The sequence below is a fragment of the Streptomyces purpureus genome (genome assembly GCF_014648195.1).
GTDB lineage: Bacteria > Actinomycetota > Actinomycetes > Streptomycetales > Streptomycetaceae > Streptomyces > Streptomyces purpureus.
Genome location: NZ_BMQQ01000008.1, coordinates 118,008 through 173,487 on the forward strand (window position 1 = coordinate 118,008; position 55,480 = coordinate 173,487).

Genomic DNA, 55,480 nt, shown 5'->3' on the forward strand with positions numbered 1-55,480 from the left:
GGCCGCGTCCAGCTTGGCCTTCACGGAGTCGATCGACGCCTTGTAGCCGGCGCGGCCGTGGGCGCGGTTGCCGCCGTTGGCGGAGGCGATGGACTGGAAGTCGTTGAGGTGCGCCTTGACGTTGGCGAGCGGGATGTCGGGCGCGGCGGCGGTGGTCGCCGCGGCCGTGGTGGCCGCCGGGGCGGCCGGTGCTGCGGTGGCGGCGGGGGCGGCCGTGACTATCAGCCCGGTGAGGGCGAGCGCCGCTATGGCCGCGGTGCGTCTCGGAACGGAGAGAGTCATGTGGGGGCTCCGGAATTCCGTACGGGGATGGGACGGAACGTGCGAGACGCCCCACGACGGCGGTGTCGCGGGGCGTTGGAGCTGTGCGTGTGCAGTGCGCGGTGTGCGTGCTGAATGTTCAGGGAGAGTTTGACTCACCGTCAAGGGCGGAAACCGGTCAGGCAAGTCCGTTTACCGGACGTTCAGGCGAAGGCCCCGGTAGCGGGGTGCTACCGGGGCCTTCGCCTGGTCCGAGGAAGAACGCGGACGGACTTCACATGGCGCAATCGGCCGGTTCAGTACGGCGACCGAGGAACGGCTCGGCGGTGTCCGCATGACGGACGATGACCGAATCCGTCCTCAGGCCGTGGCCAGCGCCGCCTCCGCCGCCTCGCGCTCGTCGTACCGCGCACGCGCCGCCGCGATCTCGTTCTGGTGGACCTCGGTCCAGGTCACCAGCGAGCGGATCGTCGTGTGCAGCGTGCCGCCGAGCGGGGTGAGTTCGTACTCCACCCGCGGCGGCACCACCGGGTGCACCGTCCGCTTCACCAGCCCGTCGCGCTCCAGCTGACGCAGCGTCACCGTCAGCATCCGCTGGCTGATGCCGTCGATCTCCCGGCGCAGCTCCGTGAAGCGCAGACGGCGGTGGTCGAGCAACGCGATGACCAGCAAGGACCACTTGTCCGCCACCCGGTCGAGGATCTGGCGGACCTCACAGTCCTCCCGGGTGTCCCACTGGAAGGGGTCGGTGTCGCCGTAGAGGCCGTCCCCGTAGGTGCCTTCGCAGTGACTCGGTTCCTTCAAAGTGCCTTCTTCCATGCCTCCCGATGGTGCCGCAGGATTCAGGTGGTTACAAGAGAGAACCGACCCGCGGTCGAGTAACCCTCCTTTCCCGTACGCCCTTTCACGGAGACACCCATGCCCAAGAACCCGACCCTGTCCGCACGCGCCTGGGCCCTCCTCCTCGTCCTCTGCGGCACGATCTTCCTGGAGGGCATCGACGTGGCCATGCTCGCCGTGGCCGTGCCCTCGATCAGATCCGACCTGGGGTTGTCGACCGGGACGGCGGCCTGGGTGATGAGCGCGTACGTCCTCGGCTACGCCGGCTTCACCCTCCTCGGCGGCCGCGCGGCCGACCTCCTCGGCCGCCGCAGGATGTTCCTGACCTGGCTCACCGTCTTCATGCTCTTCTCCGGTCTCGGCGGCTTCGCCACCGAGGGCTGGATGCTGATCACGGCCCGGTTCGTCACCGGTGTGGCGGCCGCCTTCATGACCCCGGCCGCGATGTCGATCATCACGACCTCGTACGCGGAGGGGCCGGAGCGCAACAAGGCCCTGCTGGTCTTCGCCGGCACGGCCGCGGGCGGCTTCTCGCTCGGCCTGGTCATCGGCGGGCTGCTCACCGCACTCGGCTGGCGCTGGGTCTTCTTCGCGCCGGTGATCTTCGCGGGCGCCGTCCTGCTGGCCGCGTTCAAGCTGCTCCCGGCCGAGGGCCGGCCCGCCCGTGCCACGGGCGGCTTCGACCTGGCCGGCGCGGTGGTCGCGGCGGGCGCGATGCTCCTGCTCGCCTTCGGCATCGTACGGCTCGAACACGGCCTGGACTCCTGGGAGCTGACGGCCGCCGCATTTGCCGCGGGGCTGCTGCTCACCGGCCTCTTCGTCGCCGTGGAGCGGCGCGCGAAGAACCCGCTCGTGCGCCTCGGCTTCCTGCGCAAGGCCGCGACCGTCCGCGCCGACCTCGGCATGATGCTCTTCGTCGGCGCCTTCTTCGGCTTCCAGTTCGTCGTCACGCTCTACCTGCAGGAGCTGCGCGGCTGGTCGTCCTTCGAAACGGCGCTCGCGCTGATCGTGATGGGCGTGGACGCGGTCCTCGCCCCCACCCTCACCCCGCGCCTGGTCAACCGTTTCGGCAACGCCAAGGTCGCCTTCGGCGGCTTCGTCCTCGCGGCCGTCACCTACGTCGTGTTCCTGCAGATCGGCTCGGACTGGACGTACGCGGCGATGTTCCCGCTGCTGCTGCTCAACGGCGTGGCCTTCGCCGTCGTGTACGGCCCCCTCACCATCGCCGCGACCGACGGCGTGGACGAGGAGGAACAGGGCCTGGCCAGCGGCCTGCTCACCACCGCCACCCAGTTCGGCTCGGCGGTCGGTATCTCGGCCGTCACCGCGGTCTACGGCCTGAGCGCGACCTCCGACCCGATGGACGCCTTCCGCGCGGCCCTGGCGGTCCCGGTGGCCATGATCCTCCTCGGCGGCCTCCTCACGGCCACGGGCCTGCGCACCCGGCCCGTCCGCCACATGGAGGCGGAGAGCCCTTCCGCGGAGCCGGTCCGGGAACGCCAGACGGTGTAGCGCGCCGGCCGCACGGCCCGGGACGGGTGAACGGCAACGGCTCCGGCGGACGTCACGTCCGCCGGAGCCGTCGACCGCGTTCCGGTGTGCCAGATCTCCGGGACGGGGCCTAGCGGGCCTCGACCTCCGGTGCCTGGGCCTCCGTCTGGGCCTCCGCCCGTGGCTTCACCGCGTCCACCGTCGCCGCCTCGGCGGCCAGGCGGGCCGCCTCCGTGCGGCCGCGGCGGGCCGTGCGGAGGGCGTCCCAGGTCAGGAGGGTGAGGGCGAGCCAGACCAGGGAGAAGCCGGCCCAGCGTTCGGCCGGCATCGCCTCGTGGAAGTAGACGACGCCGAGGAGGAACTGGAAGACTGGGGCCAGGTACTGGAGCAGGCCGAGCGTGGACAGCGGGACCCGGATCGCCGCCGCGCCGAAGCAGACCAGGGGCGCGGCCGTGACCAGGCCGGTCGCGGCGAGCAGGGCCGCGTGGCCGGCGCCCTCGGCACCGAAGGTGGCCGAGCTCTGGGTGCCGAGCCACAGCAGGTAGCCGAGCGCCGGCAGGAACTGGATCGCGGTCTCCGCGGCCAGCGACTCCAGACCGCCGATGTTGACCTTCTTCTTCACCAGGCCGTACGTGGCGAAGGTCAGGGCCAGCGTCAGCGAGATCCACGGCGGCTGCCCGTACCCCACGGCGAGCACCAGCACGGCCGCGAAGCCGATGCCGACGGCGGCCCACTGGGCCGGCCGCAGCCGCTCCTTCAGCAGGACGACGCCCATCGCGATCGTGACCAGCGGGTTGATGAAGTAGCCGAGCGACGCCTCGACGACCCGGCCGGTGTTCACGGCCCAGATGTAGACGCCCCAGTTGACCGTGATCACGGCCGCGGCGAGGGCTATCAGGCCCAGCTTGGCGGGGCTGCGCAGCAGCTCCCGCACCCAGCCCCAGCGGCGCAGCACGAGCAGCGCGAGGCCGACGACGGCGAGGGACCAGACCATCCGGTGGGCGAGGATCTCGACGGCCCCGGCGGGCTTGAGAAGGGGCCAGAAGAGCGGGACCAGGCCCCACATGCCGTAGGCACCGATCCCGTACAGCAACCCTGCCCGGGTCTCTCCTTGTGTCTTCACCGAACCTCCTGCCCTGTGCCACGCGCCTGTCCTGTCGAAGGTAGCGCCGCACAGGGAGGGCTGTCATGTCCGTACCGCAATACGGTCATGACCGGGGCCACCGGTCGGAAGGCCGGCGGCATCCCGGTCGCGGGCCTCGGTCAGGCGGTCCGCAGCGCCGCCTCGATCGTCTCCGCGACCGGCGTCGTCGGGCGGCCGATCAACCGGGCCAGGTCGCCGCTGCGCCGGGCCAGCGCCCCACGGCGTACGGCCGCGTCCACGTCGACCAGGATCTCCGCGAAGGCCTCGGGCACGCCCGCGCCGGTGAGCACCGACAGATGGGTCTCGGCCGGTACGTCCTGGTAGGCGATCTCCTTGCCGGACAGCCGCGCGACCTCGGCCGCGTACTCGGCGAACGACCAGGCGGTGTCGCCGCTCAGCTCGTAGACCTGGTGGAGGTGGCCCTCGCCGGTCAGCGCGGCCGCCGCGGCGGCCGCGTAGTCGGCGCGCGGCGCGGAGGCGACCCGGCCCTCGCCCGCGCTGGCGACCACGGCGCCGTGCTGGAGGACCGGAGCGAGGTGCTCGGTGTAGTTCTCGGTGTACCAGCCGTTGCGCAGGAAGGTGTACGGCAGGCCGGACTCCAGGATCAGCCTCTCGGTCTCCTTGTGCTCGTCGGCGAGGCGGAAGTCGGCCTCCGGGCCGCCGAGGATGCCGGTGTACGCGAGCTGGGCGACGCCCGCCGCCGTCGCCGCGGCGATCACGGCGGCGTGCTGCGCCACCCGCTGCCCCACCTCGCTGCCGGAGATCAGCAGGACCCGGTCGCCGGCTTCGAAGGCGTCGGCCAGCGTCTCGGGCCGGCTGTAGTCGGCGACGCGCAGCTCGACCCCGCGACCGGCGAGGTCGGCGGCCTTCTCCTTGTTCCGGACGACGGCGGCGACGCGGTGGGCGGGGACGGTGGCGAGCAGCTCGTCGATGACGAGGCGGCCAAGCTGTCCGGTGGCTCCGGTGACGACGATGCTCATGGTGAGGGTGCTCCCGTTCGGTTCGTTTCCCTGGCGTGCCACTGACCGTACGTTGGGCGCTAACCTTCCGAAAGTACCCACTTTGAAGTAAGGTACTGACATGGGAGTAAGGGAAGTCGTGAACGGCAAGCCGGACGTCAACGAGCCGATGTGCCCCTCCCGGCTCGTCCTGGAGCACGTCACCAGCCGCTGGGGCGTCCTCGTCCTGGCCGCCCTCATGGAGCGCTCGTACCGCTTCAGCGAGCTGCGCCGCACGATCGGCGGCGTCAGCGAGAAGATGCTCGCCCAGACCCTTCAGACCCTGGAGCGCGACGGCTTCGTCCACCGCGAGGCCCAGCCCGTCATCCCGCCCCGCGTCGACTACTGGCTCACCGGCCTCGGCAAGGAGGCCGCCGAACAGGTCTGGGCCCTGGCCCGCTGGACCGAGCGCCGGGTCCCCGCCGTGCAGGCCGCCCGCGCCGACTACGACCGGGCCCGCGAGGGAACCGTCACCAATTGATCCCAATGCCCCCGTAATCAGGGCTCGTTGACCCTCCGGCGCGTACGATCTGCTCACCACTCGGGGAGAGTGCGTAGCGTCCGTGGGGGGCCTGTGACGTACGGATACGGAAGAGTGCTGCGTTCCTGCTGCGCCTTACTGGCGGGCGGACTGATCCTCACCGGCTGTTCCGGCTCCGAGCCGGGCGGCAACGACAATGCCCGGCCGAAGAGTTCGCCCGCGCCGAGCGCCTCCGCCCGGCCGAGCGCGAGCCCGACCGCGAATCCCACGCCGACCCGGCTGGACTTCACCCCCGACCCCGCCCGCGCGCCCCGCACCGAGGCCGACGCCCGGCGGCTCGCCCTCGCCGTCGTCGCCGGCCCCGACTCCTGGGGCCCCGACTACGTGGCACGCCGCCCGCACCACAGCGCACCCGGCTACTGGCCCGTCCTGAGCGCACAGTGCACCTGGGAGACCGGCACCCGCCCCGCGACCGTGCTCCACAGCGTCACCGCCTACAGCGAGATCCCCGCCGCGGCCGGCAAGGGCCCGCTGCAAGTCTCGGCCACCGTCACCGTGCACCGCACCGAGACCGACGCCGACTGGGAGATGGCCCAGACGCTGGAGGAGGCGCTGCGCTGCCCCGACCAGCGACTGCGCGAAGGCGAGCGCATCAGCGGCCTCATCTCGCTCGGCAACCCCTTCGGCGTCGGCGGCAACTTCACCGCCGCCGACTCGCTCGGCGAAGGCGGCAAGTACCACAACGACGCCTTCGGCGGCCCCCAGAAATACGCCTGGTACCAGTCCCGGGTCTCCCAGGTCACCGTCGCCGTCGTCGCCAAGGGAGCCCCCGGGCACGTCGACAAGGACATCGACCACGCCCAGGTCCAGGCGCTGGTCACCATGGTCGATCGGGCCGAGAGCCAGCTGGAGGCCCAGTCATGAGCCCTGCCGCCCCGCCCCCGCCGCCGGACCGCGAACCCGACGCGCCCCCGCCCGAGCCCCCTCCCGGGGCCACCCCGCCCGAGCGCGACCCCGACGCGACCCGGCCCGGTCCCACCCCCGGCGCCACCCCGCTCCCGCGCGACCCCGGCGCCACCCCGTCCCCACCCCCGCTCCCGCCCGAGCGTGAGCGCGAGCCCGGTGCCGTCCAGCCGCTGCTCGCCTCCGACCCCTCCGTGATCGCCGGCTACCGGCTCCTCGGACGGCTCGGCGCGGGCGGCATGGGCGTGGTCTACCTCGGCCGTACCGACAGCGGTGAACTCGCCGCGGTGAAGGTCACCCACGCCGACCAGGCCGACCAGCCCGACTTCCGCACCCGCTTCCGGCGCGAGGTCGAGGCCGCCCGCCGGGTCTCCAGCCCCTGGGCCGTCCCCGTCACCGGCGCCGACCCGGACGCCCCCGAGCCCTGGCTGGCCACCGCCTTCGTCCCCGGCCCCTCGCTCGGCGAGGCCGTACGCGCCCACGGCCCGCTGCCCGCCCGCAGCGTACGGATCCTCGGCGGGGCGATCGCCCGAGCCCTGGCCGCCGTACATGCCGCGGGACTCGTCCACCGCGACGTGAAACCCGGCAACGTCCTGCTCGCCGTCGACGGCCCGCGCCTGATCGACTTCGGGATCGCCCGGACCGCCGAGGAGACCGCGCTCACCGCCACCGACATGGTCGTCGGCACCCCCGGCTTCCTCGCCCCCGAACAGGCCGAGGCCCGCGCCGACGAGATCGGCCCGGCCAGCGACGTCTTCGCGCTCGGCTGCCTGCTGGCCTTCGCGGCGACCGGCCGCCCGCCTTTCGGCTCGGGCTCCGTCGACGCCCTGCTGTACCGGACCGTCCACGACGAACCCGACCTGGCCGGCGTCCCCGACGGACTCCTCGACCCGCTGCGGGCCTGCCTCGCCAAAAGCCCCGCCGACCGGCCGACCGCCGAACAGGTCACCGCCCTCCTCACCGAGGACACCCCCGGCACCGCCGCCGACTGGCTGCCCGCACCCGTCGTCCGGACCATCGCCGAACGCTCCACCCGGATGCTCGCCCTGCCCGACATCGAGCCCACGCACGGCGGCACAAGCGTCCAGAATCCGGCCGGCAGACGGAAGTTCCTCCTGGCCACCGGGTCGGTGGCGCTCGCTGCCGCCGCGGGCGTGGGCATCTGGACCGCCCTGACGGACGACGGCGGTACGAAGGCCGCCCCGCCGCCGAAGAAGCGGCGCTGGATCATCGGCGTCCAGGCCGACCTGACCGGGCCCGCCAAGGAACTCGGCATCGCCCAGGAACACGGCGCCCGCCTCGCCGTCGACCACTTCAACGCCCGCGCCGACAAGCCCTTCACCCTCGAACTGAAAGTCTCCGACGACGCCGGCGACCGGTACCGCGCGGCCGCGGCCGCCCGCCGTCTCACCACCGACCCCGACGTCCTCGGCGTGCTCGGCTCCACCTCCGACTACACCTCGCAGGAGGCGCTCCCCGTCTACGACGAGGCCCGTGTCCCGCTGATCACGGTCTCCGCCGGCCTCAACCTGCTCACCGTGAACGACAAGACCCAGGGCCGGACCATCCTGCGGGCCTGCCCGCCGCACCCCTTCGCGGGCATGTGCCTGGCCTACTACGTCCAGGCCAAGACCCGCAGCCGCCGGCCGGGCATCCTCCAGGAACGCACCGACGACACCTACGCCTGGCAGTACATCGGCGGCGCCAACTTCGCCTTCCGCCAAGGGAAGATCGCACCGTACCCCCGGGTGGTCCCCGCGGGCCTCACCGACTACAGGTCCGTGCTCGCCCGGATGACCGCCGACGGCATCGACGCCTACGTCCACTGCGGCCTCACCCCCAGCGCCGTCCTCGCCGCCCGCGCCCTGAAGGAACTCGGCTTCACCGGCATGAAGGTGGCCGGCCAGCACGTCTTCGGACCGAGGTTCCTCAAGGAGGCCGGCGACGCGGCCGAGGGCTGGATCCTCGGCGCACCCGTCGTCGACCCCACGACCAGGAAGGAAGCCGCGGCTTTCGTCGCCGCGCACCGCGCCAAGTACGGCACCGGCCCCGCCTACTACGCGGGTGAGGCCTACGACGTCGTCAACCTCCTGATCCAGGAGGTGGTGAAGAAGGCCAAGGGCGGCGAACGCCCCGACCGCACCACACTCACCCCCGTCCTGCGCAAGGTGAGGTACGAGGGCGCCATGGGCGGCTACGTCTTCAACCACGAGACCGGCGACCCGGACGCCGTGGGCACGTTCATGTACGTCGTCGAGGGCGGCCGCTACAAGCCGCTCGAATTCGCCCCCGCAGGACCACCCGCCACCCGGGGGACGTGACGCGTGCAGCTCCTGCGTACGGCCGATCCGACGGCGATCGCCGGATTCCGGCTCCTCGGCCGGCTCGGCGCGGGCGGCATGGGCGTCGTCTACCTCGCCCGCTCCGGCGGCGGCGCCCTCGCCGCCCTCAAGCTCATCCGCGCCGAACACGCCGCCGACCCCGGCTTCCGGGCCCGCTTCCGCCGCGAGGCGCGCATCGCCGAACAGATCCGCGGCCGCTGGGTGGTGCGGGTCATCGGCGCCGACCCGGACGCCCGGGAGCCCTGGCTGGCCACCGAGTTCGTCCCCGGCCCCTCGCTGGCCGAGGCGGTCGGGCTGTACGGCGCGCTGCCCGAGGAGGCCGTCCGCGCCCTGGGCGCACGGCTCGCCGAGGCACTGGCCGCCCTGCACGAGGCCGGACTCGTGCACCGGGACGTCAAACCCGGCAACGTCCTGCTCGCCCTGGACGGGCCGCGCCTGATCGACTTCGGGATCGCCCGGGCCGCCGGGGCGACCGCCCTGACCGCCACCGACGCGGTGATCGGCTCGCCCGGCTACCTCTCCCCGGAGCAGGCCCGCGCCGCGGGGGCGGGCGAGGTCGGCCCGCCGAGCGACGTCTTCTCGCTCGGCTGCGTCCTCGCCCACGCGGCCACGGGACGACGGCCCTTCGGTACGGGCACGGTCGCCGCGATCGTGTACCGCACCGTCCACGAGGAGGCCGACCTCGACGGCGTACCGCGGCCGCTGCTCGGCCTGGTCCGGGCCTGCCTCGCCAAGGATCCGGCGGCCCGCCCCACCGCCCATGAGGTCCGCGCCTCCCTCGGCGCCGTCCCCGGCCGGCCCGAGGGGCCCGCCGGGGACTGGCTGCCGCCCGCCGTCTCCGCGCTGATCGCCCAGCGCTCCGCCCGCGTCCTCGACCTGCCGGTCTCGGAGCCGACCCTGATCGTCGACCCCGACGACCCCGGTGCGGGCGGTCGGGCGCCCTCACGGCGGCGGCTGCTGGTGCTGGGCTCGGCGGCCGCGGTCGTCGCCGCCGGAGGCGTCACCGCGTGGCTGGTGAACCGCACGCCGGCCGGTGCCGGCCCGGGCGGCGGAGGTGGCCCGCGCTCCACGTACGCCATCGGTGTCCAGACCGACCTGAGCGGACCGGGCCGGGCGGACGGTACGGCACAGGAACGCGGCGCCCGGCTCGCGGTCGAGACCTTCAACTCCCGCCAGGACCGGCCTTTCGACCTGGCGCTGAAGGTCCGCGACGACGGCGGCGACCCCGGACGGGCCCTCGCGGCGGCCCGCGCCTTCGCCGGGGACCGCACGGTCCTGGCGGTCCTCGGGCCGGTCACGGCCCGGACGGTCGTCGCCACCGCCGCCGAGTACCACAAGAACCTGCTTGTCCTGATGAACCTCGTGGCGGGCGTCAGCCAGATCGACATCGACGGGCAGACCGACGGCCCCACCTACTTCGAGCTACGGCCCGGCCACGACATGCTCACGGTCCCGCTCGTCTACTACCTGACCAAGAAGAAGATCCGGCGGACCGCGATCGTCGAGGACAGGGCGGGCGGCACGTACAGCTGGCGGATCGCGAAGACCATGAAGACCGCGCCGCCGTCCGAGGGCACGATCACCTCCCATCCGGTCGCCGCCGACACCGAGGACTTCGCCCCGGCAGTCCGCGCCGCGCTCGCCGCCGCCCCGGGCGCGGTGGTGTACGCGGGCGACTCCCCGCGCCGGGCCGCGCTGTGCGCCAAGGCCCTGCGGGCGCAGGGGTTCACCGGGCTGTGCGGGGCCGTCGAGTACGTCCTGGGGCCGGAGTTCACGGCGGTGGCGGGGCCGGCCGCCGAGGGTTGGCTCTTCGGCACGACCTACACGGATCCGGCGGTGCTCGCGCCGGCCAGGCAGTTCACCGCCGCGTACCGGACCCGCTGGCGGCTGCCGGCGACGGCCGGGATCGAGCGGTTCGCGCTGGAGGCGTACGACGCCGTGCTCTACGCGGCCGAGGGGATGCGGCTGCTGACCGCCGACGGTCTGGTGGCCGACCGGGGCGCCCTGCGCCGCAGGCTGCGCACCATGACGTACCAGGGTCTGGCGAAGACGATCGCCTTCCACGGCACCAACAGCATGCTGTTCCAGCACGAGCCGGCGCTGTTCATGCACCGGATCCAGCGGGGCGCGCCCCGGTTCCTGGGGCAGTACAAGGCGGCGGCGGAGAAGAAGTGAGGGCCCGCCGGGCGGCGCGCCCGGCAAGCCCTCGGTGGGACGGTCAGCCGACGACCGTCCAGGTGTCGTTGCCGGTGAGCAGGGCGGCGAGGTCGCCCTTGCCGTTCTGCTCGACGGCGGTGTCGAGCTGGTCGGCCATGAGCGTGTCGTACACGGGCCGTACGACACTGCGGAACACCCCGATGGGGGTGTGGTGGAGCGTGTCGGGGTCGGCGAGCCGGGAGAGCGCGAAGGCGGTCGTGGGGCTGGCGCTGCGGGCGTCGTGGACCAGCACGCTCGCCTCGTTCGCGGGGGTGACGGGGACGACCTGGAGATCGCCGGTGGCGGGGTCGCGGACCACTCCCTTGCCGCCGTCGGCGCCGAACCGGATCGGCTGCCCGTGCTCCAGCCGGATCACGGCCTCCTGCGCCTGCTCCTTGTCCTTGAGGACCTCGAAGGCGCCGTCGTTGAAGATGTTGCAGTTCTGGTAGATCTCGACGAGGGCGGTGCCGGGGTGGTCGGCGGCCTGCCGCAGGACCTCGGTGAGGTGCTTGCGGTCGGAGTCGACGGTCCGGGCGACGAACGACGCCTCGGCGCCGAGTGCCAGGGAGACCGGGTTGAAGGGCGCGTCGAGCGAGCCCATCGGGGTCGACTTGGTGATCTTCCCGACCTCGGAGGTGGGGGAGTACTGCCCCTTGGTCAGACCGTAGATCCGGTTGTTGAAGAGCAGGATCTTGAGGTTGACGTTGCGCCGCAGGGCGTGGATGAGGTGGTTGCCGCCGATGGACAGGGCGTCGCCGTCGCCGGTGACGACCCAGACGGACAGGTCGCGGCGGGAGGACGCCAGACCCGTGGCGATGGCCGGGGCGCGGCCGTGGATGGAGTGCATCCCGTAGGTGTTCATGTAGTACGGGAAGCGGGAGGAGCAGCCGATGCCGGAGACGAAGACGATGTTCTCCTTGGCCAGGCCCAGCTCGGGCATGAAGCCCTGCACGGCGGCGAGGACGGCGTAGTCACCGCACCCCGGGCACCAGCGCACCTCCTGGTCCGACTTGAAGTCCTTCATGGACTGCTTCGCCTCGGCCTTGGGCACCAGGGAGAGGAGTGACTCAGTCATCGATGGCCTCCTTGAGAGCCGCGGCGAGCTGCTCGGCCTTGAACGGCATGCCGTTGACCTGGTTGTAGCTGTGCGCGTCGACGAGGTACTTGGCCCGGATCAGGGTGGCGAGCTGCCCGAGGTTCATCTCCGGCACCACGATCTTGTCGTATCCGGTGAGGACCTCCCCGAGGTTGGCCGGGAACGGGTTGATGTGGCGCAGGTGGGCCTGGGCGACCGGGGTGCCCTCGCGGCGCAGCCGGCGTACGGCGGCGGTGATGGGCCCGTACGTCGATCCCCAGCCGAGGACGAGGGTGCGGGCGCCGTCCGGGTCGTCGACGTCGAGGTCGGGCACCTCGATGCCGTCGACCTTGGCCTGGCGGGTGCGGACCATGAGGTCGTGGTTGGCCGGGTCGTAGGAGATGTTGCCGGTGCCGTCCTGCTTCTCGATCCCGCCGATGCGGTGTTCGAGTCCCGGGGTGCCGGGCACGGCCCACGGCCGGGCGAGGGTCTGCGGGTCGCGCTTGAACGGCCAGAAGACCTCGGTGCCGTCGGCCAGCGCGTGGTTGGGTCCGGTGGCGAACTGCGTCCGCAGGTCGGGCAGGCTGTCCACGTCGGGGATCCGCCAGGGCTCGGAGCCGTTGGCGAGGTAGCCGTCCGAGAGCAGGAACACCGGGGTGCGGTAGGTCAGGGCGATCCGGGCTGCCTCCAGGGCCGCGTCGAAGCAGTCCGCCGGGGTCTTCGGCGCCACGATCGGCACGGGCGCCTCGCCGTTGCGGCCGTACATCGCCTGGAGCAGGTCGGCCTGCTCGGTCTTCGTGGGCAGTCCGGTCGAGGGGCCGCCGCGCTGGATGTCCACGACCAGCAGCGGCAGCTCCAGGGAGACGGCGAGGCCGATGGTCTCGGACTTGAGCGCCACACCGGGGCCGGAGGTGGTGGTGACGGCGAGGGAGCCGCCGAAGGCGGCGCCGAGGGCCGCCCCGATGCCGGCGATCTCGTCCTCGGCCTGGAAGGTCCGCACACCGAAGTTCTTGTGCTTGGACAGCTCGTGCAGGATGTCCGAGGCAGGGGTGATCGGGTACGAGCCCAGGTAGAGCGGCAGGTCCGCCTGGCGGGACGCGGCGATCAGCCCGTAGGACAGGGCGAGGTTCCCGGAGATGTTGCGGTACGTGCCGGTGGGGAAGGCGGCGGTGGCGGGGGCGACCTCGTAGGAGACCGCGAAGTCCTCGGTGGTCTCGCCGAAGTTCCAGCCCGCGCGGAAGGCGGCCACGTTCGCCTCGGCGATCTGCGGCTTCTTCGCGAACTTCTGCCGCAGGAACCGCTCGGTGCCCTCGGTCGGCCGGTGGTACATCCACGACAGCAGACCCAGCGCGAACATGTTCTTGCTCCGCTCGGCCTCCTTGCGGGGGAGACCGAAGTCCTTGAGCGCCTCGATCGTCAGTGTGGTCAGCGGCACGGGATGGACGCGATAGCCCTCCAGCGAGCCGTCCTCCAGGGGGGACGTCTCGTAGCCGACCTTGGCCATGGCCCGCTTGGCGAATTCATCCGTGTTGACGATGATCTCGCCGCCCGGGGGCACGTCGCCGATGTTCGCCTTGAGGGCCGCCGGATTCATGGCGACCAGGACGTTCGGCGCGTCGCCCGGGGTGAGGATGTCGTGGTCGGCGAAGTGCAGCTGGAACGAGGAGACACCCGGCAGGGTGCCTGCGGGGGCGCGGATCTCGGCGGGGAAGTTCGGCAGCGTCGACAGGTCGTTCCCGAAGGTCGCCGTCTCGGACGTGAAACGGTCACCTGTCAGCTGCATACCGTCACCGGAGTCACCCGCGAAGCGGATGATCACCCGGTCCAGACGGCGTACTTCCTTGTCGCCGGCGGGTCTGCGCGGCCCCCCCACCAGGGCCTCGCCGGCCCCGTCAGCCTCATCTGCGTGCTCGGCTGGGCTACTGACCTGGCTGGTCACTGAACTGGACCTCCTTCGAGGCGGCTGGGCTGCGGCCGGCTCACCGGTCGCTCCACGGTCAACCCTACGTCGGTAAGGGTCACCTTCCCTGGGCCGCTCAGATGCTGGACGCACTTTTGAGACGCTGTGATGCCCTGGTTTGCCATGTTCTGTTAGCCCCCCGGATGCTGATCGTCAGACACTCCCCGCTGGTCCTTCTGTCCTACATCCACTCCCTCGTGACTCGGTGCGAAACTCCATGCGACACGCCGCTATCTGACTGAGTGTCAGATATTCGGCGGGGGTTGGCTATGAGTTGAGATAGGTCAATACGGCAAGCACACGCCGGTGGTCCCCGTCGCTGGGGGAGAGCCCCAGCTTCAGGAAGATGTTGCTGACGTGCTTCTCCACGGCGCCGTCGCTCACGACCAACTGCCGGGCGATCGCCGAGTTCGTCCGCCCCTCGGCCATCAGGCCGAGGACCTCCCGCTCCCGGGGGGTCAGCCCCGCCAGGACGTCCTGCTTACGGCTCCGGCCCAGCAGCTGCGCGACCACCTCCGGGTCCAGGGCCGTACCACCCGTGGCCACCCGCACCACCGCGTCCACGAACTCCCGGACCTCCGCGACCCGGTCCTTCAGCAGATAGCCCACACCGCGGCTGGATCCGGCCAGCAGTTCGGTGGCGTAACGCTCCTCCACGTACTGCGAGAGGACCAGCACCCCGAGCCCCGGGTGGTCCTGGCGCAGCCGCACCGCGGCCCGGACGCCCTCGTCCGTGTGCGTCGGCGGCATCCGTACGTCGGCGACCACCACATCCGGCAGCTCACCCTGGTCCGCCAGCTCACTCACGGTCTTGACCAGGGCGTCTCCGTCCCCGACACCCGCGACCACATCATGACCGCGGTCGGTCAGAAGGCGGGTCAGGCCCTCCCGGAGCAGTACCGAGTCCTCGGCGATGACCACCCGCACCCTGTTTTCCACGACGTTCCGTCCCCCATGCTCCGGTGTTCTGGACTGCTGTCCTTCCAGCATCCCAGCCCGACGATCGTCCCGCGGCTTGTCCACAGATCGGATTCGGACAGGCTCGGGCCCCCGGGCGCGGCGCGCCGGGGGCCCGAGGCGCTCCGAGCTGGGAAAGGCTCGGGGGAGGGCAGGGTCAGGCGTCGGCGGTCGGCCGCGCCAAGGCCGGGGGACTGGGGACTGGGGAGGGGGAGAGGGGGCGTCGGTCAGCAGGGCCGGCTCGGCGGAGGGGGCGTCGGTCAGCCGCGCCAGGGGAGCTCGGCCGTGACCGTCGTCGGGCCGCCCGCCGGGGAGTCCACCGCGAGGATCCCGTCGACCGCGCCCAGCCGCTCGGCGAGCCCCGCCAGACCGCTGCCGCCGGCCAGGTCCGCGCCGCCTCGGCCGTCGTCCCTGACCTGGAGCAGCAGCCGGTCCTCCGTCCGCCACACCTCCACCCAGGCCCGGCGGGCCCCGGAGTGCTTGGAGACGTTCTGGAGCAGCTCGGAGACGGTGAAGTAGGCGATCCCCTCGATCGCCGGGGCCGGGCGGGACGGCAGATCCACCTCGACCGCGACCGGGACCGTGCAGCGGGAGGCGACGGAGGAGAGCGCCGCGTCCAGACCGCGGTCGGTCAGGACCGCCGGATGGATGCCCCGGGCCAGGTCGCGCAGCTCCTGCAGGGCCGTCTTGACCTCGCCGTGCGCCTCGTCCACCATCCGCGCCGCCGCCTGCGGATCCTCCACGAGCTTCTCCTTGGCCAGCCCCAGGTCCATGGCGAGGGCGACCAGCCGGGCCTGAGCGCCGTCGTGCAGGTCGCGCTCGATGCGCCGCAGGTCGGCGGCGGCCGTGTCGACGACGACACCCCGGTCCGACTCCAGCTCCGAGACCCGGGTGGCCAGCCGGGACGGCCCGAGGAGCCCCGACACCATCAGCCGGTCGACCTGGACCATGCCCCGCACCAGCCACGGCGTCACCAGCACGAAGGCCAGTCCGACCAGGCTGGTCACCGCCTGCTCGAAGGGCGAGTCGAGGATGAAGTTGCGCCGGCCGTCGCCGTACAGCTGAATCCCCTCCACGTCCGCGTAGGCGGGGAAGACCCAGCGCCACAGCGGGTACGTGAAGAGCCCCCAGGCGTACGTGTAGAGCGACACCGTCACCGAGAAGGTGAACGTCGCCCACGGCATGTGCAGGACCGCGTAGAGCAGGTGCCGCCACGACGCCCCGCTCTTGAGCACGCCGCCGACCCACGCCATGGTGCCGCGGTGGCGGGTGACCACCGGGGCCGGAGCGGAGACGTCCACACCGAGCAGACCGCGCGCCCGGCCCCGCTCCACGGCGCCGAAGCCCCGGCACATCGCGAGCGTGGCGGCCAGCAGCGGGATACCCAGGAAGGTGACGACCAGGCCGAGGCCGAGGGCGGTGAAGGAGACGGCGAGGCAGAAGAAGAGCACGGAGAGCGGCAGCCCCGTCAGGACGTACGCGAACTCACGCCAGGTGCGGCCCTCGATCGGCGCGCGCAGCGCCGCGGGCACGTGTGAGAGCCGGGTGTCCGGTGCCGGTCCGTAAGCCGTGGCCATCGTCGTCGCTTCCGTTCTGCCGTGGGGTGAGTGGTGTGGGTCGATGAGGGGGTGTGCCCGGTTCCGTGCCCGGTTCCGTGCCCGGTTCCGCGCTCGGTACAAGGTTCGCCGGGACGGACGGCCGCCGGCCATGAGGGCCGTATCCCTCTTGGGCCGGGGGTTTTCCCTACCGGCCGGGGTACGGACCGGGGCCGCCGGTGGGTCTAGCGGCCGCGGGCCGGGTGCCGGGGCCGCCAGGGGAGCTCGGCCGTGACCGTCGTCGGGCCGCCCTCCGGCGACTCCAGGACGAACAGCCCGTCGACCGCGCCCAGCCGCTCGGCGAGCCCCGCCATGCCCGTACCTCCGTCGAACCGCGCCCCGCCCCGGCCGTCGTCCCTGACCTGGAGCAGCAGCCGGTCCTTCGTACGCCACACCTCCACCGAGGCGCTGCGCGCCCGCGCGTGCTTGGAGACGTTCTGGAGCAGCTCCGAGACGGTGAAGTAGGCGATGCCCTCGATCGCCTCGGCCGGCCGCTCGTCCAGGTCGACGGTCACCCGCACCGGCACCGTGCAGCGCGAGGCGATCGAGGAGAGCGCCGCGTCCAGGCCCCGGTCGGTCAGGACCGCCGGATGGATGCCGCGGGCCAGGTCCCTCAGCTCCTGGAGCGCCAGCTTCACCTCGCCATGGGCCTCGTCCACCATGGCCGCGGCCGCCTCCGGGTCCTCGAGCAGCTTCTCCTTGGCCAGGCCCAGCCCCATGGCGAGGGCGACGAGCCGGGCCTGCGCCCCGTCGTGCAGGTCGCGCTCGATGCGCCGCAGGTCGGCGGCGGCCGTGTCGACCACGACACCCCGGTCCGACTCCAGCTCCGCGATCCGCCGCTCCAGCTCGTCGGAGGGCGACAGCAGGCCGCGCACCATCGCCCGGTCCGCGCTCGCCAGGCCCCGCACGACAACGGGCAGCAGGGGGAGCAGGATGAGACACACCAGCGTGAGCGCGAAGGTCAGTACGCCCCACGGCAGCCGGACGAACGCAAACAGCACGGTCCGCCAGCCGACCGGGTCCTTCAGCCGGGTCCACAGCCACGGGAAGAACCCGCCCCCGGCGGGCGGCGGCAGCGGGCTCGGCTCCTCGACCTCCACGCCGAGCAGCAGCCGGGCCCGGCCCCGCTCGGCGCGGCCGAGGCCGCGGGCCCCGGCCAGGCCGACGGCGAGCAGGGGCAGACCGATCACCGTCACGGACAGGGCCACGCCCGTGACGACCATGACGACCACATAGACGAAACCGAGCAGCACCACCGGAAAATTCGACAGGAGGTACGCCGCTTCCTTCCAGGTGTGCCGCCCGAAGGCGGTGCGGCGCACGGGCGGAAGCGGCCGGGACCGGTCGTCGCCGGCCCGGCCCACGGTGTCGGTGGTCTCGGTCATGGCGTCAAGCCTGCCGGGCCGAAGATCGGGACGCCATGGGGTTCGTGGGTGGGGCGAAGTGGGGATAACCCCACCCGCTCCGTGGACGGGCTGGTTACCGGCCCTTTAACAGGCCCTAGACTCCCGTCCGTACATATCGGCGAACAGCGCCAGGGAGCGAGGAACGGACGTGCCGGAAACGACCGAACCGACCGCACTCGCCGCGGACTATTTCGAGAGCTATTCCGTCGTCGGACTGCTCGCCGTCCTCGGCGTGCTCTTCGTCGCGGTGGCCTTCGGCGCCGGGCGCCTGCTGCGGCCCGTCGTCCCGACCCCGGAGAAACTCCTCACCTACGAATGCGGCGTCGACCCGGTCGGCGAGGGCTGGGCCCACACCCAGGTCCGCTACTACGTCTACGCGTTCCTGTATGTGATCTTCGCCGTCGACTCGATCTTCCTCTTCCCCTGGGCGACCGTGTTCGCCGCCGCCGGATACGGCGCCACGACACTGGTCGAGATGTTCATCTTCCTCGGCTTCCTGGCCGTGGGACTGCTCTACGCGTACAAGAAGGGCGTCCTGACATGGACGTGACTCCGGCCCCCGTGGACCTGCCCGAGCCCCAACGGCTGGGTGTGCTGTCCCGGCTGGCTCCCGAGCCGATGAAGGTGGTCCTGAACTGGGGCCGCCGCTACAGCCTGTGGGTCTTCAACTTCGGCCTCGCCTGCTGCGCCATCGAGTTCATCGCCGCGTCGATGGCCCGCCACGACTTCATCCGGCTCGGCGTGATCCCGTTCGCGCCCGGGCCGCGCCAGGCCGACCTGATGATCGTCTCCGGCACGGTCACGGACAAGATGGCCCCGGCGGTCAAGCGTCTGTACGAGCAGATGCCCGAGCCCAAGTACGTGATCTCCTTCGGCGCATGCTCGAACTGCGGCGGCCCCTACTGGGACTCGTACTCCGTCACCAAGGGCGTCGACCAGATCATCCCCGTCGACGTGTACGTGCCCGGCTGCCCGCCCCGGCCCGAGGCGCTGCTCCAGGGCATCCTCAAGCTCCAGGAGAAGATCGCCCGCGAGTCGCTCGGCGAGCGGTACGCGAACGGCCCGTCGGTGGCCCAGCTGACCAGCGGCCTGGTCACCCCGCCGACCCCGACTTCGCCGACGCCGCAGCCGGCCCAGGGGACGGGGGGTGCGCCGTGAACGCGTACGACACCCTGCCCGAGGCGGTCACCGAGATCTTCGGCGCGGAGGCGACGGCCGAGCGGGCCTACGACCTGCTCACCGTCGACGTGCCAGTCGGCTCCTGGATCGCCGCCCTGGAGATCGCACGCGACAAGCTCGGCTGCACCTACTTCGACTGGCTGAGCGCCGTCGACGAACCGGGCACCGGCTTCCGGGTCTGCGCCCATGTCGTCGCCCTCGAAGGCCACCGCGTCCGCCGCCTCCTCGTCCGTACGACCGTCCCGCACACCGCGTCCGCCCTGCCGAGCGCCGTGGACGTCTACGCGGGCGCCGGCTGGCACGAGCGCGAGACGTACGAGATGTTCGGCATCACCTTCACCGGCCACCCCCACCTGGAGCCCCTGCTGCTCCCGGAGGGCTTCGAGGGCCACCCGCTGCGCAAGGACTTCGTCCTCGCGTCCCGGGTCGCCAAGGCCTGGCCCGGCGCCAAGGAACCCGGCGAGTCCCACGACGGCGGCCCCAAGCGCCGCCAGATGCTGCCGCCCGGCGTCCCCGACCCCAACGACTGGGGCCCCCTCAAGGGCCAGCTGCCCCCTGCCCCGTCCCGTCCGGCCCGCACCGCCCGCGCGGCCGGTGCCGGTGCCGGCGCGGCACCCGGCGAACGCCCCGCCCGCCGCACCCGCACGGCCGGCGAGGGCTCGGCGAGCCAGACGGCCGGGACGCCCGAGGCCGCCACCGCCGCGGAAGCCCCGCAGGCCGAAACCCCGCCCCGCCCGCCGCGCCGTATGCGCTCCGCCTCCCAGGGCTCGGCGAGCCAGACCGCCGAGACGCCTCCGGAGCCCACCACGCCTGCGGCCCCGCCCAAGGCCCCCCGCAGCAGCGACGCACCCTGGCACCACGCGCGCCCGGCATTCGACGAGCCCGCCGAGGCGACGCCCAAGCCTGAGCCGACTGGCGAAGACGGGTCCAAGCCCGAGCCCGAGCCCGAGCCCGAGCCTGAGCCGGCCGCCGAGCCCAAAACCGAGCCGACTGGCCAGGACGGGTCCAAGCCCGACGCCAAGCCTGAGCCGGCCGCCGAGGCCAAGCCGGCGCCCGAGGCGGCTGCCGAGCCCAAGCCCGCGCCCAGCGCCGAGCCCAAGCCCGCGCCCAGCGCCGAGCCCAAGCCCGCGCCCAGCGCCGAGGCCAGGCCCGTGCCCGAGGCCAAGCCCGCGCCCAGCGCCGAGCGTGCCCCCGACGCCAAGCCCGAGCCCACCCCCGACCGCACCACCGGCCCCGACGACACCACCGGAGGCGATCCCGCGTGAACGACGCACTCGACGTCGCCCTTCGGCTGATCGTCGTCTTCGCCGTGTTCCTCGTCCTGCCCCTGGTGATCGGCCAGACCGAGCACAAGGTCATGGCCCATATGCAGGGCCGCCTCGGCCCCATGTACGCGGGTGGCTTCCACGGCTGGGCCCAGCTCGTCGCGGACGGTGTGAAGTTCGCACAGAAGGAGGACGTGGTCCCGGCCAACGCCGACCGCCGCGTCTTCCAGCTCGCCCCCGCCGTCGCCCTGCTGCCGTACCTCCTCGTACTGATCGTGATCCCGATCGGCCCGAGCACGAGCGCGGTCGGTCAGGTCATCGACGCCGGTATCTTCTTCGCGCTCGCCGTCATGGCCGTCGGCGTGCTCGGCTCGCTCATGGCGGGCTGGGCATCGGCCAACAAGTTCTCCCTCCTCGGGGGCTTGCGGACCGCCGCCCAGCTCCTTGCGTACGAGCTGCCGATGCTGCTCGCCGCCGCCTCCGTCGCCATGGCCGCCGGCACCGTCTCGCTCCCCGGCATCGTCAACGCCTTCGAGTGGTGGTGGCTGCCCTGGCAGATCGTGGGCGGCCTGGTCTTCTTCGTGGCCGGCCTGGCCGAACTCCAGCGCCCGCCGTTCGACATGCCGGTCGCCGACTCCGAGATCATCTTCGGCGCGTACACCGAGTACACCGGCCTGCGCTTCGCCCTCTTCCTGCTCGCCGAGTACGCGGGCATCGTCGTCCTGTGCGGTCTGACCACCGTCCTCTTCCTCGGCGGCTGGCACGGCCCGTTCGGCGGGGAGGGCCTTGGCTGGGTCTGGACCCTGCTCAAGATCGCCGTGCTCGCCTTCGTCGTGATCTGGCTGCGGGTGAGCTACCCGCGGCTGCGCGAGGACCAGCTGCAGAAGCTCGCCTGGACGACCCTTGTCCCGCTCGCCCTCGCCCAGATCGCCCTCACCGGCGTCGTCAAGGTGGTGATGTAGCCATGTCCCCCATTCCCGGCAGCGGCCTGGCCAAGGGCCTGGCCGTCACCCTGCGCACGATGACGAAGAAGAGCCACACCGCGCAGTACCCCGACGTCCAGCCCGAACTCCCGCCCCGCACCCGCGGCGTCATCGGCCTGTTCGAGGAGAACTGCACGGTCTGCATGCTCTGCGCCCGTGAATGCCCCGACTGGTGCATCTACATCGACTCCCACAAGGAGACGGTCCCGGCCGCCGCCCCCGGTGGCCGCGAGCGCAGCCGCAACGTCCTCGACCGCTTCGCCATCGACTTCTCGCTCTGCATGTACTGCGGTATCTGCATCGAGGTGTGTCCTTTTGACGCACTCTTCTGGTCGCCGGAGTTCGAGTACGCGGAGACCGACATCCACGAGCTCACCCATGAGCGCGACAAGCTCCGCGAATGGATGTGGACGGTCCCCGCTCCGCCCGCGCTCGACCCGTGTGCCGAGGAGCCGAAGGAGCTCGCCGCGGCCCGCAAGGCGGCCGAGAAGCTCGCCGCCGCCCAGGCCGAGGCCGAGCGGCCGCCCACCGAAGAGACCTCGCCGGAGACTTCGCCGGGAGGGGAGTCGTGAACCCCGTCCTCGCAGCCGAAGCCCCTGGCTTCCTCTCCCCGACCGGCGTCGAGATCGCGTTTCTCCTCGTCGGTCTCGTCACCCTGGCCGCGGCCGCGGTGACCGTCACCACCAAGCAGCTGGTGCACGCCGCCCTCTGGCTGGTGGTGGCGCTCGGCGGCCTCGCCGTCGAGTACCTCCTCCTCACGGCCGAGTTCATCGCCTGGGTACAGGTGCTGATCTACGTCGGTTCCGTCGTCGTACTCCTCCTCTTCGGTCTCATGCTCACCAAGGCCCCCATCGGCCGCTCCCCGGACGCCGACTCCGGCAACCGCGTCGCCGCCCTCGCGGTCGCCCTTGCCGCCGCGGCCGCCCTGGTGTGGGTGGTCGTCGACGCCTTCCGTACGACCTGGATCGACCTCGACGGCCCGGCCCAGGGCGCCACCAGGGTGTCCGGCGAGATCCTCTTCCGGCACTGGGTGCTGCCGTTCGAGGCGCTCTCCGTCCTCCTGCTGGCCGCGCTGGTCGGCGCGATCGTGCTCTCCCGCAGGGACCGCACCGAGTCCGGCCCGGCCCAGGAGGGGAAGCGCTGATGCACCTCGCCTATCCCGCGGTCCTCGCCGCCCTGCTCTTCTGCGTCGGCCTCTACGGAGTCCTCGCCCGCCGCAACGCGATCCTGGTCCTGATGTCCGTCGAGCTGATGCTCAACGCCGTCAACCTCAACCTGGTCGCGTTCGACGTCTGGCTCCGGGACACCCTCCACACCGGCCAGGCGCTGACCCTCTTCACCATCGCCATCGCCGCCGCCGAGATCGGCATCGGCCTGGCGATCGTCCTGATGGTGTACCGCAACGGCGGCACCTCGGACATCGACAAGCTCCGCGACACGACCGAGGTCCCCGGCGCGGACGACCCCACCGAGCCGGCCGGCCCCGACACGGCGGCCGGGGAGAAGGCCGAGGCCACCGCGTGACCACCACGACCCTCGCCGTCCTCGTCCCCCTCCTTCCCTTCCTCGGCGCCGCCGCCGGCCTGCTGCTCGGCCGCCGCGCCCCCGGCTTCGTCCGCCCCCTGGCCGTCCTGCCGACCCTCGCCGCGGCCGTCCTCGCCGTCCTCGTCGCCGCCCGCCAAGGGGGCGGCGACACCATCGCCGCGGCCACCCGGCTCACCCCGACCGGCTCGGTGCCCATCGACCTGGCCCTGCACATCGACGGCTTCGCCGCCCTCGTTGCCGTCCTCGTCGGCGTCGTCGCCTCCTGCGTGCAGATCTACTCGACCGGCTACCTCCGCGACGACCCGCGCTACCCGTCGTACGCCGCGCTGGTCTCCCTCTTCACCTCCGCGATGCTGCTCGTCGTCTACTCAGGCGACCTGATGGTGCTGCTGGTCGGCTGGGAGATCATGGGCATCTGCTCGTACTTCCTCGTCGGCCACTACTGGGAGACGCCCGAAGCCCGTGCCGCCTCCCTCAAGGCCTTCCTGGTCACCAAGCTCGGCGACGTCCCCTTCCTGATCGGTCTGTTCGCGCTCGCCGCCGACACCGGCACCTTCCGGATCTCCGGCATCCTCGGCGCCGTCGCCGGGGACGGCCTCGACCACCCGACGCTGATCGCGCTGCTCCTCCTCGCCGGCGTGGCGGGCAAGTCCGCGCAGTTCCCGCTGCACACCTGGCTCCCGGACGCGATGGCCGGCCCCACCCCCGTCTCGGCGCTGATCCACGCCGCCACGATGGTCGCCGCCGGTATCTACTTCGTCGCCCGGCTGCTGCCCCTCTTCGCCGCCTCCGCCGCGGCCCTGACCGTGCTCGCCGTGATGGCTGCCGTGACGATGGTCGGCTCCGCGCTCGCCGCCCTCGCCCAGGACGACATCAAGCGCGTCCTCGCCTACTCGACCATCGGCCAGCTCGGCTACATGGCCGGTGCCCTGGCCGTCGGCGACCGTGGCGCCGCCGTCTTCCACCTCCTGTCCCACGGAGCGTTCAAGGCGCTCCTCTTCCTCGCCGCCGGCGTGATCATCCACGCCGCCGGCACCAACTCCCTGACCGCCATGTCCCGGATGAGCGGCCTCACCCGGCGGATCCCCGACGCGTACTGGACGATGACCGTCGCCCTGCTCGCCCTCGCCGCGATCCCGCCGTTCGCCGGCTTCTTCTCCAAGGAAGCCGTCCTCGTCGCCGCCGAGCACACCGCCCTCGGCGACCGCACCGTCGCCCCCGCCGGCGCCGGCTGGACCATCCTGGTCGCCGGTCTGCTCACCGCCCTCCTCACCGCCGCCTACGCGACCCGCCTGTGGCTGCTCGCCTTCCGCGGCCGGGGATCCGCGGCCCCCGACCACGGCCGTCAGCCGCTCGCCATGAACACCGTCCTGTGGCTGCTGGCCATCCCCTCCCTCGCGTTCGGACTGGCAGTCGTCCGCCTCGACGACTGGTTCGACGGCCACGCCCTCACCCCGACCGCCGTCACCGCGGTCCTGGGCACCGGCATCGCCCTCGTCGGCGGCCTGGTCACCTACGCCGTCTGGCGCTCCCTCTCCGTCAAGGCCGCCCGCCTCCCGGCCGGCCCCGCCACCCCGGAGACCGTCGCCCACCCGGACGCCGAACCGGCCCTGGTCGAGGCGGAGGCGCTCCAGCTGCCGCACCCCGCGTCCGGCCCCACGGACCCGGGCCGCCCGCTGCTCGGCCCCCTCCACCGCCACGCCGCCGACGGCTTCCACCTCGACGCCGTCTACACCGCGCTGTTCGTCCGCCCCGTCCTGGCCGCGGCCTCACTGGTCCGCTTCCTCGACCGCGAGGTCGTCGACACCTACGTAAGCGGCGCGGGCACCGGCACCAACTGGCTGGGCCGGGCCGTGCGCCGCGCCCAGACCGGCAACGTGCAGACCTACCTCAGCGCCCTGCTCGCCGGCTCCGTCGTCCTGGCGATCGCCGCCGTACTCGTAGCCGCCGGAGCGTGAGCCGTGATCGACATCAGCGAACCCGTGATCGATATCAGTGAATCCGTGATGCAGTTCCTTCTGGCGTTCCTCGTCGTCGGCCCGCTCATCGGCGCGGCGGCCGCCCTCCTGCCGGCCCCGCCCGGACTGAAGGGGAAATCCCCCGACCAGGCCGTGCTGCGCCACGGCGTGACCGTCACCGGCGTCATGCTCGCCGCCGCGATCGTCCTCACCCTCGGCTTCGACCACGACCACCCGGCGAAGATGCAGGCCACCACGGACATCAAGTGGATCCCCGCACTCGACGTGCGGCTCCACCTCGGTGTCGACGGCATTTCCCTCCCCCTTCTGGTCCTGACCGCGCTGCTGACCTTCCTCTGCGCGCTCTACAGCTACTTCAAGATGCCGAGCGGGCCTTCCCCCAAGGCCTTTGTCGCCCTGCTGCTCGTCCTCGAGTCCGGCACGCTGGCGACCTTCGCCGTCCTCGACCTGGTGCTGTTCTTCCTGGCCTTCGAGATGGTGCTCATCCCGATGTACTTCCTCATCGCCCGCTGGGGCGGTGACCAGCGGCAGGCCGCCGCATGGAAGTTCATCCTCTACACGCTGCTCGGTTCCGTCGTCATGCTGCTCGGCCTGCTCCTGATCGGACTCAAGGCTGGCACGTTCGACATGGTGGCACTCGCCACTGACAACGGCCGTGACATCACGACATCCGTGCAGGTCATCGCCGTTCTCGCGATCGGGATCGGCCTCGCGGTGAAGACCCCGATGTGGCCGCTGCACAGCTGGCTCCCGGACGCCCACACCGCCGCCCCGACCGTCGGCTCCGTCCTCCTTGCCGGCGTCCTGCTGAAGATGGGTACGTACGGATTCGTCCGGATCGCCCTGCCGATCACCCCAGACGGCATGCACGTCTTCGCGCCGTACCTCGCCGCCTTCGCGGTCGCCGGCATCATCTACGGATCGCTCGCCTGCCTCGCGCTGGCCCGCCCCGGCGCCAAGGGCGACCTCAAGCGGCTGATCGCGTACTCCTCCGTCGGCCACATGGGCTTCGTCCTCCTCGGCATCGCCTCGATGACCCCGACCGGCGTCAACGGCGCGCTGTTCGCCAACATCGCCCACGGCCTCATCACCGGCCTCCTGTTCTTCCTGGTCGGAGCGTTGAAGGACCGGTACGGCACCACCGACATCGACACGCTCGCCGGCAGCGCCGGCGCCGCGCTCTACAGCCGCGCCCCCCGCTTCGGCGGCCTGCTCGTCTTCGGTGCCGTCGCCTCCCTCGGACTGCCGGGCCTCGCCGGGTTCTGGGGCGAGATGCTCGCGATGTTCGGCGCCTTCGACCCCGCCCCGGGCCTCAGCCGCCCCGCCTTCCTCACCTTCACGGCGATCGCCGCCCTCGGCACCCTGCTCACCGCCGCATACCTGCTGGTCGTCGTACGCCGGGTCTGCATGGGCCCCCGGCCCACCGCCGACCAGCCACAGCTCGCCGACGTCCAGGGCTACGAGTTCGCCGCCTGGACGCCGCTGGTCGCCCTCACCGTCCTCGCCGGACTGTGGCCCGCGGTCCTCCTCGGCCTCACCGACCCGGCCGTGCAGAAGCTCCTCGCGGGAGGAAAGTCGTGACCCCCATTGCCGCGGGCCTCGTCCAGTCCGTCGACTGGCTCGCGATCGCGCCGCCCACCCTCGCCGCGGTGGTCGCCCTGATCGTCCTGGTCGCCGACCTCTTCCTGCCCCACAGCCGCAAGCAGCTCCTCGGCTGGACGTCGATCGCCGGCCTCGCCGCCTCGATCCTGCTGCTGGCACCGCTGCGTACGGGCGACCGCTCCACCTTCTGCCTCACCACCGCCCCCGACGTCTGCAGCTACACCGCCGACCACTTCGCCGTCGTCATCCAGTTCCTCGTCCTCGGCGGCGCGCTGCTGACCGCGCTCCTCTCCCTCTCCGACACCCGGGAGAAGCTGCCGGCCGGCGAGTTCTGGTTCCTGCTGCTGTCCTCGGCCGCGGGCGCGGCGCTGCTGCCCGCCTCCCGGGACCTCGCGACCCTGGTCGTCGCCCTCGAAGTCGCCTCACTCCCCGCCTTCGCGCTCGTCGGCCTCAAGCGCGGCGACCGGATGTCGAGCGAGTCGGCCCTGAAGTTCTTCCTCTCCTCGGTCACCGCGACCGCCGTGATGCTGCTCGGCGTCAGCTTCGTCTACGCGGCCACCGGCACGCTCCACCTCACCGAGATCGCCCAGCGCCTGGACGACGTCCCCGCCCAGCTGGAGACCCTCGCCCAGGCGGGCGTGGCCCTCACCCTCGTCGGTTTCGCCTTCAAGACGGCCGCCGCGCCCTTCCACTTCTGGGTCCCCGACACTTACGTCGGCGCACCGTTGCCGGTGGCCGCGTACCTCTCCGTCGTCGGCAAGGCGGTCGGCTTCTCCGGCCTCATCCTGGTCACCGTCATCGCCTTCCCCCTCTACGCCGACGTGTGGGGCCCGGCCCTGACCGTCCTCGCCGCGCTCACCATGACCGTCGGCAACGTCGCCGCCCTGCGCCAGGTCTCCACGCGCGCGTGGAGCGCGGTACGCCTGCTGGCCTGGTCCTCCGTGGCCCAGGCCGGCTACCTCCTGGTGCCGATCGCCGCCGCCGCGTACTCCGGCGACGACCAGATCGGCTCCACCGTCGCGTACGCCCTGATGTACGCGGTCGTGAACCTGGGCGCCTTCGCCGTCGCCGCCCTGGTGGCCCGTACGCACCCCCTGAACCGCGTCGCCGACTACCGCGGCCTGTACGCCACCCGGCCCCTGACCGCGCTGACCATGGGCTTCTTCCTGCTCAACCTCGCCGGACTGCCGCTCGGCATCATCGGCCTCTTCGCCAAGGTCACGGTCTTCTCGGCGGCGGTGGACGCGAGCCTCGGCTGGCTCGCCGTCGTCATGGGCGTGAACGTCGTGATCGCGCTCTACTACTACCTGCAGTGGACCACGCTCCTCTTCCGCGCCCCGGTCACCGCCCCGGCCCCCGCCGAGTACACCGAGCCCCGCCGCCACCGGGCCCCCGCGCCGCTCACCCTGGCGATCGCCCTGACCGCCGCCGCGGGCGTCGTCCTGTCCGGCTACCCCCAGCTGGTCCTCCGCTTCGCGGCGAAGACGCTGTTCTGACCCCGCACCCTCCACAGCGGAGGCACCAAGGGTGAAGCTCCGGCGCTGATTCACCCGTACGGCTCACGCCGCCTCCGGCGCGCGCAAGGGAACCCGCACCTCTCGCCTGGCGTTGACCAGTACGGGAGGGTCCACTGAAGGCTGGACCAGCACCAGGCAAAGGGTCCCCCTGCCGCACCACTTGGAGGGCGTACCGTGCACCGCCGGCACAACGGGCTGAGGACCGCCGTACTCCTCGGCGGACTGTCCGCACTCATCATCCTGATCGGCAGTTTCTTCGGCCGTACGGGCCTGATCGTCGCGCTCGTCGTGGCGCTGGGAACCAACGCGTACGCCTACTGGAACAGCGACAAGCTGGCGCTGCGCGCCATGCGCGCCCGCCCCGTCAGCGAATTCGAGGCGCCGGGGCTCTACAAGATGGTCAGGGAGCTGTCGACCCAGTCCCGCCAGCCGATGCCCCGGCTCTACATCTCACCGACCCAGGCGCCGAACGCCTTCGCCACCGGCCGCAATCCCCGAAACGCCGCGGTCTGCTGCACGGAGGGCATCCTGCGCCTCCTCGACGAGCGCGAGCTGCGCGGGGTCATCGGCCATGAGCTCAGCCATGTCTACAACCGCGACATCCTCATCTCGTCGGTCGCCGGCGCCCTCGCCTCCGTCATCCTCTTCCTGGTGAACTTCGCCTGGCTGATCCCGATAGGCCGCTCCGACGACGACGAGGGCCCCGGCCTGCTGGGCATGCTCCTCATCATGATCCTCGGCCCGATCGCGGCCTCCGTCATCCAGCTCGCGATCAGCCGCTCGCGGGAGTACGAGGCCGACGCGTCCGGCGCCCAGCTCACCGGCGACCCGCTGGCCCTGGCGGGCGCCCTGCGCAAGCTGGACGCCGGGACGAAGCAGCTGCCGCTCCCGCCCGAGCCCAGGCTCGAGACCGCGAGCCACATGATGATCGCGAACCCGTTCCGTCCCGGCCCGGGCCTCTCCCGAATGTTCTCCACGCATCCGCCGATGGCGGAGCGCATCGCCCGACTCGAGCAAATGGCAGGCCGCCCGTGAAAACCATCCTCAACGTCATCTGGCTCGTGCTGTGCGGCTTCTGGATGTTCCTCGGCTACATCGTGGCCGGTCTGCTGCTGTGCATCACGCTCATCGGCATCCCGTTCGGCGTCGCCGCCTTCCGGATCGGCATCTACGCCCTGTGGCCCTTCGGCTACACCGTCGTCGACCGCCGGGACGCGGGCGCGCCCTCCTGCGTCGGCAACGTGCTCTGGCTGGTCCTGGCGGGCTGGTGGCTGGCGCTCGGCCACGTCTTCACCGGCATCGCCCTGTGCATCACCCTCATCGGCATCCCGCTGGGCATCGCGAACTTCAAGCTGATCCCGGTCTCGCTGCTGCCGCTGGGCAAGGAGATCGTGCCCACCGACCAGCCGTTCGCGGCACGGTAGACCGGCGCGGTCGTGAGGCGAGGGCCAGCCACCCGGCAGGTCTTCCACGGCCGCGCCCCGCGGACCCGCTGCCCGCAGGTCGTCCACGGCCGATTGTCAGTGCCGTGGTCCACCATGAACTCATGACCGAGATCGAGCAGTTGCTGGACCGTCTCGCCGAGGACGAGCCGTGCCTGGAGTACGGGCCCGACGACGACGTCGAGTCGGCCGCGCCCTGGCCCGACTACGCGGCCCTCGCCCGTATATGACCCCGCGGTGAGGCGACGGCGGCCCCGGCCGCCTCAGCGCCGCCGCACGGCGAACAGCGCCGCGCCCGCCGCCACGACGCCCCCGCCCGCCGCCACCGACTCCCACGGCAGCGCGCACGCCAGCACCCCGCACCCCACCAGGCCGACCGCCGCCATGACCCGGCCCCGGCCACCCAGCGTCCAGGCCGAGGCGTTCGCGATCGCGTAGTACACGAGCACGCCGAACGACGAGAAACCGATCGCCCCGCGCACGTCCGCCGTCGCCGCCACCACAGCGACGACCACCCCCACCGCCAACTCCGCCCGGTGCGGGACGTGGAAGCGGGGGTGCACGGCGGCCAGGGCGGCCGGCAGGTGGCCGTCCCGGGCCATCGCCAGCGTCGTACGGGACACCCCGAGGATCAGCGCCAGCAGCGAGCCGAGCGCGGCCACCGCCGCGCCCACCCGCACCACCGGCACGAGCCAGTGCGCTCCCGCCGCCCGCGCGGCGTCGGCGAGCGGGGCCACCGACCCGCCGAGCGCCTGCGCGCCCAGAACAGAGAGGACACAGACGGCCACAGTCGCATAGACGACCAGCGCGATCCCGAGCGCCAGCGGAATCGCGCGCGGAATGGTCCGGGCGGGATCCCGCACCTCCTCGCCCAGGGTCGCGATTCGCGCGTATCCGGCGAAGGCGAAGAAGAGCAGCCCCGCCGTCCCCAGCACCCCGCCCACCGACAGATCCCCGCCGAGCGCCAGCCGTCCGGCCTCGGCACGCCCCGACGACAGCGAGGAGACGACCACCGCCGCCAGTACGGCCAGAACGGCCGCCACGATCGCCCGGGTCAGCAGCGCCGACTTCTGAATCCCCCGGTAGTTCACGGCGGTCAGCGCCACCACCGCCGCGACGGCGACCGCGTGCGCCTGCCCCGGCCACACGTACGCCCCGACCGTCAGCGCCATCGCCGCGCACGACGCGGTCTTGCCGACGACGAAGCTCCAGCCCGCCAGATACCCCCAGAAAGGAGAGAGCTGTTCGCGACCGTACACATATGTGCCGCCCGACTTCGGATGGCGCGCGGCCAGCCGGGCCGACGCCATGGCGTTGCAGTACGCCACCACGGCGGCCAGCGCCAGGCCGAGCAGCAGCCCGGACCCGGCCTCCTGCGCCGCCGGCCCCAGCGCCACGAAGATGCCCGCGCCCACCATCGAGCCGAGGCCCACGACGACCGCGTCGAACACGCCCAGCGACCGTCGCAGTTCCTGTGTCATGGGCCGCACCCTACTGACCACCGCAACCACGCGGTCGACCGAGCGCGTCCTCCAGGGCAGCACGGCACGCAAGGCCACGAAAGGCAGGTTCACAGCATGGGCATCATCAGCTGGATCGTTCTCGGGCTGCTCGCGGGCGTCATAGCCAAGGTCCTGCTCCCGGGCCGCGACCCGGGCGGCCTGATCGGCACGACCCTCATCGGCGTCGCCGGCGCCTTCGTCGGCGGCTGGATCTCCGCCCGCTTCCTCGACCGCCCGATCAACGCCCAGTTCTACGACGGCGCCACCTGGATATCCGCCATCGGCGGCGCGCTCGTGCTCCTGATCGCGTACCGGATCCTGTTCGGGCACTCCCGCTCCCGCTGACCGCCCGCCAGGGCGTCAGGAGAGCCCGGTCTCCCGCAAGGTGATGTTGAGCCGCCCGGCCAGCCCCAGGGCCGGATCGGCCGTCCCGCCGTACACCTTCGGGACCCCGTGGTACGCGAACCGCGAAGGCCCGCCGAAGACGAACAGATCGCCGGAGACCAACTCGACGTCGGTGTACGGCCGTCCACGGTTCTCGGTGTTCCCGAACCGGAACACGCACGTGTCGCCGAGGCTCAGCGAAACCACCGGGGCGCCGGAGCGCTCCTCCCTGTCCCGGTGCATGCCCATCTTCGCGCCGGCGCCTGCGTCGTAGAAGTTCACCAGCGCCGTGTCCGGCGCGTAGCCACCGTGCTCCCCGTACGCCGCTACCAGCGCCTCCCGCCCCAACCCGGCCAACCACGCCGGGAGTTCGGCTGTGCCCGGCACATAGCGGTACGGCTCCCACCGCCACCCCAGGCAGAGGGTCTGTACGGACATCACGCCCCCGCCCGGCAGCACGGTGTGCTGGAACGGCACGGGACCGCGGCCCCACTCCCGGCAGGCCGCGACCAGCTCCCGCTGTCGCTCGGCGGAGAGCCATCCGGGCACATGCACGGCACCCGGGGCGACCTCCGCCCGCGCCCGCTCGACCGGGAACAGCCCCTCGGTCACGGCGCGAGCGCGCCTTCGAGACCGAGCAGCCGCTCCTTGCGCTCAAGGCCGGCCGCGTATCCCCGAAGGCTGCCGTCGGCCCCGATCACCCGGTGGCAGGGCCGCACGACCAGCAGCGGATTGCGCCCGATCGCCGTCCCCACGGCCCGCACGCCCGCCCCGGCGGACCCGACGCGCCGGGCGATCTCCCCGTACGAGACGGTGGCCCCGTACGGGATCTCCTCCAGCGCCTGCCAGACCCGCCGCTGGAAGTCGCTGCCCCCGCCGGCGTACGTGATGTCGAAGCCGGTCCGCCGCCCGGCGAAGTAGTCGGCCAACTGGGCGGCGATCTCCTCGAAGGCCTCCGGGGCGCGCAGCCAGCCGTCCCGGACGACCGCGGCGCCCTTCTGCCCGGGCAGCGACAGCGAGACCAGGGCGGTCCCGCCGTCCTCGGTCACCTCGCCGACCAGCAGCATCTCGCCCAGAGGCCCGTCGACGACCGTGTACACCGTCATGGCCCGCTCCTTCCCGTGTCCCCGCTGTTCCTCGCTCCGATCCCAGTCTGCGACCGCGCCGCCCACCGGAGCTGGCGGAATTCGGACATCGCGTCCCGGGCCCCGGGCGGCGGGCACAGGGCGGGGGCGGCGCGGCCGAGCCGCGTCCGCCCCCGAAGACGCCCGAGGTCCCGCCGAGCCGGGAGGGTCAGCGGTAGTTCACGAACTGGATCGCGAAGTCCAGGTCCTTGCCCTTCAGCAGCTGCTGGACGGCCTGCAGGTCGTCCCGGCTCTTGGAGCTGACGCGGAGCTCGTCGCCCTGGACCTGCGCCTTGACGCCCTTCGGGCCCTCGTCACGGATGATCTTCGCGACCTTCTTGGCGTTCTCCTGGGAGATGCCCTCCTCGATCGTGGCGAAGATCTTGTACTCCTTGCCCGACAGCTGCGGCTCGCCGGCGTCCAGCGCCTTCAGCGAGATTCCGCGCTTGACCAGCTTGGTCTCGAAGACGTCGAGGATGGCCTTGACGCGCTCCTCGGAGTTCGCCTCCATCAGGATCTTCTCGCCGGACCAGGAGATCGAGGCCCCGACGTTCTTGAAGTCGTAGCGCTGCGAGATCTCCTTCGCGGCCTGGTTGAGGGCGTTGTCGACCTCCTGCCGCTCGACCTTCGAGACGATGTCGAAACTGGAGTCGGCCATGTCCTGTGGCTCCTTGTATCGGGTGCGTAGAGGTTGCGTGGCGGCGCGACGGGCTGCCCGCACCACCACCGCAAAGCCTAGCCACCCGCACCCGCCCCAGGCGCTGATCAATCCGGTGGCGAAGCACCCCCGGGCATCAGGTATCGTTTACGTCGTTGCCACGGAGCACCGCCCAAAAGCGGACCTCTCGGCAGCAATCCCATGGCGGTGTGCCCGAGTGGCCAATGGGAGCGGACTGTAAATCCGTCGGCTTAGCCTACCCAGGTTCGAATCCTGGCGCCGCCACGCGAGTGAGACCCCCGTTCATCTGCGGAAACGCAGTGAGCGGGGGTTTTCTCGTTCAGGCGGAGCCCGGGGGAGGAGAGCATGGCGCTGGCCCGGAAGAAGTCGCGGACCGTCGTCGTCGACGGGGTCACTTACCGGTGGCGGGTGCGGCGGCGGCCGACGTACAGCCAGGGCATGGGGTGGAGCACGCTGGCGTACGCCGTCGCGCGCGCGGAGGAGCCCGGGAGCACGCTGCTCGTGCGGACCGGCAGGGCGCATCCGGGGCAGTGGTTGGGCGGGCCGGGCGCCGTCGTGCTGCCAGGGGAGGTCGCACGGGCCGTGCGGACCGGGATCGCTGCCGGGTGGCGGCCGGAGCGGGCCGGCGTGCCCGTGCGGGTCGAGCTCGACTCCACGCCGCCCGACCCCGGCTAGGTGCCCGGGGGCCTGTCGGCCAGCCGGAACGCCAGTTCCGTCTCCCACCGCGCCGGATCCGGCTCCACCCGGGGGTCCGTGCGGTACGACTCGATGCGGCAGCCCCAGCGTTCGGCGCCGTCCGGCTCACGGATCATGTCCCACTCCAGGCCGCGCGCCGCCGCCCACGCGCGCAGTGCCTCGGCCGCGGCGAACAGGCCGTCCGGGTGGCCCAGGTGACGGGCCGTCACGTACCGGCCCGCCGGCAGGACCGCCACGCCGATGTCGCCCTCCGGTTCGGGGGCCTCGGCGACCGGGACGCCCGCCTCGACGTCGGACTCACCGGTCATGTCCACGGTGTTGAAGCGGAAGAACGGCGCGTCCGTCACCTCGATGCCCCGGTTCATCAGCCAGCCGATCAGTTCGGGCAGCCGGTCCGCGATCTCGGCGAAGCCGTCCATCCGCACCGAGCGGCGCACGAACACGTATGGCTGCTCGGCGCGTTCCACCACCTGGATCGACGCCTGGTTCGACGCCTCGGCCGACGTCGCGACCGACGCGGGGTCCGGGTCCGTACCCATCGCTCAGTTGCCCGCCACGTCCTTGACCGCCACCGCCACAGGGATCGACCCGCCGACGACCTCCAGGGTCAGGCCGGCCGTCGCGGGGGTCTCCAGGAGCTCGGCCAGCACCGCCGCCACGTCGTCCCGGGGAATCGGGCCCCGGCCCGTGGAGGCCCCCAGGCGGACCAGTCCCGTCCCCGCGTCGTCGGTGAGCATGCCGGGGCGCAGCACCGTCCAGTCCAGGCCCAGCTTGGCCCGTACGTAGTCGTCCGCGGCGCCCTTGGCGCGCAGATAGGCGTCGAAGACCTCGTCGCCCTGGCGGTTCGCGTCGGCGCCCATCGACGAGACCATGATCAGGCGCCGGGCGCCCGCCCGTTCCGCCGCTTCGGTGAAGAGCTGCGCGGCGGCCCGGTCCACCGTGTCCTTGCGTTCGGTGCCGCTGCCCGGTCCCGCGCCCGCCGCGAAGACCGCCGCGTCCGCACCCGCCAGGGCCCCCGTCACGTCCTCGATCGACGCCGACTCCAGATCCATGACGATCGGCTGGGCGCCCGCCTCCCGCAAGGCCTCCGCCTGGGCCGGTTCGCGGATCAGGCCCGCGACCTCGTGTCCGCTCGCCGAGAGCAGCCGCTCAAGGCGCAGCGCGATCTGACCATGTCCTCCAGCGATGACAATGCGCATGCTCACGACCGTACGTCGCCACGGCGGAATCCGCGCAGGGAGCGGCCGTTCAGGGACCTGTCTCCGGGCGGCTCTGGCGCGGCAGGTCCAGCGCCGCCGCCGAGTCGCAGTACTCCCGCACCGCGCTGGTCCGGGCCACCACCCGGCCACGGTGCACCACGATCCGGCTGTAGGCGAGCGACAGGACGCCCGAGAGCCGCTCGCCGCGCACCGCCAGGAGCTCGGCGGGGAATCCCGCCTCCACCCGCACCTCCGCGAGCCCCATGGCCGCCCGTGAGGCGGCGCTCACCGCCCCGTACGCCTCCGCCGCCGACATCCCGCTCTGCGAGGCCAGCAGATACGCGGCCTCCAGGGGGTCGCCGCGGCCCACCGGGTTCGACACGTCCCGCAGCGCCCCGCTGCCCGCCGCCACCCGCACCCCGGCCGCGCGCAGCAGCCGTACGGGCGCGGTGCCCCGCAACTCCGTACCCCCGCAGCCGCCCTGGGGCAGGCAGACCACGGTCACGCCGGCCGCCGCGAGCTGGTCCGCCGCCCGCGCGGCGATGTCCGAGGGCAGCCGGGCGAGCCCGGCGCACGGGCCGATCGTCACGCCGGGCCGCAGCCCGCCCGCCATCGCCGCGAGCCGGGCCAGCCGGGCCGGGTCGTCACCGTCCGTGTGCAGATCGACGGGGCAGCCGTGTTCGGCGGCGATTTCCAGGACCGCCTCCGTGTACCCGGCCGGGTCGGGATCCAGGTCCGGGCAGCCGCCCACCACGCCCGCCCCCATCTTCACCGCGTCGCGCAGCATGGCCAGCCCGTCCGCCCCGGCCATCCCGGTGAGCAGTCGGGGCATGGCGACCGCCGTGAGGTCGACCAGCCCGCGCAGCGAGCGCCGGGCCTGCAGGACCGCCTCCAGGGGGCCGACCTCCTGCACGTCGTCGATCCGTACCTGCGCGCGCAGGGCGGTCGCGCCGTGTCCGAGCTGGAGCAGCGCGGCCTCGGTGGCCCGCCGCTGCACCTCCTCGGTGGCGTACGAGACGGGGCCGGGGAAGTCGGCGCTGAGTGCGGTGTCGGCGTGGGCGTGCGGCTCGGCGGGGGCCGGCAGCAGCAGATATCCGGCGAGGTCGACCCGGCCGCCGAGCGCCGTGAGGCTGCCCGCGGTGCCGACGGCCTCGATCCGTCCCCCGGCGAGGCGTACGTCGACGGTCCGCCCGTCGGTCAGGCGGGCGCCGCAGAGCAGCAGCGAGGTGGTGTCCGCGGTGGTGGCGGCACGGTCGTCCGGGGGCTGCGGCTGCTGACTGTCGGCGGACATCGCGCTCCTGTGGGGCTCGGGCGTTCTGTGCAAGATCACGAGCGTGGGTCGAGCCTAGGGGCGCCCCGAGCGGCCATCGAGGAGGAGCGCAATAGTCGTACCGGTGAGGCCACGAGTGGCGTACGAGGCGCAGGTGACGACGGTCGGATGACGTCCCGGCGGCGGTCTGGCGACCGGGGGGCAGCGGGCCGGGGCGGGCCGTCCGGGCGCGTCGGAAGAGCGGTGGCGAAACGGATTTGGGCGATGGGTACCCGACCGTGTAATGTCTTCATCGCTCGCCCCAATAGCTCAGTCGGTAGAGCGTCTCCATGGTAAGGAGAAGGTCTACGGTTCGATTCCGTATTGGGGCTCTGGTGTCGGGGAACCTCACCTTCGGGTGAGGGGATCCTTCATCAAAGCGGTGTAGCTCAGTCGGTAGAGCAAGCGGCTCATAATCGCTGTGTCACCGGTTCAAGTCCGGTCACCGCTACACACAGTAGCCGATTGCTGGGTCGGTCCATCGATCGGCTACTCTTTCTTGCGTTCATCCGTCCATCCGTCCGTCAAGGAGCACTCACGTGGCTGCCACCGACGTCCGCCCGAAGATCACGCTGGCCTGCGTGGAGTGCAAGGAGCGGAACTACATCACCAAGAAGAACCGGCGTAACAACCCGGACCGTCTTGAGATGAAGAAGCACTGCCCGCGCTGCAACTCGCACACCGCGCACCGCGAAACGCGTTAATCAGGCTCGATCACGAGGCCGTCCCCATCAGGGGGCGGCCTCGTGTCGTTTGTCGCCGTCATTTTTTTCCAGGAGGTAGCGAGTCCATGGCCCTCGACCAGTCCTTCGTGGGGCGGAGCTATCCGCCCACCGCGCCGTACGAGGTCGGCCGGGAAAAGATCCGGGAGTTCGCCGAGGCGGTGGGAGACACCAATCCCGCCTACACCGATCAGGAAGCCGCCAAGGCGCTCGGCCACCCCGATGTGATCGCTCCGCCGACCTTCGTGTTCGCGATCACCTTCAAGGCGGCCGGCCTGGTGGTCGAAGACCCGCAGCTGGGGCTGGACTACAGCCGTGTGGTGCACGGCGACCAGAAGTTCGCGTACACCCGTCCCGTACGGGCCGGGGACCGGCTGAGCGTCACCTCCACCATCGAGGCGATCAAGTCGATGGCCGGCAACGACATCCTGGACGTCCGCGGTGAGGTGCACGACGAGTCCGGTGAGCACGTCGTGACCGCCTGGACCAAGCTCGTCGCCCGCGCGGCAGAGGGGGCCTGAACATGACCGCGAAGATCGCTTATGCCGACGTCGAGGTCGGCACCGAGCTGCCGGCGCAGTCCTTCCCGGTGACCCGCGCCACGCTCGTGCAGTACGCGGGCGCCTCCGGCGACTTCAACCCGATCCACTGGAACGAGAAGTTCGCCGTCGAGGTCGGGCTCCCGGACGTCATCGCGCACGGCATGTTCACCATGGCCGAGGCCATCCGTGTCGTCACGGACTGGGCCGGCGACCCGGGCGCGGTCGTCGAGTACGGTGTGCGCTTCACCAAGCCCGTGGTCGTGCCCAACGACGACAAGGGCGCGCTCATCGAGGTCAGCGCCAAGGTCGCGGCCAAGCTGGACGACCAGCGGGTGCGGGTCGACCTGACGGCGACCTCGGCGGGCCAGAAGGTGCTGGGCATGTCCCGCGCGGTCGTCCGGCTCGCCTGAGCCCGTACGACGTGGACGGGGCGGCGCTGTCGGTGCCGCCCCGTACTCTTGAGCGCGTGCAGGAACTCCACGACGCCCCTCTCGCTCCCCTGACCACCTTCCGGCTCGGCGGCCCCGCCGTCCGGCTCGTCACGGCCACCACCGACGAAGAAGTGATCGCCGTCGTCCGTGAGGCCGACGCCGCCGGGACGCCCCTGCTGATCATCGGCGGCGGGTCCAACCTGGTCATCGGCGACAAGGGATTCGACGGGACCGCCCTGCGCATCGCGACCAAGGGCTTCCGGCTGGAGGGCACGGCCCTGGAGCTGGCCGCGGGCGAGGTCTGGACGGACGTCGTCGCGCGGACGGTCGAGGCCGGGCTCGCCGGCATCGAGTGCCTCGCCGGCATCCCCGGCTCGGCCGGTGCCACCCCGATCCAGAACGTCGGCGCGTACGGCCAGGAGGTCTCCGCCACCATCACGGAGGTCGTCGCCTACGACCGCCGGACGGACGAGACGGTCACGCTCACCAACGCCGAGTGCGCCTTCTCCTACCGCCACAGCCGCTTCAAGGAACACCCCGACCGCTATGTCGTCCTGCGCGTCCGTTTCGCGCTGGAGGACGCCGGAGGCCTCTCCGCGCCGCTGAAGTACCCCGAGACCGCCCGCTCCCTCGGCGTCGAAGCCGGCGACCGGGTGCCCGCCGCGGCCGCCCGCGAGACGGTGCTCAGGCTGCGCGCCGGCAAGGGCATGGTCCTGGACCCCGAGGACCACGACACCTGGTCGGCCGGCTCCTTCTTCACCAACCCGATCCTCGACGCCGCGCAGTACGAGGCCTTCCTCGGCCGGGTCCGGAGCCGCCTCGGCGCCGACGTCACCCCGCCCGCCTTCCCGGCGGGGGAGGGGCTGGTCAAGACCTCCGCCGCCTGGCTGATCGACAAGGCCGGATTCACCAAGGGATACGGCTCGGGCCCGGCCCGTATCTCCACCAAGCACACCCTCGCCCTCACCAACCGCGGCGAGGCCACCACCGAGGACCTCCTCGCCCTCGCCCGCGAAGTCGTCGCCGGGGTCCGCGACGCCTTCGGGATCACGCTGGTCAACGAGCCGGTGACGGTCGGCGTCGAGATCTAGCGACGCCCACCCGCCGAGGGCTAGTAGGCCACCCCCACACCCTGCTTGAGGGCCGCCGGGTCGTCGAGGAGCGCCAGCATCGCGTGGGCCACGTCCGGGCGCGCGATGCTCCGCCCCGAGCGCGGATTGGCCCCGACCGCCTTGCGGTAGACACCCGTCCGCGGGCCGTCGGTGAGCCTCGGCGGGCGTACGGCCGTCCAGTCCGTCGCGCTCGTGGCCAGCTCGCCCTCCATCACCCGCAGGTCGGCGTAGACCTCCTTCAGCGCCGCCCGCACCACCGCCACGAACATCCGGTCGATCAGCGGCTCGTCCGCGGGCGTCTCGATCACCGGCGCCGCGCTGACCACCACCAGCCGCCGGACCCGCTCCGCCTCCATCGCCCCGACCACCGCGCGGGTCAGCCGGGTCGTGATCCCGTCCGTCTTCCGCCCCGGCGCGCCAAGACCCGAGAGCACCGCGTCCCGCCCGGCGACCGCCCCGCGCAGCTCCTGCGGATCCCTCAGATCCGCCCGGAACACCTCCAGGCCCGGGCCCGTCACGGAGAACCGCGCGGGGTCGCGCACCACCGCCGTCACCCGGTGGCCCGCCTCCAGCGCCTGCCGGACGATCTGCTGCCCGACGCCGCCGGTCGCGCCGAAAACGGTCAGTTCCATCGCACACCTCTTCCAGGTGGATCTACGGATCTATCAGGGTGGGTGAGTGCTCACTCACCCATAGAGTGAGCACTCACCCACCTGTCGTCAAGCGTGGACGGAGCAGCCGGACATGAAGCCCACCAGGGAGCGGATCCTCGACGCGGCCCATGAGCTGTGGCTCACGGTCGGTCTGGCCCGTACGACCACCAAGGAGATCGCGCGGTCGGCCGACTGTTCCGAGGCGGCGCTCTACAAGTACTTCGCGAGCAAGGAAGAGCTCTTCGTGGGCGTACTGCGCGAGCGGCTGCCCGAGCTCACCCCGCTCCTCGACCGGCTCGCCACGGACCCGGGGGAGCTCGGTGTCGAGGAGAACCTCACGGAGGTCGCCCGCCAGGCCGCGCGCTTCTACGCCGAGAGCTTCCCGATCGGCGCCTCGCTCTTCGCCGAGACCCGGCTCAAGGCCCGGCACGACGAGGCCCTGCGGGAGCTCGGCACCGGGCCGCACACCCCCATCGAGCGCCTCGACGCCTACCTGCGAGCCGAGCGCGCCGCCGGTCGCATCCGGGCGGACGCGGACACGTTCGCCGCCGCCTCCCTGCTGCTCGGCGCCTGCGTCCAGCGGGCCTTCGCCTACGACGCCACCGTCGGCAAGGAGCCCCCGCAGGACCTCGACACGTTCGCCGCGTCGATCGCCCGCACCCTGTTGCGCGGGCTGAGCTAGCCGGCCAGCCAGTCGTCGATGCCGGCGAGCAGCTTGTTCTTCTCCGGCTCCGGCGCCGCCGAGCCCCGTACGGACTGCCGCGCCAGCTCGGCCAGCTCGGCGTCGGTGAATCCGTGGTGACGGCGGGCGAGCTCGTACTGCGCGGCCAGCCGCGAGCCGAACAGCAGCGGGTCGTCCGCGCCCAGCGCCATCGGCACCCCCGCCTCGAAGAGGGTCCGCAGCGGCACGTCCTCCGGCCGCTCGTACACCCCGAGGGCCACATTGGAAGACGGGCAGACCTCGCAGGTCACGCCCTTCTCGGCAAGCTTGCGCAGCAGCCGCGGATCCTCCGCAGCCCGCACGCCGTGCCCGATCCGCGCGGCCCGCAGATCGTCCAGGCAGTCCCGGACGGACGCCGGGCCGGTCAGCTCACCGCCGTGCGGGGCCGCGAGCAGGCCGCCCTCCCGGGCGATGGCGAAGGCGCGGTCGAAGTCCCGGGCGAGGCCCCGCCGCTCGTCGTTGGAGAGCCCGAAGCCCACCACACCCCGGTCCGCGTAGCGCACCGCGAGACGCGCCAGCGTCCGCGCGTCCAGCGGGTGCTTCATCCGGTTCGCCGCGACCAGGACCCGTATCCCGAGCCCGGTCTCGCGGGAGGCGCTCTCCACCGCGTCCAGGATGATCTCCAGGGCCGGGATCAGCCCGCCGAGGAGGGGGGCGTACGACGTGGGGTCGACCTGGATCTCCAGCCAGCCGGAGCCGTCCCGTACGTCCTCCTCGGCCGCCTCCCGGACCAGCCGCCGGATGTCGTCCGGCTCCCGCAGGCACGACCGGGCGATGTCGTAGAGCCGCTGGAACCGGAACCAGCCCCGCTCGTCGGTCGCCCGCAGCTTCGGCGGCGTACCGCTGCTCAGGGCCTCGGGCAGATGGACGCCGTACTTGTCGGCGAGCTCGATCAGGGTCGTGGGCCGCATCGAGCCGGTGAAGTGCAGATGCAGATGCGCCTTGGGCAGAAGACTGAGATCGCGATGTTGCGCCATTGCAGGATCTTGCCGCACCCGTCCGGCGTGCGACAGCCCCTTTCCCCGATCGGGACCTTGCCCGAACGCAAGAACGGGCCCCTGGTTCCGGAGAACCAGGGGCCCCACCTACCGAATCAGCAGGTACTCAGTCGCGCGCCTCGGCCAGCAGCTTCTGGATCCGGGACACGCCCTCCACCAGGTCCTCGTCGCCCAGCGCGTACGACAGACGCAGGTAGCCCGGCGTGCCGAAGGCCTCGCCCGGGACGACCGCGACCTCGACCTCGTCGAGGATGAGCGCCGCGAGCTCCACCGAGGTCGCCGGGCGCTTGCCGCGGATCTCCTTGCCGAGCAGGCCCTTCACCGACGGGTAGACGTAGAACGCGCCCTCGGGGGTCGGGCAGACCACACCGTCGATCTCGTTCAGCATCTTCACGATCGTCTGGCGGCGGCGGTCGAAGGCCTTGCGCATCTCCGCGACGGCGTCCAGGTCGCCGGAGACGGCGGCCAGCGCGGCCACCTGCGCCACGTTGGAGACGTTGGAGGTGGCGTGCGACTGGAGGTTGGTCGCGGCCTTCACGACGTCCTTCGGGCCGATGATCCACCCGACGCGCCAGCCGGTCATCGCGTACGTCTTGGCGACACCGTTGACCACGATGCACTTCTCACGGAGTGCCGGCACCAGCTGGGGAAGCGAGGCGAAGGTCGCGTCGCCGTAGACCAGGTGCTCGTAGATCTCGTCGGTCAGCACCCACAGGCCGTGCTCGGCGGCCCACTCGCCGATCGCGCGGGCGTCGGCCTCGCTGTAGACCGCGCCGGTCGGGTTGGACGGGGAGACGAAGAGGACGACCTTGGTCTTCTCCGTACGGGCCGCCTCCAGCTGCTCCACCGAGACGCGGTAGCCGGTCGTCTCGTCGGCGACGACCTCCACCGGGACACCGCCCGCGAGGCGGATCGACTCGGGGTACGTCGTCCAGTACGGGGCCGGGACGATGACCTCGTCACCCGGGTCGAGGATCGCGGCGAACGCCTCGTAGATGGCCTGCTTGCCACCGTTGGTCACCAGGATCTGCGCCGGGTCGACCTCGTAGCCGGAGTCGCGAAGTGTCTTCTCGGCGATGGCCTTCTTCAGCTCGGGCAGACCGCCGGCGGGCGTGTAGCGGTGGAACTTCGGGTTGCGGCAGGCCTCGACGGCGGCCTCGACGATGTAGTCGGGGGTCGGGAAGTCGGGCTCGCCGGCGCCGAAGCCGATCACCGGACGGCCGGCGGCCTTGAGGGCCTTCGCCTTGGCGTCGACGGCGAGGGTCGCGGACTCGGAGATCGCGCCGATGCGGGCGGAGACCCGGCGCTCGGTGGGAGAGGTAGCAGCGCTCATACGGCCATCGTCCCAGACCCTCTTCCCACCCGGCACACAGGTTTCGAGGAGCGGACAGGAACGGACATCGGCGGTCAGCGGTGCTATCTGTTCGACGTTCGCGCCTTGAACACGTACACTCACTGGTCGTTGGCCCGCACCGACCACATCTCCGGATGGGGTAGGTTGGGGGACACCGCAAAGGGTCGTAGCTCAATTGGTAGAGCACTGGTCTCCAAAACCAGCGGTTGGGGGTTCAAGTCCCTCCGGCCCTGCTACACACACCGCCAGGTTGTGTGCGCATGTACGTACTTCATTGCACCGCCGTGCGGCTCCACCCCGGGCGCGGCACGGCCACGACCCGGAATCAGGTGAGAGATCGTGACGGACGCCGTAGGCTCCATCGACATGCCTGATGCCGAGGACGAAGCTCCGGAGTCGAAGAAGAAGGCCCGCAAGGGCGGTAAGCGCGGAAAGAAGGGCCCCCTGGGCCGTCTCGCGCTCTTCTACCGGCAGATCGTCGCCGAGCTCCGCAAGGTCGTCTGGCCCACTCGTAGCCAGCTGACGACCTACACCACCGTAGTGATTGTCTTCGTTGTCATCATGATCGGTCTCGTGACCGTGATTGACTTGGGCTTCCAGGAAGCAGTCAAGTCCGTCTTCGGCTGATTCCCGCGGAGGGCGCCCCCGCGGGCGCCCCTTTTCGCATGTTCCACCCCATCTGTATCGCAGGAAGAAGCAGCCACCGTGTCTGACCCGAACCTGAACGACGCCAACGAGTCGGCCGAGTCCATCGAGGACCAGATCGACATCGTGGAGGCGGCCGACGAGGACCAGGCCGAAGCTGCTGACGCCGCTGCGGGCGAGGCGGCCGAAGAGGCCGCGCTCCACATCGAGGACGAGGACGTCGAGCCCGAGGCCGACTCCGACGAGGACGCCGAGGCCGAGCTCGACGAGCAGTCCGAAGAGGCCGAGGAGGCCGAGGAGGAGCCCCCCGCTCCCGTCGACCCCATCGCCGCCCTGCGCGAGGAGCTCCGCGGCCTGCCCGGCGAGTGGTACGTGATCCACACCTACGCGGGCTACGAGAAGCGCGTGAAGGCCAACCTGGAGCAGCGCGCCGTCTCGCTGAACGTCGAGGAGTTCATCTACCAGGCCGAGGTGCCCGAGGAAGAGATCGTCCAGATCAAGAACGGCGAGCGCAAGAACGTCCGGCAGAACAAGCTGCCCGGCTACGTGCTCGTCCGGATGGATCTGACGAACGAGTCCTGGGGCGTCGTCCGCAACACCCCCGGCGTCACCGGCTTCGTGGGCAACGCCTACGACCCGTACCCGCTGACCCTGGACGAGATCGTCAAGATGCTCGCCCCCGAGGCTGAGGAGAAGGCCGCCCGCGAGGCCGCCGAGGCCGAGGGCAAGCCGGCTCCGGCCCGCAAGGTCGAGGTCCAGGTCCTGGACTTCGAGGTCGGCGACTCGGTCACCGTCACCGACGGCCCCTTCGCCACCCTCCAGGCCACGATCAACGAGATCAACGCCGACTCGAAGAAGGTCAAGGGCCTCGTCGAGATCTTCGGTCGCGAGACCCCGGTCGAGCTCAGCTTCGACCAGATCCAGAAGAACTGACCCTCACAGGTTTCCGAGCAGGTCAGAGTGGCTCTCGTAGCCGCTCTGACCTGCTCGGTTTTTAGCCGCGCACCTATACCCGTTATCGTTGTGCGGTATGCCTCCATCCGGATGACCGGGTGGCCGGCTGAAAACTCTCACTAGGACCCGGAGAGAGCAATGCCTCCCAAGAAGAAGAAGGTCACGGGGCTTATCAAGCTCCAGATCAACGCCGGCGCCGCCAACCCGGCGCCGCCGGTCGGCCCCGCGCTGGGTCAGCACGGCGTCAACATCATGGAGTTCTGCAAGGCCTACAACGCCGCGACCGAGTCGCAGCGTGGCATGGTCGTGCCGGTGGAGATCACGGTCTACGAGGACCGTTCCTTCACCTTCGTCACCAAGACTCCTCCGGCCGCCAAGCTGATCCTCAAGGCCGCTGGTGTGGACAAGGGCTCCGGCGAGCCGCACAAGACCAAGGTCGCCAAGCTCACGGCCGACCAGGTCCGCGAGATCGCCACGGTCAAGCTGCCCGACCTGAACGCCAACGACCTGGACGCCGCGTCGAAGATCATCGCCGGCACCGCCCGTTCCATGGGCATCACGGTCGAGGGCTGAACACCCCCCTCGTGACCTTGTGGTAGGACCAGCGCTGGTCCGCACCACGACTCCACACCTGAACCACCAGGAGAAGAAGTGAAGCGCAGCAAGGCTCTCCGCGGCGCGGACGCCAAGATCGACCGGGAGCGCAACTACGCCCCCCTCGAGGCCGTCCGTCTCGCCAAGGAAACCGCCGCCACCAAGTTCGACGGCACCGTCGAGGTCGCCTTCCGTCTGGGTGTCGACCCGCGCAAGGCGGACCAGATGGTCCGTGGCACCGTGAACCTTCCGCACGGCACCGGTAAGACCGCCCGGGTCCTGGTCTTCGCGACCGGTGACCGTGCCGAGGCCGCGCGTGCCGCGGGCGCCGACATCGTCGGCTCCGACGAGCTCATCGACGAGATCTCCAAGGGCCAGCGCCTGAACGAGTTCGACGCCGTCGTCGCCACCCCGGACCTCATGGGCAAGGTCGGCCGCCTCGGCCGCGTCCTCGGTCCCCGTGGTCTGATGCCGAACCCCAAGACCGGCACTGTCACCCCCGATGTCGCCAAGGCTGTCAACGACATCAAGGGCGGCAAGATCGAGTTCCGTGTCGACAAGCACTCGAACCTGCACTTCATCATCGGCAAGGTTTCCTTCGATGACACGAAGCTGGTCGAGAACTACGCGGCCGCGCTGGAGGAGATCCTCCGTCTGAAGCCGTCCGCCGCGAAGGGCCGCTACATCAAGAAGGCGACCCTGACCACCACGATGGGCCCCGGCATCCCGCTGGACTCCAACCGCACCCGTAACCTCCTCGTCGAGGAGGACCCGGCCGCGGTCTGAGCCTCCATGGCTCGCTGAGTGGCCACGACGGGCCTTCCGCCCCCTTGCAGGGGCGCGGAGGGCCCGTCGTGCTTTTTCTTCCGGCCCATTGCCAGGGCTCCCACCAGGGCCTTCGTCCGATTTGCTTCGGATCGGCGTCATCGCGTACAGTTCCTTCGAAGCCAAAGACCGCTGGTCGTTGCTGTGCCCGTAAGGGTGCGGTGGCCGAAGGATTCGCTGAGATGCGAACGACCCGCGCAGGTGACAGTGGAAAAGTTCCCGGATCTTATGGTCCGGTCGAGCTGAGCCCCGTGCGCCTGCGCCCGGGGCGTTTTGTTTTGTTAGCCCCTTCTGAGCGGTCCTCATCACCCGGAAGGAGGCCGACGCTCTATGGCAAGGCCCGACAAGGCTGCCGCGGTAGCCGAGCTCAAGGACAAGTTCCAGAGCTCGAGCGCCGTCGTGCTGACCGAGTACCGGGGTCTCACCGTGGCCCAGCTCAAGACGCTGCGCCGTTCGCTCGGTGAGAACGCCCAGTACGCCGTGGTGAAGAACACGCTGACCAAGATTGCGGCCAACGAGGCCGGGATCACCACGCTCGACGACCAGTTCACCGGTCCGACGGGCGCTGCCTTCATCACCGGTGACCCGGTGGAGTCGGCCAAGGGTCTTCGTGACTTCGCCAAGGACAACCCCAACCTCGTCATCAAGGGCGGTGTCCTTGACGGCAAGGCGCTGTCCGCCGACGAGATCAAGAAGCTTGCGGACCTCGAGTCCCGCGAGGTTCTGCTCAGCAAGCTGGCCGGTGCCTTCAAGGGCAAGCAGTCCCAGACTGCCTCGCTCTTCCAGGCGCTGCCGTCGAAGTTCGTCCGCACCGCGGAGGCGCTTCGCGTCAAGCTCGCCGAGCAGGGCGGTGCCGAGTAATTCGGCTCGCGCAATGATCAGCGCCGCCTAGGCGGCGCGGGTCGCAGCGGGCCGAACGTACGCCCGCCTTACATGTACATCCGGCACCTGCCGAATTAGTGGAAGGATCGCCCATCATGGCGAAGCTCACTCAGGAAGACCTGCTCGCGCAGTTCGAGGAGATGACCCTCATCGAGCTCTCCGAGTTCGTGAAGGCGTTCGAGGAGAAGTTCGACGTCACCGCCGCCGCGGCCGTCGCCGTTGCGGGCCCGGCCCAGGGTGGCCCGGCCGCCCCGGTCGAGGAGGAGAAGGACGAGTTCGACGTCATCCTCACCGGCGCCGGCGACAAGAAGATCCAGGTCATCAAGGTCGTGCGTGAGCTGACCTCCCTGGGTCTGAAGGAGGCCAAGGACCTCGTCGACGGCACCCCGAAGCCGGTCCTCGAGAAGGTCGCGAAGGACGCCGCGGACAAGGCCAAGGAGGCCCTCGAGGGCGCCGGCGCCTCCGTCGAGGTCAAGTAACACCTCGAGAGTCCGCTGACTCTTTCTGAGCGCCGTACAGGCGCTTGCCAGGGGCGATCACCCATCCGGGTGGTCGCCCTTCGGCGTATCCGGGGACGCGGGCGGTGGCTGTCTTGCGTCCGCTCCGGGGCGGAGTATGGTGATCTTCGCCGTGCGCCCCGCCAGCCGGGGGGCCTTGACGAACCGCACGCAGCGCGCAATTCTCAGGACGCGTCGTCACAACGATCCGTATCCGAGGCATGGATCGACGACCGAACGGGCAGTATCGATGTGCGCCTCACGGCGCGAGGTACCGCGGAGTTGAGAACAACGAGGGTCTTGAGGATCTCGCCCTGGACATCAGTGGGCCAAGTGGCTACACTGACCCTTTGCGCTGCCTGTTAGCTGCCCCCTGCCCGTCACCAGGGGCATCCCCTCGCAAGAGCATCGTTGGCCGAACGGCCCTGACCTGGTCTTTTGATCAAAATCAGGAACGTTTGTCTCCGTGCCCCGCAAGGGACCGGTACGCGCGTAGTGAGTCCGAGCCCTCGGAAGGACCCCCTCTTGGCCGCCTCGCGCAACGCCTCGACCAATACGAACAACGGCGCCAGCACCGCCCCGCTGCGCATCTCCTTTGCAAAGATCAAGGAGCCCCTCGAGGTTCCGAACCTCCTCGCGCTGCAGACCGAGAGCTTTGACTGGCTGCTCGGAAACGCCGCCTGGAAGGCTCGTGTCGAGGCAGCTCTTGAGTCGGGACAGGACGTCCCCAGGAAGTCCGGTCTGGAGGAGATCTTCGAGGAGATCTCTCCGATCGAGGACTTCTCCGGGTCGATGTCGCTGACCTTCCGCGACCACCGCTTCGAGCCGCCGAAGAACTCCATCGACGAGTGCAAGGACCGTGACTTCACGTACGGCGCCCCGCTCTTCGTGACCGCCGAGTTCACCAACAACGAGACCGGCGAGATCAAGTCCCAGACGGTCTTCATGGGCGACTTCCCGCTCATGACGAACAAGGGCACCTTCGTCATCAACGGCACCGAGCGTGTCGTCGTGTCGCAGCTTGTCCGCTCGCCGGGTGTCTACTTCGACTCCTCCATCGACAAGACGTCCGACAAGGACATCTTCTCCGCCAAGATCATCCCGTCCCGGGGTGCCTGGCTGGAGATGGAGATCGACAAGCGCGACATGGTCGGTGTCCGTATCGACCGCAAGCGCAAGCAGTCCGTCACCGTCCTCCTCAAGGCGCTCGGCTGGACCACCGAGCAGATCCTGCAGGAGTTCGGCGAGTACGAGTCCATGCGCGCCACCCTGGAGAAGGACCACACCCAGGGCCAGGACGACGCGCTGCTCGACATCTACCGCAAGCTGCGTCCGGGCGAGCCCCCGACGCGCGAGGCCGCTCAGACGCTGCTCGAGAACCTCTACTTCAACCCCAAGCGCTACGACCTCGCGAAGGTCGGCCGCTACAAGGTGAACAAGAAGCTCGGCGCCGACGAGCCGCTGGACGCGGGTGTCCTCACCACCGACGACATCATCGCGACCATCAAGTACCTGGTGAAGCTCCACGCGGGCGAGACCGAGACGGTCGGCGAGAACGGTTCGCAGATCGTCGTCGAGACCGACGACATCGACCACTTCGGCAACCGTCGTCTGCGTAACGTCGGCGAGCTCATCCAGAACCAGGTCCGTACGGGTCTGGCTCGTATGGAGCGCGTCGTGCGTGAGCGCATGACCACCCAGGACGTCGAGGCGATCACGCCGCAGACCCTGATCAACATCCGGCCGGTCGTCGCCTCCATCAAGGAGTTCTTCGGCACCAGCCAGCTGTCGCAGTTCATGGACCAGAACAACCCGCTGTCGGGTCTGACGCACAAGCGTCGTCTCTCGGCGCTGGGTCCCGGTGGTCTGTCCCGTGAGCGGGCCGGCTTCGAGGTCCGAGACGTGCACCCGTCCCACTACGGACGTATGTGCCCGATCGAGACCCCCGAAGGCCCGAACATCGGTCTGATCGGTTCGCTCGCCTCGTACGGCCGCGTCAACGCGTTCGGCTTCGTCGAGACGCCGTACCGCAAGGTCGTCGAGGGCCAGGTCACCGACGAGGTCGACTACCTGACCGCCGACGAGGAGGACCGCTTCGTCATCGCGCAGGCCAACGCCGCGCTGGGCGACGACATGCAGTTCACCGAGGCCCGTGTCCTGGTCCGCCGCCGTGGCGGCGAGGTCGACTACGTCTCCCCGTCGGACGTGGACTACATGGACGTCTCGCCGCGCCAGATGGTGTCGGTCGCGACCGCCATGATCCCGTTCCTCGAGCACGACGACGCCAACCGTGCCCTCATGGGCGCGAACATGATGCGTCAGGCGGTGCCGCTGATTAAGTCGGAGGCCCCGCTCGTCGGTACGGGCATGGAGTACCGCTGTGCCACCGACGCCGGTGACGTGATCAAGGCCGAGAAGGACGGTGTGATCCAGGAGGTTTCGGCCGACTACATCACCGTCGCCAACGACGACGGCACGTACACCACGTACCGCGTCGCGAAGTTCTCCCGCTCGAACCAGGGCACCTCGGTCAACCAGAAGGTCGTCGTCTCCGAGGGCGACCGGGTCATCGAGGGCCAGGTCCTCGCCGACGGTCCGGCCACCGAGAACGGTGAGATGGCGCTCGGCAAGAACCTGCTTGTGGCGTTCATGCCGTGGGAGGGTCACAACTACGAGGACGCGATCATCCTGTCGCAGCGCCTCGTGCAGGACGACGTCCTCTCCTCGATCCACATCGAGGAGCACGAGGCCGACGCCCGTGACACCAAGCTCGGCCCCGAGGAGATCACCCGGGACATCCCGAACGTCTCCGAGGAGGTCCTCGCGGACCTCGACGAGCGCGGCATCATCCGGATCGGTGCCGAGGTCGTCGCCGGCGACATCCTGGTCGGCAAGGTCACGCCCAAGGGCGAGACCGAGCTGACCCCGGAGGAGCGCCTGCTCCGCGCGATCTTCGGTGAGAAGGCCCGTGAGGTCCGTGACACCTCGCTGAAGGTGCCGCACGGCGAGACCGGCAAGGTCATCGGCGTCCGCGTCTTCGACCGCGAGGAGGGCGACGAGCTTCCCCCGGGCGTGAACCAGCTGGTCCGCGTCTACGTCGCTCAGAAGCGCAAGATCACCGACGGTGACAAGCTCGCCGGCCGTCACGGCAACAAGGGTGTCATCTCCAAGATCCTCCCGATCGAGGACATGCCGTTCCTCGAGGACGGCACCCCGGTCGACATCATCCTCAACCCGCTGGGTGTCCCGTCCCGAATGAACCCGGGACAGGTCCTGGAGATCCACCTCGGCTGGCTCGCCAGCCGCGGCTGGGACGTCTCCGGCCTCGCCGACGAGTGGGCCCAGCGCCTGCAGGTCATCGGCGCCGACCAGGTCGCCCCCGGCACCAACGTCGCGACCCCGGTCTTCGACGGTGCGCGTGAGGACGAGCTGGCGGGTCTGCTCCAGCACACCATCCCGAACCGCGACGGCGAGCGCATGGTGCTCCCGTCCGGCAAGGCGCGCCTGTTCGACGGCCGCTCCGGCGAACCGTTCCCGGACCCGATCTCGGTCGGGTACATGTACATCCTCAAGCTCCACCACCTGGTCGACGACAAGCTGCACGCCCGGTCGACCGGTCCGTACTCGATGATCACCCAGCAGCCGCTGGGTGGTAAGGCCCAGTTCGGTGGCCAGCGCTTCGGTGAGATGGAGGTGTGGGCGCTCGAGGCTTACGGCGCCGCATACGCCCTCCAGGAGCTGCTGACCATCAAGTCCGACGACGTCACCGGCCGCGTGAAGGTCTACGAGGCCATCGTCAAGGGCGAGAACATCCCTGAGCCCGGCATCCCCGAGTCCTTCAAGGTGCTCATCAAGGAGATGCAGTCCCTGTGCCTCAACGTGGAGGTGCTGTCCTCGGACGGCATGTCCATCGAGATGCGCGACACCGACGAGGACGTCTTCCGCGCAGCGGAGGAGCTCGGTATCGACCTGTCCCGGCGCGAGCCGAGCAGCGTCGAAGAGGTCTGACGGGAGTCCGGTGGGGGGCTTGGCAACGAGCCCCCCGCCGACCCCGGGACCCCCATCAGACCATTTGAGACTCAACCCTGAGAGGGATTGACGCATAGTGCTCGACGTCAACTTCTTCGACGAGCTGCGGATCGGCCTGGCCACCGCGGACGACATCCGACAGTGGTCCCACGGCGAGGTCAAGAAGCCGGAGACCATCAACTACCGCACCCTGAAGCCCGAGAAGGACGGACTCTTCTGCGAGAAGATCTTCGGTCCGACCCGGGACTGGGAGTGCTACTGCGGCAAGTACAAGCGTGTCCGCTTCAAGGGCATCATCTGTGAGCGGTGTGGCGTCGAGGTCACCCGCGCCAAGGTGCGCCGTGAGCGGATGGGCCACATCGAGCTGGCCGCTCCCGTCACCCACATCTGGTACTTCAAGGGCGTCCCGTCGCGCCTGGGCTACCTGCTGGACCTGGCGCCGAAGGACCTCGAGAAGGTCATCTACTTCGCCGCTTACATGATCACGTTCGTCGACGACGAGCGCCGTACGCGTGACCTGCCGTCGCTGGAGGCCCACGTCTCCGTCGAGCGTCAGCAGATCGAGAACCGCCGCGACGCCGACCTCGAGGCCCGTGCCAAGAAGCTCGAGACCGACCTGGCCGAGCTCGAGGCCGAGGGTGCCAAGGCCGACGTGCGCCGCAAGGTGCGCGAGGGCGCCGAGCGTGAGATGAAGCAGCTGCGTGACCGTGCGCAGCGCGAGATCGACCGTCTCGACGAGGTGTGGAACCGCTTCAAGAACCTCAAGGTCCAGGACCTGGAGGGCGACGAGCTCCTCTACCGCGAGCTGCGTGACCGCTTCGGCACGTACTTCGACGGTTCGATGGGTGCCGCGGCGCTGCAGAAGCGCCTGGAGTCCTTCGACCTGAACGAGGAGGCCGAGCGCCTCCGCGAGATCATCCGCACCGGCAAGGGCCAGAAGAAGACCCGTGCGCTCAAGCGCCTGAAGGTCGTCTCCGCGTTCCTGCAGACCAGCAACAGCCCCAAGGGCATGGTGCTCGACTGCGTGCCGGTCATCCCGCCGGACCTGCGTCCGATGGTGCAGCTGGACGGTGGCCGCTTCGCGACCTCCGACCTGAACGACCTGTACCGCCGTGTGATCAACCGCAACAACCGCCTCAAGCGTCTCCTTGACCTCGGTGCCCCCGAGATCATCGTGAACAACGAGAAGCGGATGCTGCAGGAGGCCGTCGACGCGCTGTTCGACAACGGCCGTCGTGGTCGCCCGGTCACGGGCCCCGGCAACCGCCCGCTGAAGTCCCTCAGCGACATGCTGAAGGGCAAGCAGGGTCGATTCCGTCAGAACCTGCTCGGTAAGCGAGTCGACTACTCGGCGCGTTCCGTCATCGTCGTCGGCCCGCAGCTGAAGCTGCACCAGTGTGGTCTGCCCAAGGCCATGGCGCTGGAGCTCTTCAAGCCGTTCGTGATGAAGCGCCTGGTCGACCTGAACCACGCGCAGAACATCAAGTCGGCCAAGCGCATGGTCGAGCGCGGCCGCACCGTCGTGTACGACGTCCTCGAAGAGGTCATCGCCGAGCACCCTGTGCTGCTGAACCGTGCGCCCACGCTGCACCGCCTCGGCATCCAGGCCTTCGAGCCGCAGCTGGTCGAGGGCAAGGCCATCCAGATCCACCCGCTCGTCTGCACCGCGTTCAACGCGGACTTCGACGGTGACCAGATGGCCGTCCACCTGCCGCTCTCCGCGGAGGCGCAGGCCGAGGCCCGCATCCTGATGCTGTCCTCGAACAACATCCTCAAGCCGGCCGACGGCCGTCCCGTCACCATGCCGACCCAGGACATGGTGCTGGGCCTCTTCTTCCTCACCACGGACGAGGAGGAGCGCGAGGTCAAGGGCGAGGGCCGGTCCTTCGGCTCCACCGCCGAGGCGATCATGGCCTTCGACGCCCGCGAGCTCTCGCTCCAGGCGAAGGTCGACATCCGCTTCCCGATCGGCACCGTCCCGCCGCGCGGCTGGGTTCCCCCGGTCGCCGAGGAGGGTGAGCCGGAGTGGCAGCAGGGTGACTCGTTCCGTCTGCGGACGACTCTGGGCCGCGCGCTCTTCAACGAGCTGCTGCCCGAGGACTACCCGTTCGTCGACTACTCCGTCGGCAAGAAGCAGCTCTCCGAGATCGTCAACGACCTCGCCGAGCGCTACCCCAAGGTCATCGTGGCGGCGACGCTCGACAACCTGAAGGCGGCGGGCTTCTACTGGGCGACCCGTTCCGGTGTCACCGTGGCCATCTCCGACGTCGTCGTTCCCGAGGCGAAGAAGGAGATCGTCGCCGGCTACGAGGCTCAGGACGAGAAGGTCCAGAAGCAGTACGAGCGCGGTCTGATCACCAAGGAAGAGCGCACGCAGGAGCTCATCGCGATCTGGACCAAGGCGACCAACGAGGTCGCCGAGGCGATGAACGCGAACTTCCCCAAGACCAACCCCATCTTCATGATGGTTGACTCGGGTGCCCGAGGAAACATGATGCAGATGCGGCAGATCGCCGGTATGCGTGGTCTGGTGTCGAACGCGAAGAACGAGACCATCCCGCGTCCGATCAAGGCCTCGTTCCGTGAGGGCCTCTCCGTGCTCGAGTACTTCATCTCGACCCACGGTGCCCGTAAGGGTCTCGCCGACACCGCCCTGCGTACCGCCGACTCGGGTTACCTGACCCGTCGTCTGGTGGACGTCTCGCAGGACGTGATCATCCGCGAGGAGGACTGTGGCACCGAGCGCGGTCTGAAGCTGAAGATCGCGGTCAAGGGCGAGGACGGTGTCCTGCGCAAGACCGAGGACGTCGAGACCTCCGTCTACGCCCGGATGCTGGCCGAGGACGTCGTCATCGACGGCAAGGTCATCGCCCCGGCCAACGTGGACCTCGGCGACGTGCTCATCGACGCGCTGGTCCAGGCCGGTGTCGAGGAGGTCAAGACCCGCTCGGTCCTGACCTGTGAGTCGGCCGTCGGCACCTGTGCCTTCTGCTACGGCCGCTCGCTGGCCACCGGCAAGCTGGTCGACATCGGTGAGGCGGTCGGCATCATCGCCGCCCAGTCCATCGGTGAGCCCGGTACCCAGCTGACGATGCGTACCTTCCACACCGGTGGTGTGGCCGGTGACGACATCACCCAGGGTCTGCCCCGTGTCGTCGAGCTCTTCGAGGCTCGTACGCCCAAGGGTGTCGCCCCGATCTCGGAGGCGGCCGGCCGCATCCGGATCGAGGAGACCGAGAAGACCAAGAAGATCGTCGTCACCCCGGACGACGGCACCGACGAGACGGCGTACCCGATCTCGAAGCGTGCCCGTCTGCTGGTGGGCGAGGGCGACCACGTCGAGGTGGGCCAGAAGCTCACCGTGGGTGCCACCAACCCGCACGACGTGCTGCGCATCCTCGGCCAGCGGGCCGTCCAGGTCCACCTGGTCGGCGAGGTCCAGAAGGTCTACAACTCGCAGGGTGTGTCGATCCACGACAAGCACATCGAGATCATCATCCGGCAGATGCTGCGCCGTGTGACGATCATCGAGTCCGGCGACGCGGAGCTGCTGCCGGGCGAGCTCGTCGAGCGCTCGAAGTTCGAGACCGAGAACCGTCGTGTGGTCACCGAGGGCGGTCACCCCGCCTCCGGCCGTCCGCAGCTGATGGGTATCACCAAGGCCTCGCTGGCGACGGAGTCCTGGCTGTCGGCCGCCTCCTTCCAGGAGACGACCCGAGTCCTGACGGATGCGGCGATCAACGCCAAGTCCGACAGCCTCATCGGCCTCAAGGAGAACGTCATCATCGGTAAGCTCATCCCGGCCGGTACGGGTCTGTCCCGCTACCGCAACATCCGGGTCGAGCCGACCGAGGAGGCCAAGGCCGCGATGTACTCGGCCGTCGGCTACGACGACATCGACTACTCGCCGTTCGGCACCGGCTCCGGCCAGGCCGTTCCGCTGGAGGACTACGACTACGGTCCGTACAACCAGTAAGCGAGCAGTAGCTTGACCGAAGGGCGGTCACCCCGGTTCCGGGGTGGCCGCCCTTCGGCGTGTCAGCGGCCGGCGGCCTGCCAGAGCGCGACCATCAGGCCGGCGCTCGCCACCAGCGCGGTGACGCTGGCCAGCGGCCAGCGCGAGCGCTCCAGGGCGTCGAGGCGGACCTCGTGGTCGGCGAGCTGTTTGTCGGTCTGGTCGCTGCGCTGCACGAGCAGCGCGAGCTGGCCGTCGACCCGGGCGAACCCGGCCTCCAGCGTGCCGCGCAGCCGTTCCAGTTCCAGCGCGACGGTGACCGGGTCGCCCGGATCAGACTCGGTCATCCGCGGCTCCCGGGGACGTGGCGGCGGACGGGTCCTCGCTGCGGAGCCAGGACGGCAGCAGTCGCTGCACCACCGGCAGGGCCATCACACGGGTCAGCGCGCCCG

General features: G+C 70.8%; 53 protein-coding genes, 4 tRNA genes and 1 pseudogene (1 of these 58 running past the window's edge). 37 read left to right on the forward strand and 21 right to left on the reverse strand.

The features are described from left to right. Positions 1 to 282, reverse strand: a pseudogene (locus IEZ01_RS34870) (Leupeptin-inactivating enzyme 1); the annotation flags it as partial. 339 nt (positions 283 to 621) lie between these two features. Continuing rightward, complete coding sequence (locus IEZ01_RS13000) at positions 622 to 1,080, reverse strand: winged helix-turn-helix transcriptional regulator (protein WP_189201774.1); 459 nt, start codon at positions 1,078 to 1,080, stop codon at positions 622 to 624. 99 nt (positions 1,081 to 1,179) lie between these two features. Between IEZ01_RS13000 and IEZ01_RS13005 the strand changes: the two genes are divergently transcribed. Beyond that, entirely contained in the window at positions 1,180 to 2,613 is a 1,434-nt protein-coding gene (locus tag IEZ01_RS13005; protein WP_189201775.1) for an MFS transporter, read from the forward strand. Between the two features lie 109 nt (positions 2,614 to 2,722). Here the strand turns inward: IEZ01_RS13005 and rarD are convergent, their stop codons facing one another. Both rarD and IEZ01_RS13015 read right to left on the reverse strand, forming a co-directional pair. Beyond that, positions 2,723 to 3,658, reverse strand: a complete 936-nt coding sequence (gene rarD, locus IEZ01_RS13010; RefSeq protein WP_373287608.1) for an EamA family transporter RarD — start codon at positions 3,656 to 3,658, stop codon at positions 2,723 to 2,725. Between the two features lie 197 nt (positions 3,659 to 3,855). After that, complete coding sequence (locus IEZ01_RS13015; protein WP_189201777.1) at positions 3,856 to 4,716, reverse strand: SDR family oxidoreductase; 861 nt, start codon at positions 4,714 to 4,716, stop codon at positions 3,856 to 3,858. A 100-nt stretch (positions 4,717 to 4,816) separates the two neighbouring features. Here IEZ01_RS13015 and IEZ01_RS13020 point away from each other — a divergent pair, with 100 nt between their 5' ends. From IEZ01_RS13020 to IEZ01_RS13035, 4 genes are all read left to right on the forward strand, one after another. After that, the gene (locus tag IEZ01_RS13020) at positions 4,817 to 5,215 is read left to right on the forward strand and encodes a winged helix-turn-helix transcriptional regulator (RefSeq protein ID WP_189201779.1); all 399 of its coding nucleotides are present in this window, start codon (positions 4,817 to 4,819) and stop codon (positions 5,213 to 5,215) included. A gap of 114 nt (positions 5,216 to 5,329) precedes the next feature. Next, positions 5,330 to 6,139, forward strand: coding sequence for a hypothetical protein (locus IEZ01_RS13025; protein WP_019888654.1), 810 nt, complete (start codon positions 5,330 to 5,332; stop codon positions 6,137 to 6,139). Further along, on the forward strand, positions 6,136 to 8,499 hold the full coding sequence (locus tag IEZ01_RS13030; protein WP_189201781.1) for a bifunctional serine/threonine-protein kinase/ABC transporter substrate-binding protein: 2,364 nt from the start codon (positions 6,136 to 6,138) through the stop codon (positions 8,497 to 8,499). The genes IEZ01_RS13025 and IEZ01_RS13030 overlap by 4 nt, the downstream gene beginning before the upstream one ends. 3 nt (positions 8,500 to 8,502) lie before the next feature. Next, on the forward strand, positions 8,503 to 10,695 hold the full coding sequence (locus tag IEZ01_RS13035; protein WP_189201783.1) for a bifunctional serine/threonine-protein kinase/ABC transporter substrate-binding protein: 2,193 nt from the start codon (positions 8,503 to 8,505) through the stop codon (positions 10,693 to 10,695). A 43-nt stretch (positions 10,696 to 10,738) separates the two neighbouring features. Here the strand turns inward: IEZ01_RS13035 and IEZ01_RS13040 are convergent, their stop codons facing one another. The 5 genes from IEZ01_RS13040 to IEZ01_RS13060 form a co-directional block, all read right to left on the reverse strand. Continuing rightward, positions 10,739 to 11,791 carry a 2-oxoacid:ferredoxin oxidoreductase subunit beta gene (locus IEZ01_RS13040; protein WP_189201785.1) on the reverse strand — a complete coding sequence of 351 codons (1,053 nt, stop codon included), beginning with the start codon at positions 11,789 to 11,791 and terminating at the stop codon, positions 10,739 to 10,741. Next, positions 11,784 to 13,730, reverse strand: coding sequence for a 2-oxoacid:acceptor oxidoreductase subunit alpha (locus IEZ01_RS13045; RefSeq protein ID WP_019888658.1), 1,947 nt, complete (start codon positions 13,728 to 13,730; stop codon positions 11,784 to 11,786). The genes IEZ01_RS13040 and IEZ01_RS13045 overlap by 8 nt, the downstream gene beginning before the upstream one ends. A gap of 288 nt (positions 13,731 to 14,018) precedes the next feature. Then, positions 14,019 to 14,678 carry a response regulator transcription factor gene (locus IEZ01_RS13050; protein ID WP_019888659.1) on the reverse strand — a complete coding sequence of 220 codons (660 nt, stop codon included), beginning with the start codon at positions 14,676 to 14,678 and terminating at the stop codon, positions 14,019 to 14,021. Positions 14,679 to 14,968: 290 nt separating this feature from the next. Further along, positions 14,969 to 16,285, reverse strand: coding sequence for a sensor histidine kinase (locus IEZ01_RS13055; protein ID WP_019888660.1), 1,317 nt, complete (start codon positions 16,283 to 16,285; stop codon positions 14,969 to 14,971). A 203-nt stretch (positions 16,286 to 16,488) separates the two neighbouring features. Further along, the gene (locus IEZ01_RS13060; protein WP_189201787.1) at positions 16,489 to 17,688 is read right to left on the reverse strand and encodes a sensor histidine kinase; all 1,200 of its coding nucleotides are present in this window, start codon (positions 17,686 to 17,688) and stop codon (positions 16,489 to 16,491) included. Between the two features lie 169 nt (positions 17,689 to 17,857). On the opposite strand from IEZ01_RS13060, the gene IEZ01_RS13065 reads away from it, so the two are divergent. The 13 genes from IEZ01_RS13065 to IEZ01_RS35635 all read left to right on the forward strand — a co-directional run bounded on the left by IEZ01_RS13065 (position 17,858) and on the right by IEZ01_RS35635 (position 29,451). Next, positions 17,858 to 18,259: an NADH-quinone oxidoreductase subunit A gene (locus IEZ01_RS13065; RefSeq protein ID WP_019888662.1), complete on the forward strand. Its 402-nt coding sequence runs from the start codon at positions 17,858 to 17,860 to the stop codon at positions 18,257 to 18,259. Continuing rightward, positions 18,250 to 18,867: an NADH-quinone oxidoreductase subunit B gene (locus tag IEZ01_RS13070; RefSeq protein ID WP_019888663.1), complete on the forward strand. Its 618-nt coding sequence runs from the start codon at positions 18,250 to 18,252 to the stop codon at positions 18,865 to 18,867. The genes IEZ01_RS13065 and IEZ01_RS13070 overlap by 10 nt, the downstream gene beginning before the upstream one ends. Next, positions 18,864 to 20,153 (forward strand): NADH-quinone oxidoreductase subunit C, encoded by a 1,290-nt coding sequence (locus tag IEZ01_RS13075; RefSeq protein WP_189201789.1) that lies wholly within the window; start codon positions 18,864 to 18,866, stop codon positions 20,151 to 20,153. The genes IEZ01_RS13070 and IEZ01_RS13075 overlap by 4 nt, the downstream gene beginning before the upstream one ends. Beyond that, entirely contained in the window at positions 20,150 to 21,115 is a 966-nt protein-coding gene (locus tag IEZ01_RS13080) for a complex I subunit 1/NuoH family protein (RefSeq protein ID WP_019888665.1), read from the forward strand. The genes IEZ01_RS13075 and IEZ01_RS13080 overlap by 4 nt, the downstream gene beginning before the upstream one ends. A gap of 2 nt (positions 21,116 to 21,117) precedes the next feature. After that, the gene (locus IEZ01_RS13085; protein ID WP_189201791.1) at positions 21,118 to 21,708 is read left to right on the forward strand and encodes a NuoI/complex I 23 kDa subunit family protein; all 591 of its coding nucleotides are present in this window, start codon (positions 21,118 to 21,120) and stop codon (positions 21,706 to 21,708) included. Continuing rightward, positions 21,705 to 22,280, forward strand: a complete 576-nt coding sequence (locus tag IEZ01_RS13090; RefSeq protein WP_019888667.1) for an NADH-quinone oxidoreductase subunit J family protein — start codon at positions 21,705 to 21,707, stop codon at positions 22,278 to 22,280. Before IEZ01_RS13085 ends, IEZ01_RS13090 begins: the two co-directional genes overlap by 4 nt. Beyond that, positions 22,280 to 22,660, forward strand: coding sequence for an NADH-quinone oxidoreductase subunit NuoK (gene nuoK / locus IEZ01_RS13095; RefSeq protein WP_019888669.1), 381 nt, complete (start codon positions 22,280 to 22,282; stop codon positions 22,658 to 22,660). The genes IEZ01_RS13090 and nuoK overlap by 1 nt, the downstream gene beginning before the upstream one ends. Then, a complete protein-coding gene (locus tag IEZ01_RS13100) occupies positions 22,657 to 24,639 on the forward strand; it encodes an NADH-quinone oxidoreductase subunit 5 family protein (RefSeq protein ID WP_189201793.1) in 1,983 nt (660 codons plus the stop codon). Before nuoK ends, IEZ01_RS13100 begins: the two co-directional genes overlap by 4 nt. Before the next feature lie 48 nt (positions 24,640 to 24,687). Further along, positions 24,688 to 26,241: a complex I subunit 4 family protein gene (locus IEZ01_RS13105; RefSeq protein ID WP_189201854.1), complete on the forward strand. Its 1,554-nt coding sequence runs from the start codon at positions 24,688 to 24,690 to the stop codon at positions 26,239 to 26,241. Further along, positions 26,238 to 27,758: an NADH-quinone oxidoreductase subunit N gene (locus tag IEZ01_RS13110; RefSeq protein ID WP_189201795.1), complete on the forward strand. Its 1,521-nt coding sequence runs from the start codon at positions 26,238 to 26,240 to the stop codon at positions 27,756 to 27,758. Before IEZ01_RS13105 ends, IEZ01_RS13110 begins: the two co-directional genes overlap by 4 nt. Positions 27,759 to 27,953: 195 nt before the next feature. Further along, complete coding sequence (htpX, locus tag IEZ01_RS13115) at positions 27,954 to 28,814, forward strand: zinc metalloprotease HtpX (protein ID WP_019888675.1); 861 nt, start codon at positions 27,954 to 27,956, stop codon at positions 28,812 to 28,814. Beyond that, on the forward strand, positions 28,811 to 29,203 hold the full coding sequence (locus IEZ01_RS13120) for a YccF domain-containing protein (RefSeq protein WP_189201797.1): 393 nt from the start codon (positions 28,811 to 28,813) through the stop codon (positions 29,201 to 29,203). The genes htpX and IEZ01_RS13120 overlap by 4 nt, the downstream gene beginning before the upstream one ends. 122 nt (positions 29,204 to 29,325) lie before the next feature. Next, the gene (locus IEZ01_RS35635) at positions 29,326 to 29,451 is read left to right on the forward strand and encodes a hypothetical protein (protein ID WP_019888677.1); all 126 of its coding nucleotides are present in this window, start codon (positions 29,326 to 29,328) and stop codon (positions 29,449 to 29,451) included. 33 nt (positions 29,452 to 29,484) lie between these two features. On the opposite strand, the gene IEZ01_RS13125 is transcribed toward IEZ01_RS35635, so the two are convergent. Next, the gene (locus tag IEZ01_RS13125) at positions 29,485 to 30,702 is read right to left on the reverse strand and encodes an APC family permease (protein WP_189201799.1); all 1,218 of its coding nucleotides are present in this window, start codon (positions 30,700 to 30,702) and stop codon (positions 29,485 to 29,487) included. 96 nt (positions 30,703 to 30,798) lie between these two features. On the opposite strand from IEZ01_RS13125, the gene IEZ01_RS13130 reads away from it, so the two are divergent. Further along, on the forward strand, positions 30,799 to 31,068 hold the full coding sequence (locus IEZ01_RS13130) for a GlsB/YeaQ/YmgE family stress response membrane protein (protein ID WP_019888679.1): 270 nt from the start codon (positions 30,799 to 30,801) through the stop codon (positions 31,066 to 31,068). A 15-nt stretch (positions 31,069 to 31,083) separates the two neighbouring features. Here the strand turns inward: IEZ01_RS13130 and IEZ01_RS13135 are convergent, their stop codons facing one another. The 3 genes from IEZ01_RS13135 to IEZ01_RS13145 form a co-directional block, all read right to left on the reverse strand. Continuing rightward, positions 31,084 to 31,719 (reverse strand): alpha-ketoglutarate-dependent dioxygenase AlkB family protein, encoded by a 636-nt coding sequence (locus tag IEZ01_RS13135; RefSeq protein ID WP_019888680.1) that lies wholly within the window; start codon positions 31,717 to 31,719, stop codon positions 31,084 to 31,086. After that, on the reverse strand, positions 31,716 to 32,213 hold the full coding sequence (locus IEZ01_RS13140; protein ID WP_189201801.1) for a methylated-DNA--[protein]-cysteine S-methyltransferase: 498 nt from the start codon (positions 32,211 to 32,213) through the stop codon (positions 31,716 to 31,718). The genes IEZ01_RS13135 and IEZ01_RS13140 overlap by 4 nt, the downstream gene beginning before the upstream one ends. A gap of 187 nt (positions 32,214 to 32,400) precedes the next feature. Beyond that, positions 32,401 to 32,889, reverse strand: a complete 489-nt coding sequence (locus tag IEZ01_RS13145; RefSeq protein ID WP_019888686.1) for a YajQ family cyclic di-GMP-binding protein — start codon at positions 32,887 to 32,889, stop codon at positions 32,401 to 32,403. Between the two features lie 203 nt (positions 32,890 to 33,092). Here IEZ01_RS13145 and IEZ01_RS13150 point away from each other — a divergent pair. Together IEZ01_RS13150 and IEZ01_RS13155 are read left to right on the forward strand one after the other, a co-directional pair. Beyond that, a tRNA-Tyr gene (locus tag IEZ01_RS13150) sits at positions 33,093 to 33,174 on the forward strand. A gap of 81 nt (positions 33,175 to 33,255) precedes the next feature. Then, entirely contained in the window at positions 33,256 to 33,585 is a 330-nt protein-coding gene (locus IEZ01_RS13155) for a hypothetical protein (protein ID WP_189201803.1), read from the forward strand. Here IEZ01_RS13155 and IEZ01_RS13160 read toward each other — a convergent pair. The 3 genes from IEZ01_RS13160 to IEZ01_RS13170 are packed head-to-tail and all read right to left on the reverse strand — an operon-like array spanning position 33,582 to position 36,096. Continuing rightward, positions 33,582 to 34,145, reverse strand: a complete 564-nt coding sequence (locus IEZ01_RS13160) for a GyrI-like domain-containing protein (protein ID WP_189201805.1) — start codon at positions 34,143 to 34,145, stop codon at positions 33,582 to 33,584. The two genes, IEZ01_RS13155 and IEZ01_RS13160, sit on opposite strands and share 4 nt — an antisense overlap. Before the next feature lie 3 nt (positions 34,146 to 34,148). After that, positions 34,149 to 34,805, reverse strand: a complete 657-nt coding sequence (locus tag IEZ01_RS13165; RefSeq protein ID WP_019888691.1) for an SDR family oxidoreductase — start codon at positions 34,803 to 34,805, stop codon at positions 34,149 to 34,151. Between the two features lie 49 nt (positions 34,806 to 34,854). Continuing rightward, positions 34,855 to 36,096 (reverse strand): amidohydrolase family protein, encoded by a 1,242-nt coding sequence (locus tag IEZ01_RS13170; RefSeq protein WP_189201807.1) that lies wholly within the window; start codon positions 36,094 to 36,096, stop codon positions 34,855 to 34,857. A gap of 277 nt (positions 36,097 to 36,373) precedes the next feature. Between IEZ01_RS13170 and IEZ01_RS13175 the strand changes: the two genes are divergently transcribed. The 6 genes from IEZ01_RS13175 (at position 36,374) to IEZ01_RS13200 (ending at position 38,900) form a co-directional block, all read left to right on the forward strand. Next, a tRNA-Thr gene (locus IEZ01_RS13175) sits at positions 36,374 to 36,446 on the forward strand. A 46-nt stretch (positions 36,447 to 36,492) separates the two neighbouring features. After that, positions 36,493 to 36,565: transfer RNA gene (locus IEZ01_RS13180), tRNA-Met, on the forward strand. A gap of 88 nt (positions 36,566 to 36,653) precedes the next feature. Beyond that, entirely contained in the window at positions 36,654 to 36,818 is a 165-nt protein-coding gene (gene rpmG, locus IEZ01_RS13185; RefSeq protein ID WP_003956487.1) for a 50S ribosomal protein L33, read from the forward strand. A gap of 86 nt (positions 36,819 to 36,904) precedes the next feature. After that, on the forward strand, positions 36,905 to 37,357 hold the full coding sequence (locus IEZ01_RS13190; protein ID WP_019888693.1) for a MaoC family dehydratase N-terminal domain-containing protein: 453 nt from the start codon (positions 36,905 to 36,907) through the stop codon (positions 37,355 to 37,357). 2 nt (positions 37,358 to 37,359) lie between these two features. After that, complete coding sequence (locus IEZ01_RS13195; RefSeq protein ID WP_019888694.1) at positions 37,360 to 37,788, forward strand: MaoC family dehydratase; 429 nt, start codon at positions 37,360 to 37,362, stop codon at positions 37,786 to 37,788. A 56-nt stretch (positions 37,789 to 37,844) separates the two neighbouring features. Beyond that, positions 37,845 to 38,900, forward strand: coding sequence for a UDP-N-acetylmuramate dehydrogenase (locus tag IEZ01_RS13200; protein WP_189201809.1), 1,056 nt, complete (start codon positions 37,845 to 37,847; stop codon positions 38,898 to 38,900). Positions 38,901 to 38,920: 20 nt separating this feature from the next. Here the strand turns inward: IEZ01_RS13200 and IEZ01_RS13205 are convergent, their stop codons facing one another. Next, a complete protein-coding gene (locus IEZ01_RS13205; RefSeq protein ID WP_189201811.1) occupies positions 38,921 to 39,553 on the reverse strand; it encodes an NAD(P)-dependent oxidoreductase in 633 nt (210 codons plus the stop codon). A gap of 112 nt (positions 39,554 to 39,665) precedes the next feature. On the opposite strand from IEZ01_RS13205, the gene IEZ01_RS13210 reads away from it, so the two are divergent. After that, entirely contained in the window at positions 39,666 to 40,256 is a 591-nt protein-coding gene (locus IEZ01_RS13210) for a TetR/AcrR family transcriptional regulator (protein ID WP_019888698.1), read from the forward strand. On the opposite strand, the gene IEZ01_RS13215 is transcribed toward IEZ01_RS13210, so the two are convergent. Beyond that, positions 40,253 to 41,272 carry an adenosine deaminase gene (locus tag IEZ01_RS13215; protein WP_019888699.1) on the reverse strand — a complete coding sequence of 340 codons (1,020 nt, stop codon included), beginning with the start codon at positions 41,270 to 41,272 and terminating at the stop codon, positions 40,253 to 40,255. The two genes, IEZ01_RS13210 and IEZ01_RS13215, sit on opposite strands and share 4 nt — an antisense overlap. Positions 41,273 to 41,399: 127 nt before the next feature. After that, on the reverse strand, positions 41,400 to 42,626 hold the full coding sequence (locus tag IEZ01_RS13220; protein ID WP_019888701.1) for a pyridoxal phosphate-dependent aminotransferase: 1,227 nt from the start codon (positions 42,624 to 42,626) through the stop codon (positions 41,400 to 41,402). A gap of 181 nt (positions 42,627 to 42,807) precedes the next feature. On the opposite strand from IEZ01_RS13220, the gene IEZ01_RS13225 reads away from it, so the two are divergent. The 9 genes from IEZ01_RS13225 to IEZ01_RS13265 all read left to right on the forward strand — a co-directional run bounded on the left by IEZ01_RS13225 (position 42,808) and on the right by IEZ01_RS13265 (position 55,049). After that, a tRNA-Trp gene (locus tag IEZ01_RS13225) sits at positions 42,808 to 42,880 on the forward strand. A gap of 106 nt (positions 42,881 to 42,986) precedes the next feature. Further along, on the forward strand, positions 42,987 to 43,274 hold the full coding sequence (gene secE, locus IEZ01_RS13230; protein ID WP_019888703.1) for a preprotein translocase subunit SecE: 288 nt from the start codon (positions 42,987 to 42,989) through the stop codon (positions 43,272 to 43,274). 78 nt (positions 43,275 to 43,352) lie between these two features. Next, the gene (nusG, locus tag IEZ01_RS13235; RefSeq protein WP_189201813.1) at positions 43,353 to 44,225 is read left to right on the forward strand and encodes a transcription termination/antitermination protein NusG; all 873 of its coding nucleotides are present in this window, start codon (positions 43,353 to 43,355) and stop codon (positions 44,223 to 44,225) included. 159 nt (positions 44,226 to 44,384) lie between these two features. After that, positions 44,385 to 44,819 (forward strand): 50S ribosomal protein L11, encoded by a 435-nt coding sequence (gene rplK / locus IEZ01_RS13240; RefSeq protein ID WP_019888706.1) that lies wholly within the window; start codon positions 44,385 to 44,387, stop codon positions 44,817 to 44,819. Between the two features lie 78 nt (positions 44,820 to 44,897). After that, the gene (rplA, locus tag IEZ01_RS13245) at positions 44,898 to 45,626 is read left to right on the forward strand and encodes a 50S ribosomal protein L1 (RefSeq protein WP_019888707.1); all 729 of its coding nucleotides are present in this window, start codon (positions 44,898 to 44,900) and stop codon (positions 45,624 to 45,626) included. A 369-nt stretch (positions 45,627 to 45,995) separates the two neighbouring features. Continuing rightward, positions 45,996 to 46,526, forward strand: coding sequence for a 50S ribosomal protein L10 (gene rplJ / locus IEZ01_RS13250; protein WP_019888708.1), 531 nt, complete (start codon positions 45,996 to 45,998; stop codon positions 46,524 to 46,526). A gap of 116 nt (positions 46,527 to 46,642) precedes the next feature. Beyond that, a complete protein-coding gene (gene rplL / locus IEZ01_RS13255) occupies positions 46,643 to 47,026 on the forward strand; it encodes a 50S ribosomal protein L7/L12 (protein WP_019888709.1) in 384 nt (127 codons plus the stop codon). A gap of 543 nt (positions 47,027 to 47,569) precedes the next feature. Next, entirely contained in the window at positions 47,570 to 51,052 is a 3,483-nt protein-coding gene (gene rpoB, locus IEZ01_RS13260) for a DNA-directed RNA polymerase subunit beta (RefSeq protein ID WP_189201815.1), read from the forward strand. Between the two features lie 97 nt (positions 51,053 to 51,149). Continuing rightward, on the forward strand, positions 51,150 to 55,049 hold the full coding sequence (locus IEZ01_RS13265; RefSeq protein WP_019888711.1) for a DNA-directed RNA polymerase subunit beta': 3,900 nt from the start codon (positions 51,150 to 51,152) through the stop codon (positions 55,047 to 55,049). A 62-nt stretch (positions 55,050 to 55,111) separates the two neighbouring features. Here the strand turns inward: IEZ01_RS13265 and IEZ01_RS13270 are convergent, their stop codons facing one another. Both IEZ01_RS13270 and IEZ01_RS13275 read right to left on the reverse strand, forming a co-directional pair. Next, positions 55,112 to 55,375, reverse strand: a complete 264-nt coding sequence (locus IEZ01_RS13270; protein WP_019888713.1) for a hypothetical protein — start codon at positions 55,373 to 55,375, stop codon at positions 55,112 to 55,114. Further along, on the reverse strand, positions 55,362 to 55,480 hold the final stretch of the coding sequence (locus IEZ01_RS13275) for a hypothetical protein (protein WP_019888714.1). 136 nt of this gene lie beyond the right edge of the window; 119 of the gene's 255 nt are visible here — the last part of the coding sequence; the start codon falls outside the window, past its right edge; the stop codon is at positions 55,362 to 55,364. The genes IEZ01_RS13270 and IEZ01_RS13275 overlap by 14 nt, the downstream gene beginning before the upstream one ends.

Coding starts and splice junctions, on each gene's coding strand:
- IEZ01_RS13000 (WP_189201774.1), bottom strand. CDS start 1,080: ATGGAAGAAGGCACTTTGAAGGAACCGAGTCACTGCGAAGGCACCTAC.
- IEZ01_RS13005 (WP_189201775.1), top strand. CDS start 1,180: ATGCCCAAGAACCCGACCCTGTCCGCACGCGCCTGGGCCCTCCTCCTC.
- rarD (WP_373287608.1), bottom strand. CDS start 3,658: ATGTGGGGCCTGGTCCCGCTCTTCTGGCCCCTTCTCAAGCCCGCCGGG.
- IEZ01_RS13015 (WP_189201777.1), bottom strand. CDS start 4,716: ATGAGCATCGTCGTCACCGGAGCCACCGGACAGCTTGGCCGCCTCGTC.
- IEZ01_RS13020 (WP_189201779.1), top strand. CDS start 4,817: ATGGGAGTAAGGGAAGTCGTGAACGGCAAGCCGGACGTCAACGAGCCG.
- IEZ01_RS13030 (WP_189201781.1), top strand. CDS start 6,136: ATGAGCCCTGCCGCCCCGCCCCCGCCGCCGGACCGCGAACCCGACGCG.
- IEZ01_RS13040 (WP_189201785.1), bottom strand. CDS start 11,791: ATGACTGAGTCACTCCTCTCCCTGGTGCCCAAGGCCGAGGCGAAGCAG.
- IEZ01_RS13055 (WP_019888660.1), bottom strand. CDS start 16,285: ATGGCCACGGCTTACGGACCGGCACCGGACACCCGGCTCTCACACGTG.
- IEZ01_RS13060 (WP_189201787.1), bottom strand. CDS start 17,688: ATGACCGAGACCACCGACACCGTGGGCCGGGCCGGCGACGACCGGTCC.
- IEZ01_RS13070 (WP_019888663.1), top strand. CDS start 18,250: ATGGACGTGACTCCGGCCCCCGTGGACCTGCCCGAGCCCCAACGGCTG.
- IEZ01_RS13085 (WP_189201791.1), top strand. CDS start 21,118: ATGTCCCCCATTCCCGGCAGCGGCCTGGCCAAGGGCCTGGCCGTCACC.
- nuoK (WP_019888669.1), top strand. CDS start 22,280: ATGCACCTCGCCTATCCCGCGGTCCTCGCCGCCCTGCTCTTCTGCGTC.
- IEZ01_RS13105 (WP_189201854.1), top strand. CDS start 24,688: ATGCAGTTCCTTCTGGCGTTCCTCGTCGTCGGCCCGCTCATCGGCGCG.
- IEZ01_RS35635 (WP_019888677.1), top strand. CDS start 29,326: ATGACCGAGATCGAGCAGTTGCTGGACCGTCTCGCCGAGGACGAGCCG.
- IEZ01_RS13125 (WP_189201799.1), bottom strand. CDS start 30,702: ATGACACAGGAACTGCGACGGTCGCTGGGCGTGTTCGACGCGGTCGTC.
- IEZ01_RS13130 (WP_019888679.1), top strand. CDS start 30,799: ATGGGCATCATCAGCTGGATCGTTCTCGGGCTGCTCGCGGGCGTCATA.
- IEZ01_RS13140 (WP_189201801.1), bottom strand. CDS start 32,213: ATGACGGTGTACACGGTCGTCGACGGGCCTCTGGGCGAGATGCTGCTG.
- IEZ01_RS13145 (WP_019888686.1), bottom strand. CDS start 32,889: ATGGCCGACTCCAGTTTCGACATCGTCTCGAAGGTCGAGCGGCAGGAG.
- IEZ01_RS13155 (WP_189201803.1), top strand. CDS start 33,256: ATGGCGCTGGCCCGGAAGAAGTCGCGGACCGTCGTCGTCGACGGGGTC.
- IEZ01_RS13160 (WP_189201805.1), bottom strand. CDS start 34,145: ATGGGTACGGACCCGGACCCCGCGTCGGTCGCGACGTCGGCCGAGGCG.
- IEZ01_RS13165 (WP_019888691.1), bottom strand. CDS start 34,805: ATGCGCATTGTCATCGCTGGAGGACATGGTCAGATCGCGCTGCGCCTT.
- IEZ01_RS13170 (WP_189201807.1), bottom strand. CDS start 36,096: ATGTCCGCCGACAGTCAGCAGCCGCAGCCCCCGGACGACCGTGCCGCC.
- IEZ01_RS13190 (WP_019888693.1), top strand. CDS start 36,905: ATGGCCCTCGACCAGTCCTTCGTGGGGCGGAGCTATCCGCCCACCGCG.
- IEZ01_RS13195 (WP_019888694.1), top strand. CDS start 37,360: ATGACCGCGAAGATCGCTTATGCCGACGTCGAGGTCGGCACCGAGCTG.
- IEZ01_RS13205 (WP_189201811.1), bottom strand. CDS start 39,553: ATGGAACTGACCGTTTTCGGCGCGACCGGCGGCGTCGGGCAGCAGATC.
- IEZ01_RS13210 (WP_019888698.1), top strand. CDS start 39,666: ATGAAGCCCACCAGGGAGCGGATCCTCGACGCGGCCCATGAGCTGTGG.
- IEZ01_RS13215 (WP_019888699.1), bottom strand. CDS start 41,272: ATGGCGCAACATCGCGATCTCAGTCTTCTGCCCAAGGCGCATCTGCAT.
- IEZ01_RS13220 (WP_019888701.1), bottom strand. CDS start 42,626: ATGAGCGCTGCTACCTCTCCCACCGAGCGCCGGGTCTCCGCCCGCATC.
- rplK (WP_019888706.1), top strand. CDS start 44,385: ATGCCTCCCAAGAAGAAGAAGGTCACGGGGCTTATCAAGCTCCAGATC.
- rplJ (WP_019888708.1), top strand. CDS start 45,996: ATGGCAAGGCCCGACAAGGCTGCCGCGGTAGCCGAGCTCAAGGACAAG.
- rplL (WP_019888709.1), top strand. CDS start 46,643: ATGGCGAAGCTCACTCAGGAAGACCTGCTCGCGCAGTTCGAGGAGATG.
- IEZ01_RS13270 (WP_019888713.1), bottom strand. CDS start 55,375: ATGACCGAGTCTGATCCGGGCGACCCGGTCACCGTCGCGCTGGAACTG.